Raw genomic sequence first — 57,671 nt, 5'->3', positions numbered from 1 at the left:
ATACGAAAAAAGCCCTGATACACGGTCTGCACATCCGTCAGATCAATCTTCATCCAAACTCTCCAACTGGCGTGTTTCTGAGCGAAGCGCTGTCTTACTAATTGTAAAATAAATCAATCGAATCAGAGCACTTAACTTACGTGCGTGCGCAGAGCAAAAACTAACGAGGGTCCAGGGAAATCATTTCCCTGGCGGGTCACGGGCAGAGCCCGTGCGGGTCGAGGGCGGCGCCCTCGTGGGTCCAGGGCAACGCCCTGGTCAGGGTCTGGGGCGAAGCCCCAGTCTCTTAAAGCATCTCCAGCCAAGGTCCTCAGTGTGAGAATTCGATTTCGGCGCCCTATAAATCGGTTGCAACCACCCCGGCGGCGCCCCAAAATGTCGCCACTATGAAGATCATACAAGAAAACACGTTGTTGACCCCGGACGATACCCATCGTCTGATTGGCCAGATCGCCGACCGTCTGGTCGCCGACATCACACGCCCGGATCTGCGCGCGGTGGTGGGCATCCGCCGCGGCGGCGCGCTGGTGGCCGAGGCGCTGCATGCGCGTCTGCAGGAGCGCCTGGGGGTGGAGCTGCCGCTGGGCCATCTGGACATCAGCTTCTACCGCGACGATCTGGAGACCATCGGTCCCAATCCGGTGGTGGGCGGCACCGACCTGCAATTCGACATCGACGGCAAACGCATCATCCTGGTGGATGACGTGCTGCAGAGCGGTCGCACCATACGCGCCGCGCTCAATGCGCTGTTCGAGTTCGGGCGCCCGGAGATCGTCGATCTGGCGGTGCTGGTGGATCGCAAACAGCGGCAACTGCCGATTCAGCCCACCTATCGCGGGTTGGAGTTGGAGACCGGCGAGCGCGAAGTGATCAAACTGATCAAAACCGGCGAGGCGGCCATGAGCGTGGCGCACCGCTTTATGGGCGACGAATAGAGCGCGGGCGACGAGGGAATGATGAACGCCGACAACAACGCCTGGAGCCGCAAGCACCTGCTGGGCATGGATGGGTTGAACCGCGAAGAGATCGGGGCGATTCTCGACACCGCCTCGGCGATTCGCGAGGTCAACCACCGTCCGATCAAGAAAGTGCCCATTCTCAAGGGCAAGACCGTCATCAATCTGTTCTACGAGAACTCCACCCGCACCCGCACCTCGTTTGAGCTGGCGGGCAAGCGCATGTCGGCGGACGTGGTCAATATCAGCGCCTCGTCCAGCAGCGTCTCCAAAGGGGAAACCCTGCTCGACACCATGGCCAACCTGCAGGCCATGAACCCCGATGTGGTGGTGCTGCGCCACCCCAACTCCGGCGCGCCGCACTTTCTGGCGCGGCATCTGGATGCGGGCATCATCAACGCCGGCGACGGCCAGCATGAACACCCCACCCAGTGCCTGCTGGACCTGCTCACCATGCAGGACCACCTGGGCAAAATGGGTCGCGACAATTTCGAAGGCATGACCGTGGCCATCTGCGGCGACGTGCTGCACTCGCGGGTGGCGCGCTCCAACGCCTTCGCTCTGCGCACCCTGGGCGCCAAAGTGCGCTTCTCCGGTCCGCCCACGCTGATGCCGTCGCGCGCCGAAGAGGTGTTTGACGTCACCGTGCACCACCGCATGGAGGAGGCCGTTGAGGGCGCCGATGTGGTGATGATGCTGCGTCTGCAGCAGGAGCGCATGGCCGCCGCCTATCTGCCCAGCGTGCGCGAGTACTTCCGCTACTGGGGCCTGACCCGTCAACGTCTTGAGCTGACCCGACCCCATGCGGTGGTGATGCACCCGGGCCCCATCAACCGGGGCGTGGAGATCGCCACCGACGTGGCCGACAACCCCAACCGTTCGGTGATCCTGGAGCAGGTGACCAACGGTTTGGCGGTGCGCATGGCGGTGCTCTACCACCTGTGCACGGGCGCCGCGCGCAGCGCCAGCAACATCGCCGGAGAGTGAATTCCATGGATAAGGCGCAAACCCGTTTAATCCGCGCCGCGCGCGTGGTGGACCCGGCCAATCAACGCGACGAAACCGCCGACATCCTCATCGTCGACGGGGTGATTCGCGACATCGGCCAGAATCTGGACGCCCCCGCCGACTGCGCCATCCTCGACGCCGACGGCCTCATCGCCGCGCCGGGTCTGGTGGATATGCACGTGCACCTGCGCGAGCCGGGCTATGAGTACAAAGAGACCATCGCCGGGGGCTGCCGCGCGGCGGCGGCGGGGGGGGTGACGGCGGTGGCCGCCATGCCCAACACCAAACCGGTCAACGACGATCCGTCGGTCACCGGCTACATCCTCGACAAAGCCGACCAAGCGGGCTTGGCGGCGGTGTTCCCCATCGGCGCCATCACCAAGGGGTTGGGCGGCAAAGAGATCACCGAAATGGGCCTGCTCAGTGAAGCGGGCTGCGTGGCCTTCTCCGACGACGGCCTGCCGGTGATGGACAGCGGCGTGATGCGTCGTGCGCTGGACTACTCGCGCACCTTCGGCAGTCTGGTGATTCAACACGCCGAGGATAACGGCCTGGTGGGCTGCGGCTGCATGAATGAAGGGCCGGTGGCCACCCGTCTGGGTCTGCCCGGCATCCCCAACGCCTCCGAAGACATTCTGGTGGAGCGGGATATCCGTCTGGTGGAGCTCACCGGCGGTCGCTACCACGTGGCGCATATCTCCAGCGCCCAGGCGGTGGCGGCGGTGGCCGACGCCCAGCAGCGCGGGTTGCCGGTCACCTGTGAAGCGGCGCCGCACCACTTTTCCCTGACCGACGAAGCGGTGGCTGACTACCAGTCTGATGCCAAAATGGCCCCGCCGCTGCGCTGTTTGGCCGATCGCGACGCCCTGCGCGAAGGGTTGGCGCGGGGCGTGATCAGCGTCATCGCCACCGACCATGCGCCCCACGATGACGACAGCAAACGGGTACCCTTCAGCCAGGCCGCCAATGGCGTGGTGGGGCTGGAGACGCTGCTGCCGGTCTCCCTGGAGCTGGTGCGCGACGGCGTGATGAGTCTCTCCGCCATGCTGGCGGCGGTGACGGTGAATCCGGCGCGGCTGCTGCGCATCAATCGGGGCACGCTGAATATCGGCGCGCCGGGGGATGTGGCGCTGTTCGATCTGAATGAGAAATGGACCGTGGATCGGGCCACTCTGCGCGGCGCCGGACGCAACACCTGCTTCCATGGCCGCGACGTGCAGGGGCGGGTGAAATACACCGTGTTTGGCGGCCGCGTGGTCTATGTGGACCAAAACGAAGATTGACGCCGCGTCGGTAGAGTGCCAGTGTAAATGCTTGTGAGATAGAAGGTTCGCGACGCCCAGCGCGCGGACAGTGGCGAAATCGAACGCATTCTCATTCATCAGAGTGAAGGAGCCGCCATGCCAGCGCATTTTCGTTTCGGCGACTTTCAGCGGGAAAAGAGTCTGGTGCGTCATGAGATCAGCTACAACGATCTGACGCCCAAATTGGAGTTCGACGGTCAGGGCGGGCACAAACCCTACTCACCGCCACAACTGCAGTTGCGTCCGGTGGACGTGCTCAAACTGCTGCGCCCCTATATCTCCACCCGCTTCATGGAGCAGCTCAAGGCGGTGGTTCCGTTGGCGATCTATCTGGCGCTGTTCCAGGTGTTCGTGCTGCGGCAACTGGTGGAGGGCTCGGCCAGCATCACGGCGGGTCTGTTCGCCGTGATCCTTGGCCTGATGTTCTTCATGGAGGGGCTGCAGGTGGGTCTGATGCCGTTTGGCGAGACCATCGGCAACACCCTGCCGCGCAAATCGCCGCTGCCTGCGGTGCTGCTCATCGCCTTCCTGCTGGGCATCGGCGTCACCTTCGCCGAACCGGCCATCGGCGCTCTCAAGCAGGCGGGCTCCATCGTCTCGGTGGAGCGCGCGCCCTATCTGTATACCCTGCTCAACGACTGGTCCGGACCGCTGGTGCTCATCGTCGGCGTGGGGGTGGGTCTGGCTGCGGTGCTGGGGGCGTTGCGCTTCCTGTATGGCTGGAGCCTCAAGCCCATGGTCTACATGGCCCTGGTCCCGGCTATTCTGCTCACCCTGTATGCGTCGTTGGATCCCGAACTGACCAAAATCCTTGGTCTGGCGTGGGATTGCGGCGCGGTGACCACCGGCCCGGTGACGGTGCCGCTGGTGCTGTCGCTGGGCATCGGCATCGCCTCCTCGGCGGGTAAGGGCGACAGCCAGTTGTCGGGCTTCGGCATTGTGACGCTGGCCTCCATCTTCCCCATCATCGGCGTGCTGTGCCTGGCCATCTTCGTCTCCACCCAGGTGACGCCGGAACAGATCATCGCCGGGGCGCAGGAGTCCGCCGCCGCCGCCGCCGCCGCCGCCATCGCCGGTCCGCAGTGGTATGAAAAGACCCCCTGGAACGAGATCATCCTTGGCGTGCGCGCCATTGCGCCGCTGATTCTGTTCCTGTTCCTGGTGTTGCGCTTCATGCTCAAGGAGAAGGTGCGCAAGCCCGGCGAGATCGCCTACGGCATCGCCCTGACCATCATCGGCATGTGCATCTTCAACATCGGCCTGACCTACGGTCTGGCGGCGCTGGGCGAGCAGACCGGCGGCATGGTGCCTTCGGCCTTCATGAAGGCGCAGGTGGACGGCATGTGGATGCACCCCATCTACAGCTACTTCGTCGGCCTGCTGCTGGCGCTGGCGTTCGCCTGGTTCCTCGGTTTCGGCGCCACCCTGGCCGAACCGGCCTTGAACGCCCTGGGCGCCACGGTGGAGAACCTCACCAACGGCGTGTTCAAAAAACGCACCCTGATGATCGCCGTCTCCCTGGGGGTGGCGTTTGGCATCTCCATCGGTCTGGCCAAATTGATCTTCGGCCTGCCGCTGCATATGCTGCTGATCCCGCTCTATCTGCTCGGCGCGTTTTTGACCTTCCTCTCCACCGAGGAGTTCGTCAACGTGGCCTGGGACAGCGCCGGGGTGACCACCGGACCCATCACCGTGCCGCTGGTGCTGGCCATGGGTCTGGGGTTTGGCAACGCCACCAACGCCGTGGAGGGTTTCGGCATCCTCTCCATGGCCTCCATCTGTCCCATTCTGTCGGTGCTGTTGACCGGCCTGTGGGTGGGGCATAAAGCCAAGAAACAGGCCCAACAGGCGCACGCCGTGGCGACGGAACATGAGGTGTTGAGCTGATGAGCAACGAACGCAGCATTACCTATTTGACCGATGTGGCTCTGATCACGGTGATCGTGCAGCGCGGCATGGGCGACAATATCGTCAAAGCGGCGCGCGAAGCGGGCGCCCAGGGCGCCACCGTCAACTATGCGCGCGGCAGCGGCGTGCGCGAGCGCCTGGGTCTGCTGGGCGTGGCGGTGGAGGTGGAGAAGGAGATCGTCAACATCGTGGTCTCCTCCGAGCAGAAGGACGCGGTGTTCAGCAGCGTCTACACTGCGGGCGATCTGGACACCCCGGGCATGGGCTTCATGTATGTGCAGCCGCTGGAGAAGGCCGCCACCTACATCCCGCCCGATCTGGTGGCGCGTTTGAAGAGCAACAGTTAACCGTGCGGAAAAGGAGCCGATTATGAGCAATCCAGCCGCAGCCAACGTGCTCACGGGCAAACTGATCACGGCGATCCTGCCCGATGACGGCCACGACAAGAAGCTGCTCAAGGCGCTGAAGAAGGAGAAGGGGATCATCACCGCCAACTCCCAGGCGGCGCGCGGCATCAGCATTCTGCATGAGGCCCCGCACAAGCGCGACGCCCTGCCCGAGGCCGAAGCGGTGCGCATTGTGAGCATCGTCGCCGAAGTTGAGCAGGCCGACGCGCTGTTCGACTTCATTTTCGACTTTGCCCAGATCGACCGGCCCGGCGGCGGCGTGCTGCTGCTCAAGCCGCTGTCCGGCTTTACGCCATTCCTGCTGCCCGAAGGGGTGGCCGACGAGAGCGCCGATGCCTAAAGCGTTGCAACGCGCCACCACCCGCGTGATCTCCAATCAGGCGGGCGCGGGCGGGCAGTATGTGATTCGCTTCCACGCGCCGGATCTGGCCGTAGCGGTGGCGCCGGGTCATTTTGTGCATATCGTGGTCAGCGATCGACTGACCCTGCCGCGCCCCTTCTCGGTGCTCGATTGCGATGTGGACGCCGGCACCATCGACGTGTTTTACAAGGTGGTGGGCCAGGGCACCCGCCTGATGACCACCTGGAAGGGCGGCGAATTGGTGGCCATGCTGGGCCCCATCGGCAAGCCGTTCACGCCGGTGGACGCTTCGCGCCGGGCGCTGCTCATCGGCGGCGGCGTGGGGGTGGCGCCGGTGGAGTTTCTGGCGCGGCGTTTGGGCTTGTCCGGGGTCGAGACCACCCTGCTCATCGGCATGGAGAGCGATAGTCCATTGCCGCTCAAACCGGCGGAGAAGCCGTTGGCGGGGCTGGAGGATGGCCCGGTCAATCTGGCGCTGACCAGCGCCGAGAAGGCGGGGGTGACCAGTCGCTTGGCGTGTTTGACCGAACGGCGCGGCTGGTATCAGGGCTATGTGACCGATCTGGCGGCGGCGCATCTGAGCGCGCTCACCGCCGAGGATTTGGCGCGCACCACCCTGTATGTGTGTGGTCCGACGGTGATGATGCAGGCCGCCGCACGCTTGGCGCAGCGGTTTGATCTCACCGGCGAGGCGTCGCTGGAGGAGCATATGGCGTGCGGCTTCGGCGGTTGCGCTGGCTGCGTGGCGCCCATTCGCGCCGGGGAGGATTGGCTCTACCGTCGCGTATGTGTGGATGGCCCGGTGTTTGCGATAGAGCAGATCGCCTGGGAGCAGATGCCCGGCTACGTGAATGCGCCCGGTCGCCCACAAGCGCCCACCACTTGCGCGCCCGGCCACAGCTGCGCCTGAACTCTCTTTCTCTTTTTTGATTTCGCGTCTTTGACGCCCGCCCTTATGGCTGTTTTTCCACGTAAAACCCGCTATTGGCTGGATGGCCTGATGGTGATCGCTCTGATTGCCGTCGGCTATGCCGTGGGTCTGCGCCATCTCAATCAGGTTGCTCCCGATCACAACGTCTTTTCCGACTCCCATCGGCAGTTCGCCCCAGCGGTGATGCTGGCGTGCGGACGCGGCTTCGTCGATGTGGCGAGCGTCCGCCCGCCTGCGCTGACGCGCTTTTTGGCCGAAAGTCAGGCCCAGCGCGCGCAACGCTTTGACTGCGCCGAGCTGCCGCCGGATCTGCGCACGCGGCCCATCAGCCAGTGGCAAGGCGCCAATCCCTATCTGCCGTATGTGACCGGATGGATGTGGCGCTGGCGCGGCATCGATTGGGACGTCATGCTTCCGCTGTTGGCGCTGCTGCATGGCGTCGTGGGGGGGCTGGCCTATCTGCTCTTCCGCTACGGCATGGGGCGTCCGCCGGCGTTGTTGATGGCCGCTTACGTGCTGGCCTCGGACCACTTCCTGGCGGCGTTGGAGTCGTTTCCCCACTACGTCAAAACCCCCTTTGTGATGGCGGTGTTCGTGCTGCTGCTGATGCTGGCGCTGCGTCGACGGCCATGGTGGCTGCTGCTGCTGTTGGCCACTGTGCTGGGTCTGGTGGTGGGCGTGGGCGATGGTTTCAGTCTGGATCTGGATCTGGCCATTCCCCCCGCTGTGGTCACGCTGTTGGCGTTTGCCCGCACCCGCATTGGCGATGCGACGCTGTGGGGCGCGCGGGTGGTGGCGGTGATGCTGTTCTTCGTCGGCGTGCTGTCGGGCACCTGGCCCATGGCGCAGTGGGCCAATCCGAGCAGCAATCCGGCGCCAATGCTCATCAGCGGCGCCGACAACGCTTTCATCCAGCAGCTGCGGTTGAAAAACTCCCTGTATGAAGTCAGCTACATGCAGGGAGACGCCGCGCGCAATGTGCGGATAAGGGACTACGCCGCGCGGGTGATGGGGCTTCCATTGGATGCGCCGAGCGCCGCCCCGGACGATCATCCACAGCCAGCGGAGATCCACGCGAGCGACGCCCTGTTCCTGGAGATGCTCAACCGCACCCCCGCCGACTTCATCGCCCGTGGCCTGGCCTCGGCGCAGCGCATCGCCGATGAGGGGGCGATCAAACGCAACGGCTGGCTGGCGATTACGCTGGCGTGGCTGCTGCTGGCGCTCTATTCCAGCCGACTGGCGCTGTTTGCCGGGCTCTTCTACCTCTATTTCGCCGCCGTGCCGGGTCTACTGTTTCGCAGTGACCACAGCTTCCATCTGAAAGTGCTGCCGCTGTTCGCCCTGGGCTTTCTGCTGTGGCTGGCGGTGCGCCCGTTGGCGGCGGGATTGCTGCGCACCGGCTGGTTTGATTGGCGCGCCCGTCAGCGCCGTTTTCTGGTGGCGGTGAGCAACAACTTCTTCGATGTGTTGGAGAGGCTCTCCTGGCGGCCGCTGGCGGTGGCCGGGTTGACCTTGACCCTGCTGGTCTCGGCGCCGCTGTGGCTGGCGCGCGGGGTGCAGGATGCGCGTATGCGCGCCTATATCGAGGAGATCGTCGCCCTGCCGGTGCAGACTCTCTCCATGCGCGTCAAGCAGCAGAACGACGTGAGCGTGCTGCTGGAGCTGAAGAACTTTCCGCCGCGCGCCCGCGCCGACACGCCCCAGGTGGGCTATCTGACGCTCACCTTCTCGCGCGCCCGTTGCGGTCTGGATCGCACGCCCATCGGCTTGCGCTATGAGGGGTTGGACGAGCCGCTGGCGACGCCGTCGCGGCGCATGCGCGTGATGTTGCCCGAAAGCGGTAACCTGACCCTCTATCTGCCCGTCTATGCCCAGGAGCAACTGCCGCGGTTTCAGGGGTTGGAGATCGACCGGGGCGGCCACGCCTGCCTGATCTACGTGGGGCAGACGGCGCCGCAGGCGCTGCGGGAGCAGGCGCCGCTGCTGCTGAGTCTGGCGCTGCCGTGGAACTGGCGCGAAACGCCGCTCTATCTCACCTTTCCCAAGTGGGGGGAGCGCTACCGCTTATCGGACTGGTTTACCCATCAGCAGACCCACGTTGATGCGGGGCTGGGCGCGGCGGGGTTGTAGAAAATCTCGAACGGGCGCTGTTATTGTCAGTTGAAATCAGAATCGGACAGTTTGGGTATTGGTCATGAAAGATATCGAGGGCTACGCCTTCGAGCTCCCCAGAGCGATGGTGCGACGACACAAGAATCGAACAGTCTGGTTTTGGATATGAAAGATATCGAGGGCTTTGCCCTCGAGCTCCCCAGATCAAAAGCCAAACCGTGGGCGCGGCCCAATCTGTTATTGTCAGTTGAAATCAGAATCGGACAGTTTGGGTATTGGTCATGAAAGATATCGAGGGCTACGCCCTCGAGCTCCCAAAAACAACACCGTGGGGCGCCGCCCCACACCCCGCTTAAGGGTCACAGACCCTTAAGAATCCCGCCTCCGGCCAGCCGGAGGCCAATAGTCAGCGCAAGCTCGCGCTGCGTCACGCAAACATTGGCTGTTCTGTGCAGTCTTGGTTTTATTATGCCAGCGCGCCCCACAGCAGCAGCGCCAGGTAAGCGCCATACACGCCCACGGCCAGCGGGAACAGCCGTTTCGCCAGCAGCCAGTAGAGCAGGGGAAACAGACACAGAATCCCATAAGCCACGCCATGGCCGATGAGGATCTCATCCAGCGGCAATGGACTGACGTGGGGCATGCTGATGGGATCGTGGGTCAGGGCGGCGTGCAGTTTGCGCCCCAGATTGACGCCGAATCCCAGCGTCACTGCGCCATGGGTGAGCCACAGGGCGCGGGAGATTGCATGCAGACGAAAAAACCAACCGCGTAGGCCCATGGGTCTGTTACTCCGGGATTAAGGGTCTGATCCCACAGGGGAAATCGCAGCAGGCAAAAAAAACCCAATCAGCTTGCGGCTGATCGGGTCAACAAGAGTTTGCACACAAATTGATCATAACGCAGTTATTGTGACCAATGCACCCCCTTTTGTGCGGCGTGTGACAAAAAATATCCGGGAAAAACAATCCGCCACGGGTTTTCCCGGTGCGGGCGCGCAGTCATAATGGAGCCACGTTCCTCATCAGGAGAGAGCATGCTCAGGCTTCCCATCATATCCGCTCCGATGCGCCATATTTTCCCGCCGCTGCTGTTGACGCTGCTGTGGGCGCTCTGCCCTGCGCTGGCGCCGGATGCGCGGGCGGCGGACGCGCCGCAATCCTCCGCCTCTCAACCTGCCGCCACGCAACCGGCGGATGCGCCGCCTACGGTCTCCCAGCGCGCCGCCTATAGCGTGGCGTTCGACGGTCTGGACAAACACGGCGATCTGGAGAAGCTAATCGGGCAGGTGGCGCAGACCGTCCTCAAGCAGGAGAAACCGCCGCTGAGTCGCTTTCTGCTGGCGCGCATGGCCGATGGCGACGCCGAATTGGCGGTGCAGGCGATGCGTTCGCGCGGCTACCTGGACGCCCGCGCCGAGGCGGCGGTGAGCGGTGAGGCGCCGCCGTTTGTGGTCACCCTCAAGGCCGCTCCCGGACCCCTCTATCACATCGCCCAATGGCGCGTGCAGACCACTCCCCCCGGCGATGAGTTTACCCCGCCAGACGCCTTCTCCCTGGGCTTGGATCAAGCCCCGGCAGGGGAGAGCGCGCGTATTCTCGAGGCTCATGACAAACTGGTGGACGCCGCCAAGGAGCAGGGCTACGCCTACGCCAAAGCGGGCAAGATGCGCGTTGTGGCCGACCCCAAGAGCCACGCGTTGGAGGTGATCTACGCCATTGATCTGGGGCCGCTCACCACTCTGGGCGAACCGCAGTTGCAGGGCTTTGGCTCGGTCAAGGAGAGCTATCTGCTGCACCGCATTCCGTGGAAGGCGGGGGTGCGCTACGCCCCGGCGCGGCTGCGCGAGGCGCGCAAAGCCATGGTGGGCACCGGCCTGTTCAGCGCCGCGCGGGTGAAGTTGAGCGAAACCCCCGACGCCGAGGGGCGCACGCCGGTGGTGATCAAACTCATCGAGCGCAAACATCGCACCTGGCGCGCTGGCGCCGGTTTCTCCACCGACCAGGGGGTGACGCTGTCGGGTTCGTGGGAGCATCGCAACTTTCGCGGCGGCGGCGAACGGCTGCTGACCGAAGCGGAGCTGGCCCAACAGACCATGCGCCTGGCCGCCTCCTATGACCAGCCGGACTTCCGCCACATCGGCGAGACCCTGCGTCTGAGCACGGAAATCGCGCAGGAGGAGGAGGAGGGTTACGACCGCACCGGTCTGGACATCAATGCGGCGGTGATCAAGAAATTGCCCAAGATCGGCGAATTGACCCTGGGCGCCGAGTACTCGGTGGCGCGGGTGACCGAGATCACCACCGCCAAGGAGGAGACCTACGGCACCATGAGCTTCCCGGTGGGTTTGGCGGCGGATTTGACCGATGACCGTCTGGACGCCACCCGGGGCTGGAAGATGACCTTGATCAGCAAACCGGTGCTGGCGACCCTGGGCAATGGCTCCAACTACTGGCGTTTCGACCTGGGCGGCAGCGCCTATCACCGGGTGGGCTTCAGCGACAAACGGTTGGTGCTGGCCGGACGCTTCGCCCTGGGGACCACCATCGGCGCCGAGCTGGCCGATATCCCGGCGGACAACCGCCTGTATGCGGGCGGCGGCGGCTCGGTGCGCGGCTACGGCTATCAACTGGCCGGACCGGTGGACGCCGCCAACAACCCCACCGGCGGACGCTCGCTGCTCACCTTCGGTTTTGAGTCGCGCTATCGGGTGCGGCCCAACATCGGCGTGGTGGCGTTTGTGGATGGCGGGCGCGCCTACGCCGCCGCCTTCCCCGACGGCTCCGCCGACCCCCTCATCGGCGCCGGACTGGGTCTGCGCTACGCCTCGCCGCTGGGACCGCTGCGGCTGGATGTGGGCGTCCCGCTGCGCCAGCGCGACGGCGTGGATGACGTGTTTCAACTCTACATGAGCATCGGACAGGCATTTTGAGCATGGACGCAGCCGACGCCACCTCCCCGGACTCTCCCAATCCGCCGCCGCGCGCGCCCCGTCGCTGGCTCAAACGCACCCTGTGGAGCCTGCTGCTGGCGCCGTTTGTTATCCTGGCGCTGGTGATCACGGCGCTGCAGACCCCATGGGCGCGCACTCTGATCGTCGAGCAGGTCAACGCCGCCCAGCCGGTGGCGCGCCTGCAGGGGTTGGGCGGCGGTCTGCCGTGGGCGTTGAGCCTGCAGAGCGTCACCTTGAGCGACGCCAAAGGGGTGTGGCTGAGTCTGGAAGATATACGCTTTGCCTGGAAGCCGTGGGCGTTGCTGGGCGGCGCTGCGCAGATTGACGAACTGAGCGCCGCCAAACTCGCCATCACCCGTGCGCCCGAGGCTGACGCCAATGCCGCGCCGCCGCCGCCCGCCGCCGACAAGATGACCGCCAGCGATCCCTTCGCCCTGCCCGAGGCGCTGCCCATCCGCGTGGCGCTGGAGCGGCTGGCGGTGGAAGAGATCGTCATCGGCGCGCCGCTGGTGGGTCAGGAGGCGCGCTTCCGCCTCACCGGCTCCGTGGGCGCAGAAGGGGCGCAGGATCTGCTGGCCAAGTTGGCGCTGGAGCGCACCGACGCCGCCACCGCACAGATCACCCTGGAGGCGGGGGCGGCGCTGGCGACCCAGCAGATTCATCTGGCGCTGCAGGCCAACGAGAGCGGCGGTCTGTTGGCCCACTTTGTCGGCGGGCCCGACGATGGCGTGTTGCAGGCGCATCTCTCCGCCGACGGCCCCCTGGCCGACTGGGCGGGCAAGCTGGCGGTGAGTTGGCCGCAGTGGGGCGCGACCCAGAGCGACTTCCGCTTCAATCTCACCGCGCAATCCCTGGGCGCGGCGCTGGATGGTCAGTGGCGGCCCAGCGACGGCATGTTGCCCCCTGAAGCGGCGTCGGTGCTGGCGGGCAAGCCGGTCGTCTTTGGCCTCACCGGGGCGTTCGATCCCCAGACGCAACAGGCCACCCTGGCGCGTTTGCAGGTGCAGGCGGCGCCGATGAGCCTCAATGGCGCGGGCGGGGCCGATCTGCAGCAGCAGACCCTCCATGCCGACGTGACCGTGGAAGCGCCGGATCTGGCGCGCTTCTCCCAACTGGCGCAGCAGAAGTTGGCGGGCTCCGGTCGTCTGATCCTCAACGCCAAAGGCGCCTTGAACGCGCCCACCATCACCGCGCAACTCACCACGCCCAAGCTCCACGCCACCGGCGTGCGGGCGCAGGGGGCGCGGGTGGATCTGGCGGTGACGCCGACGGCGGGGCGCGTCCTGCCCGATGGGCTGCAACTGGCGCTGGATGCCGCCATCAAGGGGGTGACCCTGCCCGAGGCCGGGGAGGGGCTGCCGCCGCTGCGTCCCAAACTGCGTCTGCGCGCCAACTTCACCGACGCCAATACATTGCGCTTGCAACAACTGCGACTGGACAATGGCGAGCTGGCCGCCCTCACCGCGACCGGCGGCTACCGCATCGACCAGCAGTCGGGCCAGTTCCAGGCCGATCTGGATGCGCCGCAACTCAATCCGCTGCTGGCTCCGCTGGGGCTCACCGCTGCGGGGGGCGCGGCGTCGCTGCATGTGGATGCGCGCATGGCCCCGCAACTGGCCAAAATTGACGGCGCGCTGAATCTGGCCGGACGCGGCTTGAAAGGGCTGCCAGAGCCGGGGCTGTTGGGGCCTGATCCCAGCTTGCAGGCGCGCTTCTCCCTGGCCCCCAAGAGCGGCGCAGTGACCCTGAAGGGTCTGCAATTGCAGGCCAAACACGCCCAGGCGGCAGGGGAGGTGAACTTTGACCCGGCCAAGAAACGCCTGGCCGCCGACGTCACCGTGGATATCGACGATCTCTCGCCCCTCACCGTCATGGCGAAAACCCCCCTGGGCGGCGCCGTGAGCGCCCGCATCATCACCCGGGGCGCGGCGGAGAAGCCCCACGTCTCCGCCAATGTGGTGGCCCGCGCGCTGCGGGTCGACGCGCAGCGTTTTGAGCGCATCCAGGCGGATTTGGAGACCGATGACCCGTTTGGCGCGCCCCATGGGCAACTGCGTCTGATCGCCACCCAGCCCCAGGGTTCGCTGGATCTGGCCAGCGGCTTCGCCGCCAACGCCGATAAGAGCCGCATCGTGTTGAGCGGATTGCAGCTGACGGCGCCGCAAACCCGCGCGGCGGGGGATCTGGAGATCGATCTGACAAACAAACTGGTCACCGGCGCGCTGCAAGCCAATGCTGAAGAGCTGGCGGCGCTGACCCCCTGGCATGGCCAGAAACTTAGCGGCGTGGTGCGTCTGGACGCCAAATTGGGCCGCGACAAGCTGGATCAAACCGCCGATGTCACCGCCCATGTGAGCAAACTGGCGGGCGACTTCGGCGCTCTGGAGGCGCTGGATCTCACCGCCCTGGCGCAGAAGCGCGGCGAGGCGATCCATCTGCAAGGCAATGTCGATCTCAAAGCGCTGGAGGCCGACGGCGCGTCTATCGAAACCCTCACCGCCGCCGTCACCGGGCGCCTGCGCGATCTGGATATCCGCTTGCACACCAAAGGCGCCGCCACCGTGCCGTTTGAACTGGAGGCCGCCGCCCACGTAGCGCAGAGCAAGGCGGGCATGCAGGCCAGCGTGAGCAAACTCAGTGGTCTGCTGGATGGCGAGCCGGTGACCCTGGCCGCCCCCTTCGCCGTGGCTTCAGTCAAAGATGAGGTGGTGCTGTCGGATCTGGATCTGACCGTGGCCGGGGCGCGTCTGCAGGCCCGGGGCAGCCATCGTGCCGGACATATCAACGCCCAGGCCCGCGCCGAGTTGCCGCTCAAGCTCCTCGACCGCTTGCAGATCTACCCCATCGAGGGGCGCGCGGTGGTGGATGCGCGCATCACCGGTCCGGCGCGACAGCCGTTGACCACGGCGGATATCTCCCTGGCCGACGTCAAACCGCGCAGCGCCGAATTCGCCAATCTGCCGCCGCTGCAGATGAAAGCCCGCGCCGAGATCAAACCCGGGCGCGGACTGGAGGCCAATCTCACCGCCACCGGTCTGACCGAAGGGCCGCTCACCACCCATGTGACCGCGCCGCTCAATTTCGGTCTACAACCGTTCGTCGCCGAGCTGCCCAGCGACCGCCCCCTGACCGCCGAGATCAAGGGCAAAGTCAGTCTGGCCCGCGCCGCCGCCTGGGCCGCGCTGGATGAGACCACCCGTCTGGCGGGGATTCTCGACGCCGACCTGCAGATTCTCGGCACGGTGAACAAACCGGCGGTGACCGGGCAGTTGAACCTCAGCGGCGGCGCGGTGGAGCAGAGCGAGGCGGGGCTGCTGCTGCGCAATATCGTCATGCACGCCCGCGCCGAGGGCGATGTGATCCGCTTGCAGGAGCTGACCGCCAGCGACGGCGAGTCGGGCCGCATCGCCCTCAACGGGCAGGTCTCCCTGGATGCGGCCAAACAGTTCCCGCTGGATCTGACGGTGAAGATCGACCAGGCCACCCTGGTGCGGCGCGATGATCTGCTGCTCAACGCCAGCAGCGACATTCATCTACAGGGCAACGCCCGGCGTCAGTCGGTGCGCGGAACCACCACCGTCAACCATGCGGAGATCTATATCCCCAGCGGCCGCGGTCCCGACATCAATGTGGTGGAGATCGAGCGCAAAGGCGCGCCGCGCAAACCCAAACAGGCCGCCAAGGCGGAGCCGCCCACGCGCACCGATCTGGATCTGACCATCGCCATTCCGGGCCGCATGTTCGTCAAGGGTAGCGGACTGGACTCCGAATGGCTGGGCGATCTGCACATCGGCGGGCAGGCCAGCGAACCGATCATCACCGGCGATCTACAGATCAAAAAGGGCATTCTCGCGCTGCTGGACCATCAGTTCAATCTGCGTAAGGGCGAAATTCGCTTCACCGGCGCCACCCCGCCGCTGCCGCAGCTGGATATCGAAGCCACCGCCCAGGGCGGCGATCTGCTGGCCATCATCGGCGTCTCCGGCTCCGCCGCCAAACCGGAGCTGGCCCTCTCCAGCGAACCGGCCAAGCCCGAGGATGAGGTGATGGCGCAGCTGCTGTTCAAACGCGACGCCGCCAGCATCACCCCGGCCCAGGCGCTGAAACTGGCCGCAGCGCTGGACTCCCTGCAGGGCGGCGGCGGCGGTCCCGGTTTTGTGGACAAGCTGCAGCGCGGCCTGGGGGTGGATCGGCTGGACTTCGGCGGCGACTCGGTGGAGACCGGCGCGGTGAGTGTGGGCAAGTACATCAACGACAAGGTCTATCTGGAAGTGGAGAAGGGCATGGCCGCCGGCAGCGGCAAGGTCAACGTGGAGGTGACGGTGTTCCCCGAAGTGGTGGTGGAGACCGGCGTTAACGAAGACTCCGCCGCCAACCTGGGCCTGAACTGGAAACGGGATTATTAACAAACCAGGGTTGCTTACCCCATTTATCGATACACGATATTATCGTCATGCGATATAATCTGCCATGATCAAGTCATTCCGCTGCAAAGAGACGCAAAAGCTGTTTCACATGCAGCGTACGGGCAAAGCGCCCGCCACGATCAAGCAAACCGCTCTGCGCAAACTGAAAATGCTGGATAGCGCAGGGGATTTGAATGATTTGCGTATTCCGCCCGCCAATCGATTGGAAGCGTTGAGCGGTGACCGTCAAGGGCAACACAGCATTCGAATCAATCAGCAGTGGCGGATCTGTTTTTGTTGGCGCAATGGCGATGCTTATGATGTCGAGATCGTGGACTACCATTGAGGAGAGATGATGGATCGCGACCCCGATTTGAAGCCAGTCCATCCCGGCGAAGTGCTTAAAGAGGATTTTTTGCAGCCCATGGGCATCAGTCAGAATCGTTTGGCGCTGGCGATTCATGTGCAACCCATACGCATTAGTGAGATTGTGCGCGGCAAACGCGCCATCACAGCGGATACCGCTTTGCGATTTGGGCGATTCTTTGGCACGACGGCGGATTTTTGGATGCGTTTGCAAGCGGCGTATGATGTGGATGTGGCGCGGTTTGAGATGGATGAAACGCTGCAAAACATCGAGCCACACGCTGCATAGACGGATGAAAAATCAGAGGGTGAAACAGAGATGAGCGGCACAGGCAAAGCGGGATTCATCGGGCTGGGCATCATGGGCGCGCCCATGGCGCGCAATGCGCACAAGGCGGGATTCGAGATCCAGGTGTGGAACCGTTCGGCCCAGCGCAGCGCACCTTTTCAGCGTGATGGCATAACGGTATCCGAGTCGCCCATGGCGCTGGCGCAGTGGGCCGATCAGGTGGTGATCATGGTCACCGATCCGGCGGCGCTGCTGGCGGTAATCGACGCCCCGAACGGCGTGGCGGCGGGCGACCTCAATGGCAAGACCATCCTCAACGCCTCCACCGTCTCGGTGGAGGCGACGCAGGAGGCGGCCAAACGGGTGCAAGCGGCTGGCGGACGGTTTCTGGACGTACCGGTGTCGGGGAGTAAAGTCCCGGCGGAGACGGCGCAGTTGGTGTTTCTGGCGGGGGGCGAGGCGGCGGATATCGATGCGGCGCGCCCGCTGCTGGATGCGTTGGGCAAGACCACGGTGCATTGCGGCGCCATTGGCGACGGCACGCGCATGAAGTTGGCCATCAATCTGATGTTGGCCAACCTCATCAACGGGCTGTGCGAGTCGCTGGCGCTGACGCGCAAGATGGGATTGCCTGCGCAGATGTTCATTGATGCGCTCAATAGCGGGGTGATGGCGTCGCCGCTACTGAGCATGAAGGGGAGTGCGTTGATGGCGCGGGATTTTGCGCCGCACTTTCCGTTGTCGCTAGTGGCCAAGGATATGGACTTGATCGTGGAGGAGGCGCGCAAGCAGGGCGCGGAGCTGCCAGGCGCGCAGGCGGTGCGGGACGCCTACGCCAAAGCGATGGAGAGGGGCTTGGGTGACTTGGACTTGGCGGCGTTGATGCGGAGCATCGAGCAGGACGCTGGGTTAGAGTCTGGCGCGGAGTAAAAGTGTTTGTGGGAAAGAGGTCGGGCCCAAGGTGACTATGGGCCTCCGGCTGGCCGGAGGCGGGGTCTGGGGTCCGCGACCCCAGCGGGTCCAGGGCGGCGCCCTGGCGGGTGTCGGGCAGAGCCCGACCGGGGTTTGGGGCAGCGCCCCAATATCTTTGATCTTCAAGCCGTTTCCCCTTGAGCAGAGGCGAGCCATTCCGGAGTGGATTGAGAGCCTGGGCGTGTGAAGCGGGTACGCAGGCAAACGAGGAAACGGCGGTGAGCAGGCCCCGCAGGGGCCGTCGTCCGCAGGGCGGCGAATGCCGTAAGCCACAATCTGGCGCAGAGTGAAAATGTGTGTGTGACAAGGCGTGTTTTCCCCTAATATAACCGTCACACAGTAACGATATTTCAAGAGTCATCCGATCTGCTGGAAATCCATTATGATGCAGTGGGAAACCCTTCTGAGCCTGAAACGCAGCGGTCGCACGGCAAGCAGCTCCAGCGATCCGCGCCACCCGTTCGAAGTGGACCTGGATCGCATCACCTTCGCCGCCGCCTTCCGCCGTCTAAAAGACAAAACCCAGGTCCATGCGCTGCCGGACAACGACCATGTGCGCAATCGCCTGACCCACAGCATTGAAACCGCCTCGGTGGGACGTTCGTTGGGCGTGCAGGTGGGGCAGGAGATCGGCAAGCGCCACCCGCACTTGCGCGCAGAGTACGCTGCGCCCTACTTCGGCCATGTGGTGCAAGCCGCCTGCCTGGCCCACGATATCGGCAATCCGCCGTTCGGCCATGCGGGGGAGTCGGCGATTCAAACCTGGTTCGCGCAGCGGCGGCAAGAGGCGTGGTTTGCCGCTCTGAACCCCCCGCAACAGGCCGATCTGCTCCAATTCGAAGGCAATGCGCAGGGGTTTCGCCTGTTGACCCAACTGGAGATGGGTCGCCGTAAAGGGGGCTTGCGCCTGACTCACGGGGTGCTGGGGGCGTTTACCAAATATCCGCGTCCGGCGTTGGCGCAAGTTAACGCCGCGGAGCGCTGGGACGCCGGGGCCAAACGCAAGAACGGCTTTTTTCAGAGCGAACAAACGCAGATGGCGGAGGTCGCCGAAAGCTGCGGCATGATCACAGCCGACGCCGATGCGCCGCGCTGGCGACGTCATCCGCTGGCTTATCTGATGGAGGCCGCCGACGACATCACCTATGGGGTGATCGACCTGGAGGATGGGGTGGAGTTGGGGCTGATCCCGCCCTGGGAGGCCATCACCGTACTGACAGAGATCGCCCAACCGAAATTCGACATGAAGGGTGGGCCTTTGGAGAGAGTGCGCACGCTGCGCGCTATGGCCATGGGTCAACTCAACGAGGCCGCCGCGCAAACCTTTGTGGATCATGAGTCCGAACTGTTGGCCGGTCAATTTCACGGCGGATTAATGGACGCCTCGCCACTGGCCGAACCCCTGCGCGCCGCTGGCCAGTTGGCCCGGGATCGCCTCTACATGGCCGAGCCGGTGGCGCTGAAGGTGGCCGCCGGACAGCGGGTGATTCAAGGCTTGCTGGAGATCTTCCAACCGGTGGTGATCGCGCTGCATGCCGCCCAATGGGAAACGGCGGCGTTGGATTCGCAACATCGCTATCTGGCCGCGCTGCTGGACGCCGAAACTCTGACGACGCTCCGGGGTGCGCCCACTGTCAACTCCTATGAGGCGCTGCTGTTCCTCACCGATTTTCTCTCCGGCATGAGCGATAAACAGGCGCTGCGTCTGTACCGCAGACTCAACGGCATCGATGTCTAACCCGTGTGAGCCAGATGATGACCGCTCCTGACACAACACCCGCCAAAGCGCCGCGCATCGCGTTCTTTCTGCCCTCTCTGAGTTGGGGCGGCGCGGAACATGTGTTCGCCATGTTGGCCAATGACCACGTCGCTCAAGGCGCGCAGGTCACTATGGTCGCCTGCACAGTGGATGGTCCGTGGTTGGAGTTGCTGGATCCGCGCATTGCGGTGGTCAATCTCAATGTGCCGCAGATCCGTCACGCGCCGCGTCCGCTGCGGCGTTGGTTGAAGGAGAACCCGCAGGATAGCGTGATCTCGTGTATGACCCACGCCAATATCATGCTGCTGCTGGCAGTGCTCTATCCCACTCGTTTGCCGGTGCGCTGCTATGTGCAGGAGGTGGCGCTGCTCACCGTGGGGCGCGCCCATCGCGCGCGTTCGGAACAGGTGATGCGCTGGATCATCCGCTGGCTCTACCCCAAAGCCGACGGCGTGCTGGTGGTCTCCGACGCCATCGCCGATGAACTGGCCGCCGACCGCGGCAAGCCGCTGCACAACGTAATCTCTCTACCCAATCCACTGGACTTTGCAGCCATCGAAAACAAAGCCGCCGCACCTGTGGATCACCCATGGCTCGGGGGGGATGACGGACCAATCCTGCTGGCGGTGGGGCGATTGGCGCCGGAAAAGGATTTCTCCACTCTGCTGCACGCCTTTGCGCAACTGCGCGCAACGCAACACAGAGCGCGTCTGATCATTCTGGGTGAGGGGCCATTGCGTGAGGAGCTGACGGGATTATGTCATGAGCTTGGCATCGCAGAAGCAGTGGATCTGCACGGTTTCTGCGACAATCCCTATGCCTATATGAGCCGCTGCGACCTGTTTGTGGTCTCCTCGATAGCCGAGGGCTTCTCACTGGTTCTTGTCGAGGCGATGCGCTGCGGCTGTCGTATCGTTACCACCGATTGTGGTCCGCGCCCGCGGGAGTTTCTGGATAATGGGCGCTTGGGACAGATCACCCCGCCAGGCGACATAGCGGCAATGGCCAGCGCCATGCAAATGGCGCTAGATGCGTCACATGATGCGAAAATTCTGCGCGATGCAGTGGCGGATTTTGACATCGCGCAGGTGGCGCAAAGGTATCTGGCGGTGTATGGAGGCAATTGAGAGGGAATAAGAACCTCTAACGAAAAATGCACCTGTTCGCTCCAGCAGCGCTTCGTCGGTTCTTCACTCCCCACCGACAGAAAGGATGCTGTGCTACGCGGGTCGGCAAGGCGCCTCTGGGCCGTACAGATGGACTCTTTTATGAGTGTTTCTATGAAATAGGTTCACTTCGGTGTGACTGGATTAACACAATAAATTTGTTTACATGTGGGAATAGAAACAGATAATATGCACTGAATGATAACAGAAAGCTTAGCAATGCGAAAACGAATCGCAAATGGTTGTCCGGTTGTCAATTGACACGCTATATGCACAACCATACAATAAATCCCACACTATGTGATAACTGAGAATTATCCGCAAACGAGCAGTTTGCCTTCTCAGCGGATAATTCGAATGTCAAACGAGCACAAAGGATATGAGATGCATCATAATCCATATTTGAAGAAAAATGTTTGTGTTGTCTACCAATATGTTCCAGGAAACCGAGCTTCTCAAGTTTGGTATCATCAATGGGGAATTAATGTCATGGCCTTTCTTGGAGAAGGCTTTGAATCCCTTGGTATGAATGTAAAATATATTGATATTGAGACATTTATTGGGAGCCCTTCAGTCGCTCTCAAAAATATTGATTATTCAGTAAATCTGATTTGCGGAAATAAAAACATTTCATTGTGGGCGCTCGTTCCTTCCATATCCTATTGGTATAACGTTATTCCAATGCCCAACAGAACAGAAGCAATGATTGCTGGCGAGAGAAAAGATACAGCAAATTTAATAGCGACAAAAGTGGGGTTTTCATGCCCTGAATGGGCAACAGATATTGGTGATCTAGATCAATCAATCCGTACAATTGTCAAAAAGCCTAGAGATTATGGCAGCAGCTCAGGATTGGAAATCGGCGAGATTAGAGACTTTAAAGACCATAAGAAGAATGATATTGAATATATATACCAAGAATTTGTAGAGGGAATAGATGTTACTATTCCAATTCTCTATAGCGATATACACAAAACGTATCTTTGCGGGCACGGTGTCGCATTCATTCCCGATGCTGATGCGGCGTGGGTATTAGATAGTGGTGCAAAATCAATAAATAGAGTCGGTATTGTACCAGAATCCATCACTAAAGTTTATTATACAGTTCCAAAGGAAATCGTTAATAAGATAAACAAATTAATGATATTCCTAGGTAATTCGTCTGTTGGCCGCATAGATTTCAGAGTCAGGCTGAAACCATCCAGTACAATCTATGATGCAACGCTAGACGAATATAATTTCATAGAAATCAATCCGACTCCTACAATGAATGCAAAGAGCGATTTTGTTGGCGGGATCGAGAGTGCTCTTGCCGATAGTGAAAGTGAGATTTACTCATATGCAGTAGAGACAACAGCTGAAACTGGAGTGGATATGAGCAGACCTTGTTCAATAGTAGCCTATACTATGCTAAAGTATGCGGAGATCACATCCAATGGAAATGAATAATTGGAAATAGTAATGTTTTGTGGATAAAGTCGCCTCTTGGCCCTGTAAATCTTCCTCTTCTTTTATTATATATCTCAGAATTAGCCAAAAAATCCACCATTGTCTGCTCGCCTTGTACAACAGATAGGTATTCCATAAAATTCGCTGATTCTAGATATCTAATGGGTAGTGGCTCCGTTTAGCTGATCACTATATTTCCAGACCAAACTCGTAGCGGTTGATAAACAGGCCAATGACCGTGTCGTGCATCACCTCGCATTTGGAGAAGCAGATGGTCTTTCTGGCCAGTCGCTTGATGCGAGTGCGCCAAGTCAGATGCTTGCGCTCAATACGCTGAGTGTTGCGCTTGCCCACGAAATGATTTGGGGCCAATGGGACGCGATGGTAAGCGCCCCAATCATCGGTAAACAGGTTGGCGATGCCAAAAGGCTCCAGCAGTTTACGCAGCTCTTTGAGCACAGCATCTTTCCGAGTTCCGAAGACATATGCCAGGACGCGGCCTGACTGGCGTTCGATGGCATGCCAAATCCATCGAGGGTTGGCCTTGCTGCCGACATAGGACCACATTTCATCAGCTTCTGCTTGATCAACCCGAACCACGTCGACCGGCGTATCGGAAGCCAGTTCAGCCAGAAGTGGAAGATTCACCTGTGAGATTCCGGTGTTTTTTTATCTCTCGGGTGATGGTGTTGCGCCCGACACCCAGGACGCGAGAGGTGTCACGAATCCCAGCGCCGTTAAGAGTCATCTCAAGGATTTGACGTTTTACCTCTGGTTGACGCCCTTTGTGGGTGTAGGTCGTTTGGAAATAGCGGCGTTTACAGTCTGGATTGTCGCAGCGGAAGCGCGGCTTCCCATTGGACTGTTTTCCATTCTTTACAACGTTTTGGCTTCCACATTCTGGGCAATGCACGGTAATCATGGCCATCTGTTTTCTCCACTATCCATGTGAGAACGATGGCCAAATCCATGCAAGTTTTATACAAAATCAGCTAAACGGAGCCACTACCCTTTATATTTACCATTAACTAAGTATGCGGTTCCTGCGTTATTCGCTACAGTTGATAAACGATCAAGATAGGGAACCTGCGATGTGGAGAAATCCACCAATTCTGAAAAGGCGTCTAAGTCAACGTGCTTCGTCCCAAGCTGATTGAGCAATTTATTATTCTGGCAATAGATATAAGATTCACTCTCATCACGCTCTCTGAAATATTGCGCTGCTTTTGAAACCAAGTCCCCTGTTTGTGAACTGTATCCAGAAATAAGATGAGATAATCGGAAACAGTGTGATTTAAGATTCTCATTTTCGAGAAACTCTGCGATCGCCAGGCTATTGTCAATACCTTCTGTGAAGCTTTCATCTATATATGAAATCCAAAGATTAATTACGGCTTTAAGAGAGAGAAGGTATCGAATCTGATAATCCGCTTTCATGTATTCCTTGGCGATATCAAGCTTCTTTAGAAGCCCTATCGCGACAGGCAGCGCACCAAATTTGTTTCCATTATTATCGTACGATTTAATGCTCAGACTTTCTGCGGCGAGGCGCTGTATGATAACCTCTGAGGTGTGATGTATAAACTCAGTTGTATCTAGTGAAATACTATCGAAGTCACACGCCGTGTAAGAATGTGACATAAAATTTTTTGTAAAACTTGTTATGTCGCCAGCTTTTGAAATTATCTTGGTCGCTTCATGTCGCCAGCTTTTAGTCTGCCCGAGAGGATGAACAATAATATTATTATTCAGCTTATGCATATCCTCTTTCAAAGACAGGCTCTCACTTTTCGGCTCAAATATCATAATTGGCCTGGAATCATACGGCATCTCAGTATAAAGAGATGCAAGTTTTGCAATTTGTGTTGGGTGAATTTTATCTTCTTTAATATAGAGAATGCTACTGCCTTGCTCTTGGTTATCGCTTGGTTTTCTATTCGAAGATACTTTGCTGACCGACACAGAAAAATCTTTGTAAGAAAATTTAAGAGGCTGGAGAATTATTGAAATTCCTTCTGCCAATGTACTAAATGCTTTTTCATAACGGATTCTTCTGTATGCTTGATTAGTATGTTGTTCGAGACTATCAGAATCTTGAATTATTGTAAGGTAAGATCGATTTCTCTTAAAGAAATCATTGAGAGTCCCTCGGGACATCTCTTTAGAACAGACATAAATTGGGAAATCTGTATCTAATGGATCTGGAGTAAATATCGACGACTCTTTATCTGTTAGTTTGACATTCATGATAATTCTCAGTTATCACATAGCGGCTTCCAGTCGTAGGCGGGCTCCGGCTCGGGTCAGGACATCACGCAAACTGTTATCCGTCACTTGTGTATAGATCTGCGTTGTCGCAATGCTCTGATGGCCTAAGAGTTTCTGTACAAAGCGGATGTCAACGCCCGCTTCGATCAAATGGGTTGCGGCTGAATGTCGCAGCATGTGCGGGGTGATGTGACGGGTGAGACCAGCGGCTTTGGCCTGTTGAGCAAGCTTGGAGCGGATATGCGCGGGACCAGCGCCATGCCCTTGTGAGGTCACCAGCAATGCTGATGAGTCGGTGCGGCGAAACTGCTTCGAGAGTGTGATATAGGCAGTGAGCAGGCGCCAAGTGGTGTCACTGGTCATGAATACCTTACGCTCCCGGCTCCCCTTGCCAAAAATTGTGATTATCCCTTGTGCGATATCCACATCCTCCAACGTTATTGAACACAATTCCCCCACACGTACACCGGTCTCAAAGAGAAGCTCAATGGCTGTATAAATAGTCAATGCTGAGAAGCGAGTTGATGAAATACACTCACTTATCGGTGTGTTAATTGAGTCCGGCGATCCAGCGCATTGGCTGCGACTGTAATCAAGCAGACGCTTCATCTCTGCGCGACTCAAGTGTTTCGGTTCAGTTGGAAAATGACAAACAAGCCGTTTATAATGTGTAGATAATAAGCGGAGGTTTGTATGGAACGGAAGAAGCGGAGATTTACGGCTGAGCAGAAGGTAGGCTATGTGCGCCGTCACCTGGTCGAGAAGGTGGTTCTCTCGGATCTGTGTGACGAGGCGGGCATTCAGCCCAGCCAGTACTATCGCTGGCAAAAGGCTTTGTTTGAGAATGGCGAAGCGGCTTTGGCTGACAAACGCGGCCAAAAGGCTCGTGATCGACAGATTGCCGAACTAGAAGCGAAGTTGGCAACCAAAAATGAGGTTATGTCCGAGCTTCTTGAGGCGCATGTTGCGCTAAAAAAAAGTCTTGGGGTGAGCTGAACGGCTGCTGGGTGGAGCCGGACATACGGGATTCGGTGGTGGATTTCGTGGCGTCTTGGTCAGACAAGAGCGAAATCGACACGAGCCGGATTATCAACTGGATAGGCGTGCAAAGGGGCAAGTTCTATTCATGGCGCAAGCGCTATGGAATGGTTAACGACCACAATGGCCGTATTCCCCGAGATTTTTGGCTGGACGATTGGGAGAGGGAAGCGATTGTCGCCTTTTTCCATGAACATCCGTCAGAGGGCTATCGGCGTCTGACCTACATGATGCTGGATGCAGGCGTGGTGGCGGTCAGCCCCTCTTCAGTGCTGCGTGTGCTCAGAACTGCCGGGCTGATGCGTCGTTGGAGCCCACCGCCCTCGCAGAAGGGCACAGGGTTCAAACAGCCTTCGGAGCCGCATAAACACTGGCATGTGGACATCTCCTATCTGAATATCCAGGGGACGTTCTACTATCTGTGCAGTGTCCTGGATGGATGTAGCAGGTTTATCCTCCACTGGGAGATTCGTGAGTCGATGAAGGAAGATGAGGTTGAAGTGGTCCTGCTCCGAGCTCAGGAGGCCTATCCGGAAGCTAAGCCGCGGCTGATCTCAGACAATGGGCCGCAGTTCGTTGCCAACGATTTTAAGGCGTTCATCCGGGAATCCGGCATGACGCATGTGAGGACTTCGCCTTACTATCCGCAGAGCAACGGAAAGCTGGAGCGTTTTCACGGTAGTTTGAAGCGTGAGTGCATTCGGCCTCAGACGCCATTATCGCTGGAAGATGCCCAGCGGGTTGTGGGAAAGTACGTCGAGCATTACAACACCCGGCGGCTCCATAGCGCCATCGACTACGTCACCCCACAGGATCGCCTGGAAGGGCGGCATGTGCAGATCCTGGCCGAACGAGATCAAAAGCTTGAGGCGGCCAGAGAACGGCGTCGGACGACGTACCAAAAGCAGTCTTTTCAGCCATCCCAAAAAATGGCTGAAAAGGCGAACGGCTAACTGATATTTTGGCTTAGGCGGTTGTCATGTTTCCGCTGAACCAGCACACAAGCTCTTAGGGAGAAGATGAGGCGTTTTAATGGCAATAGACATTTTGTGGAATGGATTATCAGCTAACTCTTCAACCTCTAACCAACGGAACATCGCTTTAACACAGGCAACACGACGTTTAATACTGCTGGCTTTTAACTGTTTCACATCTTGGAGATAAGTCAGGAATTGTCGGATAGCGTCGCGATCACACGTGATGAGCGCACGCTCTGATCCAAGGCAGGCGAGAAAATCATTTAAGTCAATTGTGTAAGCAGCGAGAGTCTTTTCAGAAAGTTTTTTGCCGTAGCGGCAATGTTGAAGAAACATCTGTGTAATGTGTTGCAAGGTCATATCGGATCTCCTGCGCTTCGCCGTAAGGGCGCAGAGTCATCCGCATCGACAATATCGTGTGGATGAGCGCCGCGACGACGGATTGGACGTCAAGGCGGCGCTTTGCAAGAGACGTACACAAGTTAATTGGAGTTGCCGCAGCGGGAAGATAGTAAGCCGTGCGACAGTGGATGAGCGGCGGTCTTAGATGTCAAAGCGCGGGCGAAAACGCGGCGTGGTCTCGGCGACGGGTTTGGGCACGACTTCGGCAATTTGAGCAAGGATCTCCTCTTTGCGCGTCGCCTCCAAACCCAGCTCATCCAGCTTCTGCTGGATATCCGGCCAAAACGCCAGATCGGTGCCGAACAGGAACTTCATCTCTTGGCCCGGGCTCTCCTCCACAATCACCCGCCCCAATGGCAACACCTGCTCCACCACGCGTTCGCCTTCACTCTCCTCCCACGCCAGACTCACGGTCAGTTGATGACTGCGATTGGGGTAGGTGGCTTGATGAAAGCCTTGGGATTGACGACTCCAACGAATTTCCATCTTCACCATTTCCGATTGGCGGCGCGACGCGCGTGACGCGTCTCACAGTTACAGACAGCGCGGCAGCAACTTGGCGTTGCGTTTGCGCATTTGCGGCAGAACATCGGCGATATTTTCAGATTGGACAGGCCACTGATCATAAAATTCACGCAAAATGGTGGCCGCGGAAACCTTGCCGCGCTGGTGGAAGTAGTGCAGGCGTGAGCCATGTAATGTTGCGATCCAATCGCCATACTCATCACGGTGAACAGTGGCGCGAATTTCGATAAAGGGTCGATTGAGCACCGGAGTCTTGGGCGAAACGCGTTGGGGAGAGTATGGCGGCAACGGCGGACGAAAATGCGGCGGCCAGGAGATGAAGCGCCAGCGTGCGCCCGCCTGACGCGCGAGCACCTGGCCAATGGGTGCGTCCAATTGTGCGCAGAAATGTTGCTCCAGAGCCTGCGTATCGGCTGCGTTGGGCGTAAAAACCTGACAAATGTAATAGAACGGCGGACGGCGCCACACATCCCAGACGATGCATCCGCCCAGCCATGCCGTCACGCCCAGACCCACAATGGTCCAGGGGCTGGATCGGGCGCGTTTCATCGGATCCAACGCTGCACCAAGGCGTCGAACGCGCCTTGCGCGAGCAGTCGATTGAGAGTGGCGTCGAACTGTTGCGTCAGGGCGGCGTCGGTGCGTTGGCGCGAAAAGGCCAGATAGACAGGCGCTTTGGCCAGCAGGGGATCCAATTGGCGCAAACGCCCATACACGCCTTGATGCTTGGCGCTATATCGCACCATGACGTTCTCAAAGGCGATGAGATCCAGCTTGCCATCGGCCAGTGCGGTGACCATGTCGTCGGGCTCATCCCACTCGCTCACCGTAAACAAATCGGACTCCGCCGCACGGTCGAACAGCGGCGCCACCCGGGCCAAGCGGATGCGGCCGATGGTCAACCCGCTCAGACTCTCCATATTGCCGTTCCAGGGCGGCGCCTTTTGGTAGCGTTGGGCAAACAGCGCCATGCGAAAACGGGTTAACGGCGTGCTGGGGAAACGCAGCCATTTGCGGCGGTCGGGCGACTCCATGCAGGGGAACACGGCGTCGGCTTGACCCGCCTGGATGGCCTGCAACGCCTCGGGCCAACTGCTGACGATCACCCGGCTGCGAATTCCCATGAACGAAAGCGTGCGCTGGACCAGCGTGACAAGAATGCCATCGGGCCCTTCATCACCCTGCGGCGCCTGACTGAAAGGGGGCACGTGCAGCGTGCGCAGGGTCAACACATCCGCCACTGAAGCGGGCGCAGCGGACGCTTCGGCCCAGGCGTCGTGGCGGGCCATAGAGAGGAACAGGCCGCATCCCAGCGCGATGGCGATCAGGAGACGCATGATCAGACTTTCAAAATGAATGCGGCTGAGCGCTCATATGAAAATGGCGCATCGCCCTGCAATACTCCTTTGACCCTAACGGATATTGAAATACCCGGCAAATCATTTTGCAGGCGGCAATGGACGCGGTTGCAGATCTTTGCGCTGATAGAGCGGGTGCACCGGTTCGCCGGAGCGATTGAGATTGAGGCAATACAGGGGGATGCGCGCCCGTTCCAGCAGAGCCCGCACCTCATCGGAGCGTTGCAGGTGCTGGGCGTGATTGCCCCACGCCGCCACCACCCGTTGCGCCATGCGCGCAGCGGTGAGGATCGCCTGGTTGTTACCCGGGCCCACTGGGTTGGCGAACGCCTTCATGCGCGCCGGATCGGTGGCGCGGTAGGCGAACACATTGGTCACCAGCATGGTTCCATAGCCCCAGGCGCGGGCGTAGCGTTCGCAGCGCTCCACGGTGGGGTCGTTTTTGGCTTCGTCGGCGGTGCTGGGGTTGAGCAGCAGAAAATTGATCACTGGGGCCTGCTCGTCCCACACGCGCCAGAGCAGCGTGCGCCAGGTGCGGCAAGCGGAGAAGTGGGCGCCGGTGCGCAGCCAACCAGAGGACATGAGAGTGCGCTCCCCAATGCGGAGGGTGTGAAGCGAAGGATAAATGGATGACCTCCCCATGCGGCGGAGGCGGCGAGCAGAATATAGCACGCTTCTTGCAGTATGCCCACCGGCGTCCCCATCCACTCAGGTGGTTGCAACGAACACCGATGGGCGCGCTGGGCGAACTCTGTTTTCGCCGAGTGTCATTGTCGCAACGAAGGAGCGCTGCGCATCATGGTCATGGAACTGGGCGCAAAGGTCGTCGAAGACCGCTATATCATTGAGAAACTTCTGGGAGAAGGCCCCCTGGGCGCGACCTATCTGGCGCGCGATTCGGTGGCCGACGCCCTGGCGGTGATCAAAACCATTCCTGAAGATCTCACCGCCGACACCGATATCTTCACCGAATTCAAACGCCACTATCATCTCACTCGCGCGTTGGAACATCCGGTGTTGCATGTGGGCGCCAGCCATCTGTTTGACGGCGCCGCCAATCTGCATCTGCTGGTGATCCCCTATGCCCCCGGGATCAATCTGCGCCAAAGCCTCAAGCAGGAGCCCGGCGGCGTGCTGCCCCTGGCCGAAACCCTGCGCATCGCCCGCCATCTGGCCGAGGGTCTGGATCACGCCCACGCCCAAGGGGTGGTTCATCGCAGCATCAAGCCGGAGAACGTGATTCTGGGTGAAGATGGCGAGGCGCGGCTGCTCGATACGCTGCTGGCCTACGCCATGCGCTATCAGATGCGTCTGCATGGCGAATGCCTCTCCGACGCCTGCCTGGCCGGGGCCACCCCCTATACCCCGCCTGAAGAGCTGCTGCTGCGTTCGGAGAACGATCAGCAGGGGTGGGAGCGGGAGCTGGACGTCTTCTTCAATCAGTTCGGCATGCGCGCCCTGGGCGCCCCGCCGGAGGCGGCGGGGGACATCTACGCCCTGGCGGTGCTGCTGCATGAGATGCTCACCGGCGAGCCGCCCATGAGCGTGGCCGATCTGTTCTATCAATGGCCCAACCCCCCTGCGGAACTCACCCCCGAAGGCGGACCGCTGAGCGCCGCGCAACGGGCGGTGTTCAATCGCGCCCTGGCGTGGGATCCGGCGGCGCGCTTCGCCACCGCCGGAGAGTTTGTGCAAGCGCTGGCCAAAGCCCCCGCCTATGCCGATACCGCGCCCGCCGAACCCGCTACGGAACCGCTGCGGACGGCCCCGGTGGAGACCGCTGCCGAGCGCGTGGAGCCCGCGTTGGGGATGAGCCCTGACGCCGAAGCGTCCGCCAGCGACGACGCCACGCCAAGCGCAGAAGCGGATAGCGCAGAGGAGAGCGCCGCCAGCGCGCCGGAGTCGGCTGAGAAGTCTGCGCCGGAAGAGAAGAGGAGCGCCCCGGCGGCGTTCGCCACCGACTCCTTCCCGGTCAGCCGCGATGCGCCGCTGCTTACTCCCAATGAGGCCGATCCCGGTCGCAAGCGCATGCGCACCTGGGCCATCGCTGCGGGCGCGGTGTTGGGACTGGGGGTGCTGTGGCTGCTGTTTGGCGGCGAAACGCGTCCACCGCGCCAGATTGCCGAAACCTTGACGCCCGCCAGCGCGCCGTCGTCCGCTCCGGCGGCCCACAGCGGCGGCACGTTTGACCAGATGGAGAACGAAGCGGCGCTGGAGCATCTGCGCGAACAGCTGCGCGCCACCGAAGAGCGTGAGTTCCAGGCCCAGCAGGCGTTGAGCGCCGCCGAGCGCAAAAGCGAGCAGTTGCAGGAGGCGTTGAACGACGTGCGCGCCGCGCAGCCCAAACGTGAACCCTCCACCGAAGAGATCATCGCCAACGTCGAGGCGCAGGCGCGCATCGAGGAGTTGGAGGCGGAGTTGGCGCAGATGCGCCGGGGACAGACGCGGGTGGAGACGCTACAGACGCAGTTGCGGCAGGCGCAACAACAGGTGGCCGATCTGACAGTGCGTCTGCATGATGGGAAAGGCGCCCCGGCGGCGACGCCGAAACCCCTGGTCCCCGACGAGGAGCCGATTGCCGCCGCGCCCGTGGTCGCCGACATCGAACCGGCGCAGCCGCCGATTCCGCCGAAGACTACGGCTCCGCGGGCGGCGGGCGAGCGCGCCTTGGCCCCGGCGGCTCGCGCCACCGCGCCCAGCCCCAACCGTTACGTGATTCAGGTGGCCGCACATCCCGATGTGGAGGGCGCGCGACGGGAGCTGGCGCGTTTGAGCGCCCAGCGCTTCGACGGCTATCGTCTGCCGCTCTATATCGGCGTGGGTCAGGTCAATGGCGCCGAGGTCTACCGCGTGCGCTTTGGTCCCTTCGCCAATCGTCCCACCGCCGACCGCTTCTCCGCCATTATCCGCGCGGCGGGACTGGCCAACTGGGTGATGAACTTCCAACCCGATGAGCCCACCCCCAGCGGCGCTTCGGCGCTGCAGGCGGCGCGCCGCTCTCTACCCGCCGCGGTGCAAACCGTGGCCGCGCCTCAACCTGTTGCAGCGCCTGCGACGCCGACCGCTCAGGCGCAAGCGGCGCCGACAGCGGGTCAAGAGCGCGGCTGGGCGGTGCAGGTGGGCGCATTCACCAACCCCGCCAGCGCCCGCGAGGCGTTGCAGGGGGTGCGGCAACTGCGATGGAAGGCTGCGCCCATGCCGGGATTCCATCAGCAGGCCACCGTCAATGGGGTGCTGTTCCATCGCGTGCGCATCGGCCCCTTCGCCAGTCGTGAAGAGGCCGATGAGTTGGCCAGCTATCTGCTCACACAGAGCGACTACGATGCCCTGGTGACCACTCAGCGCGGCGCGCCGGAACCGCTGCCCGCCACGGCGGGCGCTGGTTACGCGGTGCAGTTGGGCGCCTTCACCTCTCCCGGCAACGCCGAGTTGGTGCAAGCGCGATTGGCCCAGCGCGCCGAGGCCGCCGGATTGGCGTTCTTCCAACGCATCGAAGGAGCGGGTGATCAGCGTCTGACGCGGCTGCTGATTGGCCCCTTCGCCGCCCGCGCCGCCGCAGAGCGGGCGCGCCAGGATTTGGCGGATCTGCCCGATGCGGCCAACAGCGTGGTGGTGGCGGTGGCGCCCTGATCCGGCAAAACCTGCTGCTGCGCTTGCGTTGCCGCGCAACATCGGTCATGGTCATCGCCAGATGGGGCGCTGCGTTCCTTCCCGCTTGATTCCGTTATTCCGCTCACTGCCCGCGCTCTGATGAAAGGCGCCCGCACGCTATGTCCCGCTCCTGGCTCAATCCCCTGGTGTTGACGCTGCTGCTGCTGCTGGCGGCGCGCGCAGTGCTGGGCGACGGCGCCCAGGCGGTGGTGCGTCTGAGCGCCCATGATCCAGGATTCGCCGCGCCGTTGTGGGGCTTGGTGTTCGCCATTGCGCTGTGCGGTTTTTTGCTGGGCGCGGCGGTCACCTGGGCCGCCGGTCGACGCCAACGCCAACGCTACGCCGAGGCGTGTCGTCGTTGCGAACTGCTGGAGCGGGAGCTGACCTCCCTGCGCAACCTGCCGCTGGACGCCCCAGCGGAGAGACCTTAGGGGGCGCGCCGTGGATCCATTGACGCTGCTGGTGCAGTGGGCGCCGTGGCTGGCGCTGGCGCTGGTGATCTTCGGCGTGGGCTATCGCTTTGGCCGCGATGAGCGCGCGCAATCCCGCGACTACGCCAATCTCTCGCCCAGCGAACGCGGCGCAGATTACGCCTATCGCGGCTTGAACTTCCTCCTCAGCGATGAACCCGACAAAGCCATCGAAGCGTTCACCCAGGCGGTGCGCATCGACTCGGAGACGGTGGAGATCTACCTCTCCCTGGGCAGTCTGTTCCGCGCCCGCGGCGAAGTGGGCCGCGCCATTCGCATCCATCAGAGCATCATTGCGCGGCAGAATCTTTCGCGTCCCACCCGCATCGCCGCGCAGTTCGGTTTGGCGGAGGATTTCCGTCTGGGCGGTTTTGTGGACCGCGCGGTGGAGGCGTATCACGCGGTGCTGGAGCAGGATCCCGGGCATGAGAAGGCGTTGGCCGCCTTGCAGGGGCTGCACGAGAGCGAGAGCCGCTGGGAGAGCGCGCTGGAGAGCCTCAAACGGCTGCATAAAACCACCGGCAAAGCGGATATCAAACGCGAAGCGCACCTGCGTTGGAAACTCGCGCGCCAAGCTCTGCGTCAAAACAGCCAGGAGGCGCGCAATCTGGCCCGCGAGCAGTTGCGTGAGGCGATCCGCATCCACCCCGGCTGCGTGGAGGCGACCCGCGCGTTGGCGCAGATGGCCATGCAGCAGGGGCAACCCAAGCAGGCGGTGGAGCTGTTGGGGGCGTTGCAGCAGAACCGTCCCACGCTGTTCCATCTGGCGCTGGAGGATCTGCAACAGGCCTATGCGGCGCTGGGGGAGAGCGCGGCGTTTGCGCAACGCATGACCGAGGCCGCCCGCGCGGCCCATGCGCCGCTGTCGCTGATGCGCGCTTGGAGCCGATTGCTGGAGCAGCAGGGCCGCAACGACGAGGCCATGGCGTTGCTGGAGGAGGCGTTACAGCGCTACCCGGCTTCGGCTGCGGCGGCCAAGCGCTATGTGCAATTCTGCTTGGAGCAGGCCGATTGGCGCCGCGCCGCTGAGGCGGGCGCCGCCTGCGTGGAGGCGGTGGCGGCGGCGGGTCGACAGTATCAGTGTGGACAGTGTGGGTTCGAATCCCGCGAGATCTATTGGAAGTGCCCGCAGTGCCACCATTGGGACGCCATGGAGCCATTGGCGTAGGCAGCGGGCGCGGGATCTGCTAGAATCCTCTCCCCGTCGCCGGTCTGTACATGGCGGGCTGACGACGGTACGCGCGACTTGCGGCAAGCGGGGGTGACTGGAGTGGCGGCGGACGACGACAATAAAAAACGTAACTGGAAGCACTACTTACGCTATCAGTTTATCCGCCTGTTACGGCTGGCGGAGCATCCGCATCAGATCGCTCTGGGGGTGGCCTGGGGCGTGTTCATCTCGTTTACCCCGTACATCGGTTTTCACCTCATCGGCGCTGCGCTGCTGTGCGTCTTCTTCGGCGGCTCCAAAATCGCCGCCTGGATCGGCACTCTGGTCGGCAATCCCGCTACCTTCCCGTTCTTCTTCTGGGCCGACTTCAAACTGGGCGTGATCATGCTGGGACGCGGCTCCGAGCACGTCAGCGGTTTGGAGGCGATCACCGAGTTTGTCAACACCCTCATCGACCTGGCCGGTAAATTAATGAGTTGGGATGGCATGGTCGCCGTCTGGCATGGCGACTGGGCCTTTATTCTGCCGCTCACCGGCCGCGACGTGCTGCTGGATACGGTGTTGACCATCACCGCCGGCGGCATGGTGTTCGGCCCTCTCTCCGGCGCCCTGTTCTACTGGCTCACCTATCGCTCCATCACCCTGACCCGGCATCAGCGCACCCAGCGCATGGAGAAGGCCCGCGCCCGCCACCGCTCCTGGAAGCTGGAGCGCCAGGAGGGGTGAGGGGGAGACATTGGCGCCCAACGGTGACCGTTAGGAAGCTGTAGAGATATCGAGGGCTGCGCCCTCGAGCTCCCAACAGCGAGAGTACGACGAAGCCAGAATCGAACAGTCTGGTTTTGGATAATGAAAGATATCGAGGGCTTTGCCCTCGAGCTCCCAACAACCAAACCGTGGGGCGCCGCCCCACACCCCGCTGGGGGCGCGGCCCCCAGACCCCGCCTCCGGCCAGCCGGAGGCCAATAGTCAGCGCCAGATCAACCAGCGTCACGCAAACACTTTGCTGTTGGGGAATGTGTTGATGTTGAAAGATATCGAGGGCTTTGCCCTCGAGCTCCCAAAGACCACACCGTGGGCGCTGCCCACACCCGCTGGGGGCGCGGCCCCCAGACCCCGCCTCCGGCCAGCCGGAGGCCAATAGTCAGCGCAAGACCAACCAGCGTCACGCAAACATTGAACGCTGATTCCCGAAACAACAAAAAAAACGCCGCGCAGCTCCAGCCTGCGCGGCGTTTTTTTCATCTCCCAGGGGGCATTTCGAATCAGGCGAGGCTTTTTTCGGTAATCAGCATTTTGCCGCGACCAATATTAGAGTCCATCTTCAGAATCACGCGCCCATGGTGGGGGTGGTCGGCAATGCGCACAATCATCCCTTCGTCGTTGGAGGCCGGGCCCAGACGGCCCTGTTCGCGCAGCGCATCCACCAACGTCTCAAAATCACCATGGTCCAGATCAATGGATTTCATCTCGCTCTCTCCCGTGTCAAGCAAATGAATGACTGCCATAACCATAATGCCCCCTATACAGAAAATAAATCAGAAAATGAGAATACGGTGATTTTTACATGTCAAAGATGGGATTCAAACAACCGGAATAGGTCGCATTTGCAATCATTGCGTTGCAAATCCTGCAGATAGCTGTGCGAAACCAAAACGGCCAATGTGTGCGTGACACTGGTTGGTCTTGCGCTGACTATTGGCCGCCGACTGGTCGGCGGCGGGGTCTGGGGGCCGCGCCCCCAGCGGGGTTTGGGGCGGCGCCCCACGATTTGGCAGGATTGCCAAATCGGACTCGCGTAGCGAGCCCGAAGGGTGAGGGCCAAGGATGGCCCGAATCACGGTTTGGTTGTTGGGAGCTCGAGGGCGTAGCCCTCGATATCTTCCATTTACCCGTAGATGAAATGTCTGACTTTAGCTTCACGTAACTATAATATACTGATTTTGCAATGATTATTGTTGTGTTGTTGCGCCAAGAAAATCAAGACAGTGGAGGGACTCGCAGCGGGGTCAGGGTGCGGCGGGGGGCAAGACGCGCCCGATGGCGACGCCGCCGATGCGCAGCGCTGCTTGCGCCTGCTCGGCTTGATCGCGGGTGGCGAAGGGGCCCGCCAGCAGATGGATCATGGCGGTGTTGTGAATGTCGGCGGTATGGCTCTGCACCGGCAGATCGAGACTCTCCACTTGGTGACGCACCTCATTGGCGGACTCGGTCTGTTCATAAAACCCCACTTCGACGAAGAATTCGATCACCGGCGACATGGGCTCGGCGTGGGGCGTGGCGACATCGCCGGATTCTTCCTGTGGCGCTGTGGCCGCAACGGTGGTGGGGGTGACGGCAGGCTCAGGCGCGCGCTCTGTGGCTGGGGTCTGGGGGGCGGCGTCGGCTTCAGGAGTCGCGGCGGCGTTGGATTCGGATTGGACCGCCAACGCGCGCAATTGCGCTTGAATCATCAAGCCTTCGTCGATCTGCGCGTCACAGTGGTCCGCCGCCAGCCGCAGGGCGTCGGCGCGTTGATCCCCCTTCGCATGCTGCGCCATGTGAAAATAGACTTCGCAGCGGCGCATGGCCACATCGCCGCCCGCCAGCGCGCGGGTGAGCAGCGGCTCGCCATGCTGCAGATCCAGGCGCAACTGCATCAAGGCCTGTTGCCAAGGGTAGCGGGTCAAGCTGTCGAGCCGCTCCCGCAACCAGATCCGCGCCTGTTCCGGGTCCAGTTTATCCGTTACCTCATAACGCCACATCAGGGGGTAGGGGGAGCCCAGATTGGGGTGCTTCTGCAGCAGCGCATCCAGCGCGTTGCGCGCCTGTTCATACTGCTGCAGGTGGACCAACAGCAGCGCCCGGTTGTAGAGATAACGCGGGTGCGCCGGAGCCAGCGCCACGGCGTGGGTGATGGCGCCAAGGGCGGCGTCAAACCGCCCCAACTTCTTGAGCGCCATGGCCTGGTTGTTATAAATGGCGGCGCGCTGCGCCTGCGGCAAGTCGGCGCCGAGTTTCAGCGCGCGGGCAAACATCTTAATGGCGCGCGCCAACTCCCCTCGCGCCGCCCACTCCTGCGCCCCAATAGCCATGCGCAGAGCCTGCGGCGGTTGCGTCGGCAGGCTCTGCGCCAGGGCGGCGTGTGCGCCAAACCAACAGATTACGCTGCAGATCAGCGCCGCCAGGATCCCCCGCTTATGGCGCGCGTCTCTCAACGCTCGTCGCCCTCGGCGGGAATGCGGCGGCCATTGGCGTCGCGTTTGGCGCGGCGTTGATGCTGATTCTTCTCGGGATTGCTGAAGGTGAAGCGGCCAAACAGCACGCACCCCTTCATGCCCGGATCACATGGGCGCCCGGCCACTTTGGCGCAGCCGCCCGCCACTTCATGGGGACAGCCCCATCCGCTGCTCATGGCGTTCTCCTTGTTCGTCCCTCTCTCTCGCGCCATCCCATCGGCGCGACAGACCAACCTCATGCGCTGCGATGAGAAAAACCGAAAAAAAATGGGGTTAAGGGATTCCCTTACGCTGAATCGTGCTAAACTGCAAGATTCTATTGACCATTTGGTCATTGCACGGGGCCTGCGCCCCCTCTCTTTTTCAGATGCAACGCCATGGCAATGATTCCCCGCTTGCTTCGAATCGTCCTGCTCCTCGCAACGCTGTGGCCCACGGCTAGCGCCGCTGTTGAGGGCGTCGACGATGTGGTCATTCAACTCAAATGGCGACATCAGTTCCAATTCGCCGGTTACTATGCCGCTGAAGCGCGCGGCTACTTCGCCGATGAGGGGCTCAATGTCACTCTGCGCGAACTGCAGCCCGGGGAAGATCCCGTCGCCGTGGTTCTCAGCGGCAAAGCCAGCTATGGCGTGGCCGACGCCGGGCTCGCGCTGGACAGCCTCGAAGGCAAGCCGGTGCGACTGTTGGCGCAGATTTTCCAGTACACCCCCTCGGCGCTGCTGGCGCTGAAATCCTCTGGCATTCAGTTCCCGCGCGATCTGCGCGGCAAGCGGGTGATGCTCTCGTCCAATAGCCACAGCAGCCCGTCAGTGCGCGCCATGTTGCGCAAAACCCTGGGCGCATCGCCGGACCTGACAATCGTGCCCCACGCCTTGAGCCTGCAACCCCTGGTGAAAGGGGAGGTGGACGCCGTCAACGCCTATCTGGGCAATGAGCCCTTCGCCCTCAAACAGGCGGGAATCGGTTTTGTCATTCTCGATCCGCGCGACTACGGCATCGATCTGTATGGCGACAACCTGTTCACCACCGCCGCCGAGTGGCGCGACCACGCGGAGCGCGCCGTGCGCGTGACGCGGGCGGTGCGACAGGGGTGGGAGTACGCCCTGGAGCATCCTAATGAGATCGTGCGGCTCATTACCGCCAAATATAATCCGCAAAATCGCAGCATCAAGCAGTTGAAGTTTGAAGCGGCGCAGATCAAACGGGCGGTGCTGGCGGAGTTCAACCCCATCGGCGCCTATGAGCGCAGCCGCTATCAGAAGATGGTGCAAACCTTTGCGTTTTCCGGCATGGCCGCCAAGGCGCGGCTGAACGACGACTTCTTTACCGATCTGGAGAGCGTGACGCCGGGGGGCAAACTGCCGCTCACAGAGGAGGAGCGCGCTTGGCTGGCCGAACATCCGGTGTGGCGCGTGCACAATGAGAGAGATTGGGCGCCGTTCAATTTCTTCCGCAATGGCAAACCGCAAGGCTTCTCCATCGATTACATGGATCTGTTGGCGGAAAAACTCGGCGTGCGCATCGAGTATGTCTCCGGACCAACCTGGGGAGAGTTTATCCAGCGGATCCGCGAGAAAAAATTGGACGTGATGCTGAATATCGTGCGCACGCCCGAGCGGTTGAAGTACATCCGCTACACCCACCCTTACGCCAAAAACCCCAACGTTATCGTCTCGCGTCAGGCGCAACCATACGACAACATCGCCGCCCTGGAAGGCAAACGGGTGGCCTATCCCAGCGGCTTCTTCTATGACGAAGTGCTGCAACGGGATTACCCGAAAATTATTCGCGCGCTCATGGCCGACACCACCGAGAGTTTGATGCAGCTCTCCCTGGGCAATGTGGATGCGGTGTTGGGCGAACAGGCGGTTCTCAGCTATCTCATCGGTGAGAACATGCTCACCGGTTTGACCCTCTCCGGCGAGGCCGACCTGGGCAGACCCGATCTGGCCAATCTACGCATCGGCGTGCGTTTTGACTGGCCGGAGGCGCCGCCGATTCTGGAAAAGGCGATGCGCGCGGTCTCCATTCAGGAGCTGCGGGAGCTGCGTCAGCAGTGGCTCGATACCAAGCGCGCATCGATTGAGTCAAACCCTGCGCCCACTTTGAACGTGACCCCCCAAGAGCGCGCCTGGCTGGATGAACATCCGGTCATCCCCATCGGCGTGGATGGCCATTGGGCGCCCATCGACTTCATCGATGAGGATGGCGAGTTCAAAGGCGTCTCCGCGGATTATGTGCGCGAAGTGGGCAAGCTGCTGGGAGTAACCTTTGAACCCCGCACTGGGCCGAAGTTTGCGCAGATGCTGGAGAAGACCGTCAGCGGCAAGTTTCCCGTGGCGGTCTCCGTGGCGCGGCGTCCAGAGCGCGCCGACAAACTGCTGTTTGGCCCCGCCTTCTTCAATGTGCGCCGCGCCATCATTGCGCGCAGCGGGGTCAATATCCACAGCATCGCCGACCTCACCGGCAAAACCGTCGCCCTGGAGCGCGGTTACGTCACCAACGCCTTGACCCGCGAACGCAATCCGCAGATTCAGATCATCAATGTCGATGACACTTTGGCGGCGCTCAAACTGGTCTCTTACGGCCAGGCCGACGCCTATATCGGTAATCTGGCGGTGGCGCTGTGGCATATGGGACGCCAGCAGCTGGTCAATCTGGAGCCGGTGGGGGACGCCTGGAACGACGCTTCGCCACAGCACTTCGTGGTCACCCGCGCCGATCCCCAGTGGCAGCCGCTGGTGGGTCTGCTGGATAAAGCCATGGCGGCGATTCCCGAGAGCGTGCGGCGGGAGATTGACCAGCGTTGGATCGGCGCCAACACCCAGATTCAGATCAAACCCCGCATTCAACTCACCAATGACGAGCGCGACTGGCTCAAACAGCACCCGGTGCTCACCGCCCACAATGAGCTCAACTGGCCGCCGTTCAATTTCAACAAGGGCGATCAACCGCTGGGCTACTCCATCGATATGATGGATATGGTGGCGCGCAATCTGGGGGTCAAGGTCAAGTATCTACACGGCCCCAGTTGGGCGGAGTTTCTGCAGATGACCCGCCGCGGCGAGTTGGATGTGCTGCTCAATGTGGTCAAAACCCCCGAGCGAGAGGATTCTCTGGCCTTCACCACGCCCTATTTGAACGCCAAGTCGGCCATCTACGTGCGCAGCGCCCGCGACGACATCCGTTCCCTGGCCGATTTGAATGGCAAAAAGGTGGCGATCCCCAAAGGCTTCTTCTTTGAAGAGATAGTGCGCGCGCACTATCCCCTGATTCAAATTGCGCCGGTGGAGAACGCCCTCGATGGTTTGCGCGCGGTGTCGCAAAAGCAGGCCGACGCCACCATTGGCGAAGAGGCGGTGATTCTCTACCTGATCGGCGAGCATCTGTTTAGCGACATCAAGCGCGCAGCAGGCATCTCCGATGCGCGTTTTCACAGCGATCTGAGTATGGCGGTGACCAAAGATCAGGCCCTTTTGCAACGTCTGCTGCAGAAGGGGCTCAATGCCGTCACCTTGGCCGAGAAGCGCAAACTGGCGGAGCGCTGGATGGGCTTGGATCCCGTCGCCGAGTCCCAGCGCGTGCCCATGACCGCCGATGAACGCGCCTGGGTGGAGTCGCATCCGGTGGTCAAACTGGGGGTGGATCCCGCTTGGCCGCCATTTGATTACGTGGATGGCCGCGGCATTCACGTGGGCTACGCCGCCGACCTGCTGCAGGTGCTCAAGAGCAAACTGGGGATCGATTTTCAACGCGTGCCCAATTTGACTTGGAAACAGGTGGTCGATGGGGCCAAAGCGCGTGAAATCGACGTGATCTCATTGATTTCAGTGGATGATGATCGGCGCGCCTTCCTCAACTTCTCCGATCCGGTGCTGACCATGCCGTTGGTGGCCGCCGCCCGCGATGACGCCCCGGTCATTCGCTCCGTGACCGACCTCAAGGAGATGAGCATCGTTGTCCCCAAGGGCTATACCGTGGCCAATCTGTTGCGCGTGCAACACCCGGACCAGCCCTTCCGCGAGGTGGAGAATCCGCTGTCGGGACTCAAACAGGTGTCGTTGGGCCAGGCCGATGTCTACTTGGGCTATCTGGGCGTCATCGGCCACCTGATTCGCGAAAACGGGCTGTTTAACCTCAAAGTGGTGGGACCCACCGGCTTCCCGCCCAAACAGCTCTCCATTGGCGTGCGCTCGGATCAGCCGCAATTGATCGCGCTGATCAACAAAGCCCTGAAAACCATTCCCCTTACCGAGCGCCGCGCCATTGAGCGCAAATGGGCGCCGTTGATGAAAACCGCCGCCCCCGCCGCTGAGGAAGCTACGGTGGGCGGCATCAAAACCCAGTGGGTGGCGCTGGCGCTGGCGACGCTGTTCCTACTGCTGCTGCTGGGGGTGATGGTGGCCCCGCGCCTATTCTCCGACGAGATGCTGGCGCGGCAGTTCGGCGCGCGCGGCTTCCGCAGCTTCATCCTCGGCGGCCTGAGCGTCATCCTGGTGATTGTGGGCTCGCTCATCTGGTTCACCCTGCAGAAAAACCGCGCATTGGCGCTGGAGTCGACCCGACAGGATCTGAAGGTGGTGCTGGAGAGCTCGGTGGAGCGCCTGCACTTCTGGGTGCAGAGTCAACAGAACCTCCTGGCGCAATTGGGGCGCGATCCCGAGCTGGTGGCGATTACCGAAGAGTTGCTCAAGCTGGAGTCGAAAACGCCGCAAACGCTCAGTCAGGCGCCGGCGCAGGCGTTGGTGCGCGCCTTCTTTGCCGCACGGGAAAGTCGCTTTGGCCGCATCGGTTTCCATATCATCAGCCCCGATGGCGCCAATCTGGCCTCGCAGCACAACGCCGATTTGGGTGAGCGCAATATCATCGGCGCGGTCAAACCGCGCCTGTTGCGCAAGGCGTTCTCCGGGCAACCGGTGTTCGTGCCGCCGATCCAGATCAGTGATATGCCAAACCCGGACGCAGCAGCGGCGGAGGAACAGAAGATCAACATGTTCTTCGCTGCGCCCATTCGCAACGCTCAGGGCGATGTCATCGCCGTGCTCACCCAGCAACTGCTGCCCTCCGGGCAGCTCTCGCGCATCATGCAATATGGCCGCATCGGCCACACCGGCGAGACCTATCTGCTGGACGTCAATGGACGCATCATCACGGAAAGTCGCTTTAAACAGGATCTGGCGCGCATCGGCGTGCTGTTGGTGGGCGAACAATCCGACAGCACGGATTTGATTGCGCGCGACCCGGGCGGCGACATGACGCGCGGCTACCACCCCAGAACGCCATTGGCGGAGCGACCGTTTACCAAAATGGCGGCGGACCTGGTCCAACAGGGCCGTATGGCGCTCAACCGCAGCGATCCCCATGTGGCCATGGAGACGCCGCTGCGCATGAACGTGGAGGGGTATCGCGACTATCGTGGCGTGCCGGTGATGGGGGCCTGGCGCTGGTTGCCGGATATTGAGTTGGGTCTGGCCTCGGAGATCGATCGCGACGAAGCGCTCTCAGGCTTCTACGCCATGCGCCGCAACCTCTTGATGGTGGCGGGTTTGACGCTGTTGCTCACCATTGTCGCCACCCTGGTGCTGGTGGTGTTGGGCGAGCGCGCCGCCCGCGCCATGCGTCGCTCGCAGGAGGAGCTGGAGAGCCGCGTGGTGGCGCGCACCGCCGAACTGACGCGTCTGTCCAACCGCCACAATCTGGCCTTGACCAGCATGAGCGATGGGCTGTTTCTGCTCGATGGCAATCAGCAGTTCGTGTTTTTCAACAGCCGCTATCTGGAGCTGTTCAATCTGCCCGATGAGCTGGTCAGCGAAGGCGGCTCCTATGAGCCGGTGGTGCGTTTCCTGGTGGAGCGCGGCGATTATGGCCGCGTGAGCGACAAAGAGTCCTTTGTGCGCATGCAGTTGAACCATCTGCACATTCGTACTTCGGTGCGGCGCGAAATCCACACCCATGAGGGTTTGGTGCTGGATATGCGCCAGGCGCCGGTGGCCGATGGCGGGGTGGTGATGACCATCAGCGACGTCACCCAGCGCAAGCGCGCCGAGTTGGAGGTCTCCAAAAAGCAGGCGTTGATGCAGTCGGTGTTCGACTCCATCCCCGACCTGATCTTCGCCAAGGATCTGTATGGCGTTTACTCCAACACCAACGTCTCGTTCGAGCGCTTTATCCGTCATGAACGCGACGAGGTGATCGGCCACTCCGACTTCGACCTCTACCCCCACGATATCGCTGAACGCTTCCGCGAGAAGGATCTGGAGATTCTGCACGGCGGCAAGCCAGTGCGCTTAGAGGAGTGGGCGCTGCGCCAACCGGGCAAGGTGTTGCTGGATATCCTCAAAACGCCCTTCTACGGTCCCGATGGCGAGGTGTTGGGCATTCTGGGCGTGTGTCGCGACATCACCGAGCGCAAACGTATGGAAGAGGATATGCGGCGCATCAACTTCCTCTCCGACCAGGCGTTGGATCTGACCAAGGCGGGCTATTGGCATGTGCCGCTGGATGGCGCCGGCTGGTATATCTCTTCACCGCGCGCCGCAGCGATATTCGGCGATGCGCCGCGGGAGGATTTCCGCTATCGCATTCGCGAAGAGTGGTATGAGAACGTCAAGGCCGCTGATCCGGAAGTCGCCAAAGAGGTCTATACGCGGTTCCAGGCGGTGGTCAAAGGCAAAGCTTCGGCATTCAACGCCACTTTCCCCTACAAGCGGCCCATCGATGGCGAAACCGTCTGGATTCACGCCTTGGGGCAGGTCACTCAAGGTGAGGAGAACGAGCCGGACGTGCTCTATGGCGTGACCCAGGACATCACCGAATACAAACTGCTGGAGTTCGACCTGACCGAAGCGATGCACGCCGCCGACGCCGCCAACCGCGCCAAATCGGACTTCCTGGCCAACATGAGCCATGAGATCCGCACCCCCATGAACGCCATTATCGGCATGAGCCATCTGGCGCTACAGACCCAGCTCAGCGCCAAGCAGCGCGACTATGTGACCAAAACCCACAACGCCGCCAACTCACTGCTGGGCATCATCAATGACATTCTGGACTTCTCCAAAATCGAAGCGGGCAAGCTGGACATGGAGTCGGCGCCGTTCCAACTGGATGAGACGCTGGAGAATCTGGCCAATCTGATCACCGTCAAAACCGCCGAGAAGGGGCTGGAGTTCCTCATCTCCATGGAGCCGGACACCCCCATCGGCTTGGTGGGCGATTCGCTGCGGTTGGGACAGGTGCTGATCAACCTCTCCAACAATGCGGTCAAGTTCACCCAACAGGGTGAAATCGTGGTGCGTGTGGCGCTGCAGGAGAAGGATGAGAATGCTGCGCTGTTGCGCTTTGAGGTGCGCGACACCGGCATCGGCATGAGCGACGAGCAGATGGCGCGGCTGTTCCAGGCTTTCTCCCAGGCCGACGCCTCCACCACGCGCAAATATGGCGGCACCGGCTTGGGACTGACCATCAGCAAACGGTTGGTGGAGATGATGGGCGGCGAGATCGGCGTGGAGAGCGCGCCAGGCCAAGGCAGCACGTTCTGGTTCACCGCCCGCTTTACCTTGCATGACCAGGTGAAACGACGCTTTGAGATCGTGCCCGAGGAGCTGGAGGGCAAGCGGGTGCTGGTGGTGGATGACTCCGACGACTCGCGCCAGATTCTCAACGCGCTGGTGCGCGCCATGCATCTGGAGACGCGCACCGCCGTCGATGGCGAGCAGGCCATTGAGGCGATTCTCCAAGCCCAGAAGGGGGGCGAACCGTTCGACCTGGTGTTGATGGATTGGCAGATGCCCGGCATGGATGGCATTGAGGCCACGCGGGCGATTCAGCAGCGCGCGCAGATCAATCCCAAGCCGTCGGTGATTCTGATCACCGCCCATGGCCGCGAAGAGGTGCGCAGTCAGTCCCAGAGCGTGGATCTGGCGGCGTTCCTGCTCAAACCGGTGACCGCCTCCACTCTGTTTGACGCAGTGGTGCGCGAAGCCTTTGGCATGGAGACGCGCATCCATGCAACGACGACCGAGACGCCAATGCCAAGCCAGGATTTGGCGCGCCCCATCCGCGGCGCGCGCCTGCTGCTGGTGGAGGACAATGAGATCAACCAGCAGGTGGCCACCGAGCTGTTACAACAGGCGGGCTTGCGCGTGGCGGTGGCCAATAATGGTCAAAAGGGGGTGGAGGCGGCGCTGGCGGGGGACTACGCCGCCGTGTTGATGGATGTGCAGATGCCGGTGATGGATGGCTACGCCGCCGCCCGCGCCATTCGCCAGGAGGCGCGTTTGGCGGAGCTGCCCATCATCGCCATGACCGCCAACGCCATGGCCGGGGATCGCGAACGCTGCCTGGAAGCGGGCATGAACGACCATGTTGCCAAGCCCATCAATCCCCAGGATCTGTTTGAGGCGCTGGCGCGCTGGGTGGCGCCCACCGGCGCGGCGGATGAGGAGACGGAGCCTGCTGGCGCACAGATCGGCAACGGCGATGACGCGTTGCCCGAATTGCCCGGTTTTGATGTGCAGAACGCTGTATTACGGGTGGGCGGCAACCCGGCCACCTATCGCAAACTGCTGCTCAAGAGCCGCGCCTCACAAGAGCAGGCCATCGCCCGCGTGCAGGAGGCGTTGGCGGCGGATGATCGCGAAACGGCGGTGCGCGAGGCGCATACCCTCAAAGGGGTGGCGGGCGCCTTGGGCGCGCTGGATTGCCAGCAGGCGGCAGGCGAATTGGAGGCGCTGTTGATGCGGGAGGGGGCGCTGGATCCGACGGCGCTGGCGCAAGCGCAAGAAGCGGCGCAAGCGGCGTTGACGGCGATGCTGCAAACCATCGACGCCGCCGATCTGGAGTCCGCGCAGGCTGCGCCGACGGCGCCGGCTTGGGATCCCGAGCGCATGCAGGCGCTCATGGCGCAACTGGCCGAACAGGTGGCCGATGACGATGTGGACGCCGCTGAAACCGCCACCGACATCGCGCAACTGGCAGGGGATACGCCATTGGCCAACACCGCTCGTGCTCTGCGCCGCGCCGCCGAAGGGTATGATTTTAACGCCGCACTGCAGCATCTGGAGCGTTTGCGCACGCAGTTGGCGCAGATGTCGACTCCCGGTGCGGAGGCGTCTGATGCATCGACCTTGAGCCGCGATGAGGTGGATGCGTTATTGGCTAAAGTGCGTGACGATGACGCCGAAGCGGAGGATCTGGCCGGAACCCTGCTGCAGCGGCAATTGACGGCGGCGCAAGGAGATCTGCTCAAACGGGCCCGCGCCAAACTGGCGCAATACGATTTCGACGAGGCGTTGCCGCTGGTCGAGCAGTTGGCGCAGACGTTTGTGGAGTAATATAGTCACTAGCATTCAAAAGTGCACATATGGGCGCTGAAAGATATCGAGGGCTATGCCCTCGAGCTCCCAAGATCAACAGCCACACCGTGGGCGCCGCCCACACCCGCTGGGGCCGCGGGCCCCAGACCCCGCCGTCGGCCAGCCGACGGCCAATAGTTAGCGCAAGCTGGACCTACGTCACGCAAACATTGGCCGTTCTGTGCAATTTTGTTTGGTATGGCTATAAAAGCGCAATACTGGCGTAGAAACGCCAAGCAACACTCTTAAGATTCCGGCGCTTCATAGATCAAATCGCCGCTGACATACAGATCGCCGCCATCCAACGATTGCAGCGCCATGCGCTCAATGCGCGGCGCCTGCGCCAACTCCGACACCCCCAAGCCGCCCAATATCCCCCGCGCTTCGCCGCCGCCGATGAGCATCGGCGCCAAAAACAGCGCCACCCGATCCGCCAGCCGCGCCTCCAACAGCGCGCTGGTGAGAATCCCCCCCGCTTCGCTGAGCACGCTGGTGATGTCGCGACTGGCCAGTTGACCCATGAGGTCGTGCAGATCCACCCGGCCGTCGGGTAGGGCGCCACAGGTGATCACCTCCACGTTATTGCGTGCAGATAACTCGGCGCGACGAATGGGGTCCGCCTGCTCGGTGGCGATGATCCAGGTCGGCGCCTGGGAGGGGAGATTCAACACCGCCGCCTCATCGGCGATGCGCAGATTGGCGTCCACCACCACCCGCACCGGGTCACGCCCGCCGCGCAGGCGGCAGGTGAGTTGCGGATCGTCCGCCAGCAGGGTGCCGGAGCCGATCAGAATGGCGTCGTGACTATTGCGCAGTTGATGGCCGCGTTTGCGCGCCGCCGGGCCGGTGATCCACTGCGACTGGCCGCTGCGGGTGGCGGTCTTGCCATCCAGCGAGGCCGCCGCTTTGAGGGTCACCATGGGGCGTTTGTGCAGCATCCAGGTGGTGAAGGGGCGGATCAGCGCCTGGGCCTCGGCTTCGCGCACCCCCACGGTGACGGCGATGCCCGCCGCGCGCAGCCGCTCTAGGCCGCGTCCGGCCACTTGTGGATTGGGGTCGCTCATGGCCGCCACCACCTGCGCCACGCCGGCTTCGATCAAACCATCGCAACAGGGCGGCGTGCGCCCATGGTGGCTGCACGGCTCCAGGGTCACATAGGCGGTGGCGCCGCGCGCCGCTGCGCCCGCTTCGGCCAGGGCTTCGCGTTCGGCGTGGGGCAGTCCGGCGCGGTGGTGGTAGCCCTTGCCGACGATGCGCCCCTGTTTGACCAGCACGCAGCCCACGGTGGGGTTGGGGCGGGTGCGCCCTTGGGCGCGCGCGGCCAGGCGCAGGGCCATATCCATATAGCGATTGTGTTCTGACATAAACGGGGCGTCCCAACAGGGCGGCATGAGAAGCAAAAAGCGACATGCATGCTCGAAACGAAAACGAACCGAGGTCCAGGAGGGCGTCCCTCCTGGCGGGTCCAGGGCGGCGCCCTGGTCGGGGTCTGGGGCGAAGCCCCAGTCTCTTTACGCTTCAATCATTAGCGCTAATAAAAAGTTTCGGGAGAGGGAAGATATCGAGGGCTTTGCCCTTGAGCTCCCCGGAAAGTCGTGGGGCGCCGCCCCACACCCCGCTGGGGGCGCGGCCCCCAGGCCCCGCCGCCGACCAGTCGGCGGCCAACTCAATAGCGCATGCTCGCACGCTTTCCCGCACACACTATTTCATTCGTGCGATTCTTACGCCTTGGCTCCCGTCAGCATAGCCTTGAGCGGCTTGTACCAGATGCCGCTGAGGAACCATGCATAGAAGTAGGTGCCCAAAGCGATCAACACAAACGCCACCACGATATCCTGTGAGCTTCCATCCAGCGAGAAGGCGGGCACGTAGCCAAACAGGAACGGCGCCAGATAGAGGAATTTGGCGAACTTGAACGCCGCAAACGCGGTGCGCCACATGTTGGATTGCGCGATGGTGGCCCCGGCAAAGGCGGCGATGCACACCGGCGGCGTGATGTTGGAGTCCTGCGACAGCCAATAGACGATCATATGCGCGGCGATGGGATTGACCCCCAGCTCGGTGAGCGCAGGCACCGCCACCACGGCGGTGATCAGATAGGCCGCCGTCACCGGCACCCCCATGCCCAGCACCAACGACGCCAGGGCGATAAGCGCAATGGTCAGGAACAGGCTGCCATCAGCCAGTTCAATCACGATGTCGGCGAAGGTGAGCACCAGACCGCTGTAGGTGAGCACGCCGATGATGATGCCGATCACCCCCACCGTGGCGCCGATCTTCAGACTGCTCTCGGCCCCGGCGCGTGCGCCTTCAAGGAATGCGCGGGGGCCGATGCGCGTTTCCGGGTTGATCCAACTAATGGCGATGGCGGTGATAATGCCGAGAATCGCCGAGAAGCCCGGCGAGTAGCCGTACAACATGAACACCGTGATGGCCACCAGCGGCAGGATGTAGTACCACTCGTTTTTCAGGATCTCCATGGCGCTGAATTCCGAGCGCTCGCCGACGATATTGTGCTTTTTGGCCTCGTAATGGACCATCACGAAGACGCTGAAGAAGTACATCAGCGCCGGGAACACCGCCACCAGCATGATCTCCGAATAGGGCACCCCGGTCAGTTCCGCCATGATGAAGCCGCCCGCGCCCATGATGGGGGGCATGAACATGCCGCCCAGGGACGCCGCCGGTTCGATGCCGCCGGCGATGTGGGGTTTGAAGCCCGCCTTTTTCATCATCGGGATGGTGAAGGCGCCGGTGGAGACGGTGTTGGCGATGGCGGAGCCGGAGATGGAGCCGAACAGGCCGCTGGCGATCACCGACACCTTGGCCGGGCCGCCCACCTTGTGCCCCACTGCGGCGAGGGGAAAGTCGATAAAGAATCGTTGCGCGCCGCTCTTCTCCAGGAACGCGCCAAAGATGACGAACAGCACGATGTAGGTGGCCAGCACGTTGGCCATGATGCCGAAGACGCCGTCGCTTTTGTAAAAAATGGAGACGCACAGATAGGGGAAGGTGTCCCCGGCGTGGGAGATCAGATCCGGCATGTAGGCGCCGTAGACGCCGTAGAGCAGCATAATGGCGCCGATGATGACAAAAATGAGTCCCACCACCCGGCGCGCCACTTCAATGCCCAGCAGCACGCCCACCATGGCGATCCAGGTATCCAGCTCGGTTTCCGCGCCGGAGCGGTAGTTGATGGCCTCGAAATTGAGGATCCAGTAGCCCAGCGAGCCCACCGACAGCCCCATGAGCAGGTAGTCCACCACGCGCATGAATGGGTTGCGCGAGCGGTAGAGCAGAAACACCAGCAGATAGGTGAGAATGACGTAGACGCCCCGGTGGTACTGGGTCGAGGCGGGCTCCCATACTGCCGCATAGGAGTAGAACAGGACCAGGCTGAGCGCCAATGTATCGAACAGGATTTTTTCAAACCGGTGAAGATCTTGGAATGCAGCCATGGTCCGCCTCTTTAAACAGGGGCAGGGCGCACGGCCAGAGCGGGCGCGTTGCGCGCGCCGCTCTGGCTGTCGCCTCAGTGGTCAGGTGCGAAGTGTGTGCGGATTATTTGAGCATGCCCTTTTCACGCCAGAACTTCTCGGCGCCGGGGTGCATCGGGGTGACGATGCCGTTGACGCCGGTCTGGATGCTCATCTCTTTGAAGGTCTTCTTCTGGCTGCGCATGTGCGCCAAGCCCTTATCGGTGTAGATCACCGACAGCATTTTGTAGACCAGATCCGCCGGGGTGTTGGCGTTGGCCACCCACAGCGCGGAGTCTTGGAACGACGGCGTAGTTTTATCGACGCCGCGATAGGTCCCGGCCGGCACCGCGAGTTTGCTGAAGTAGGGGTACTCTTTGAAGAAGCCGCTCTTTTCGGCGTCGGCGCCGAGGTCCACCAGGTCGATGTCATTGGTCTGCGCGGCCATGATCACCGCGCCGCTGGGGAAGGCGGTGAACAGCCAGAAGGCGTCCAATTGATTGTTGCCGAAGGCCTGGGCGGCGTCATTGTAGCCCATGGCGTTGCGCTCCATCTTGTCCCACACGCCCATGTGGCTGAAGAACAGCTCGGCGTTGGCGAAGGCGCCGGAGCCAGCGTTGCCCACGCCCACTTTTTTGCCCACCAGATCGGAGGCGCTGGAGATGCCAGAGCCTTTACGCACCACCAACTGCGCGGGGGCGCCATACAGATAGGCCACCGCCATCACGTTTTCATACTTCTTGGCATCGTTCTTGAGCTTGCCGTTGCGGCCCAGATAGACGTGGCCGGAGTAGACCACGCCGAAGTCGGCGCGTCCGGCGTCCACTTTGCGCAGGTTCTCCACCGAACCGGCGGAGGATTGCGCTTTGACCTTATAGCCATCCAACTCTTTGATGGGTTTGTAGACTTGCACCGCGTTGGCCACCACCTGGAAGGTGCCGCCCGCTGGGCCGCCGCTGAAGGTGATGCGCTTGGCCAGCGCCTCTTGAGGTTGTGCGGTCATGCCCACCGCCAGGGCCGCGCCGCCGACAAACAGGGCTAACAGACGTCTGTTCATAAAGCTTCTCCTTGTCAATCGCCGACCTGCAAGCAGAGCGGCGCAGGGGTTTCGGATCGCCTCAAAGCGACCGACGAGATAGGGTTCGCCTCCCGCCGAGCAGAGGATTGCGCGTCGTTTGGCTGCTCCCGTTAACCAGGATAGCGTTCACTGATGACTTATATAAGCAACAGTTTAATTTATTCGGCGTGATTTCCAAAGCGCGAATTTGTCAGGAAAGCTAACAAGGTAGGCGCCTTAGCAACGATAGGAGGGATTTTGCGCGCGCGCGCCGAAGCGCGCATGGCGTGAAAAGCAGGCGACAAAGTCGTGACGGAGGGGGCTTTGGCGGGTTGTGGCAGGGGTCTGGATTAGCTGATGGGCTCTTGGCAGTCGCGTACGATGACGCTTTTGCTGGCCAGATTTTTGGTGTTGAAGGCCAGGCGTTGGGCCAACACCGAGGCGAGGCGGAAGTAGATCTGCTGGCCCACCTGGGGGTGGGCTTCGCACAGGGCGAACAGCTTCTGCCCATCGACCACCAGAAAGTTGCTGGCGCCGTGGCTGATGACGTCGGCGGAGGGCGCCACGCCCAGGAACCAGCCCACTTCGCCATACACCTCGTTATCGATGGCCTGGATGTCCACGTCCTTGAGGGTCTGTCCCACCACGGCGCGTTTGCTCACGCCGATGGAGCCCTCCAGGTGCAGATAGATATCCCGGGTCGGCGGTGGATTGCTTTCGCTGAGAATGGCGTCGCCGTGGGCGTAGCTGCGGATTTCACTGAATGTGGCGATCTCATCGAGAATCGCGTTATCCAGATCACGAAACAGGCGCACGCAGCGCAATACATCTAGGCTGGTCATGGTGTTTTTTCCATCCGCTTCTACGGTCGAGTGACGCAACTGGCGCCTCCCTGACTAATGCAGGGCATCATATCCGGGCGCAGTGCGTCAAGCGCTTTGTTGCGCAGCCTGTTGGGTGGCGTTGACCAGGCGCATGGAGAGCATGGAGGCCAGACGAAACATGATCAGAAAGCCCACGCTGGGATCCTCTTCGCACAGCGCAAACAGCTCTTCGCCATCCACCACCAACAAGCGTGAATCGCCGATGCTGGTCAGCTCCGCCGAGGGTCTGCGGCCCAACAGCCAGCTCACCTCGCCATACACCTCTTCATCGATGGTGGCCAGATTGACCGGCGAGTCGAACTGCTCTGCCGAGGGCGCTTTGGCCAGGTTCAAGCGGCCTTCGCGTAGCAGATAGAGGGTGCGATAGCCGTCGTCGGCGTGCTCCGAGAGCACCTTTTGGCCATCAGTAAAGCGGCGCACGGCGCTAAAGGAGGCGACGCGCTCAAGGGTGACGTCTTCCAGGCCTTCGAACAGGGATGTCGCGGCCAGCTCATCATAGAGTTCTGTATTCATTGGGATATCCAAAGCGCATAATTGATTGAATCGCAGTCATAATAAGCCTGCGGACGCCACATTATATAACACTTTGTCACGTTCGGTAGTGCGTAAATGCAACAATTTCGCAACACGTGTGGCGCGTGTTTACCACACGGTCTACAATTCGTGGGCCGGATTCATTGTTTTCAGCAGGAAAAACATCGGAAAGAGAAGCCAATGCGGCGAGTTTCGGGTCTTGCGGGGATTGTGTTGATCAGCGTTCTGCTGTCGGGCTGTTTTTTCACCAAGGTGGTGAGCGCGCCCATGCGGGTGGTGGGCGGGGTGGCCTCCATTGTGCCGGTGGTGGGGGAGAAGATGCATGACTCCATCGACTCCGCCGCCGATGCGGTGGACAAGGCGCCGCTGTAATTCCCCGCGTCTGGCGTGCGGGTTCGCCAGCACGCGCCCGTCAGATTGGCGCCAACGGCAGACGAATGGTCACCAGCACGCCGCTGGGAGCGTCGAGGCTCTGCGCGATAATTTCGCCATGATGTCGCGATGCGATGCGCCGCGCCAGAGAGAGGCCCAGACCAGGGCGCCATAGGCCATCGGCGGGTGGCTGGGTTCCCTCGGGCGGCACGCTGACCATGGCGTCGAACAGTCTATCGCCCATCTGCGTGGGCAGAGCGGGGCCGAGATTGCGCGTCGTCATCACCGCCATGCCGCCCTGGCGCGCCAGCTCCACGCGGATGGTGCTGCCCGGTTCGGCGTACTGGGCGGCGTTCTCCAGCACCTTTTCACACATCAGCGCCACCGCGCTCTGCACCCCCATCACCATCACCGGATCGGTCGGCCGCTCGAGGGAGAAGTCGGCCTCGGGATAGCGCTGCTTGAGGGAGTTGACGCCGCCGCTCAAGGCAAAGGTGAGATCGAATGGCGCGTCATCGTTTTCGGCCAGGGCGCGGTCCAACTCCCGCGACTGATGTAGCGCGGTATACAACGTCTCCAGCGGCCCCAACGCCTGCAGCGCTTGCGCGGCGGCTTGCGCGGCGTTTTGGTCGGCGGCGGCCTGTTCGTCCTGGAGCGGTTGCAGCGCCGCGCGGGCGCTGGCCAGGGGCGCGTACATGTGGTTGAGCAGTCGATCCGCCAATCCCGCCAGATAACGATTGTGCTCATCCAGGCGCACCAGAATCAGGGTGAATGCGCGCGACAGATCCCCCAGTTCATCCGGCGCCCGCGCCGGAGTCGGCGCCGCCAGCACGCGGGCGTCGGGGTCCAGCGCCTCATGCAGTTGATCGCGCAGCAGAATCACGCGTCGGGCGAAGGCGAGCCCCAACCACCCCATCCATATGGCCAACGCCGCCATCAGGCTCAATAGAGCGCCCAGCAGCCCTGCTGCGCTGCGCTCCAGCGCGCGTTGCAGCCCATCCAGGGGCGTCTCCACCCACACCGCCCCCAGCGTCGAATCCCCATGGCGCACCGGCGCCGCCGCCCGCGCCACCGGCGCGCGCAGAGGATCGTCTCTGCTCCAGACCGCTTGCGGCTGGGTCAATTGCGCCGCCATCACCGGACGCGCCAACGCCTGTGCATTGGCGTCCTGCGGCGCTGTTGGCAGCAGACGATGCGCCCAGGGGGTCCAGAAGCGCGTTTGCTGCATGCCATCATCCTTGCCAGGAGCGCCCAGGCGCGCCAACTCCCGTCCGGTCTTATCCACGATCACCATCTGCCCGGCAAACGATCGAAAGCCGCCCAGCAGCGCGCTGAGCGCTTTGCCGCGGGAGTCATCGAGAGGCTTCTCCTTGGCAGAGGGGGGCGATGCGGGTTTGCCCGGTTGCGCGCTGTGGCGCGCGTTGAGCAGGGTCACGCGCGGGTTCTCCGCATCCGCCTCATCCACATCGCCCAGGGAGAGGGTCGCCTCCAGTTTGGGGCCGAGCATGTCGCGGGGGATGCGCAGCTCCACCAAAAAGCCGTCGCCCTGCTCCTTCCACATCCCTTTGATGCGAATCTCTGGGCGATCCGGCAAGCCATCCAGGGGGTCGCCCTTGAGCAGGTGGGCGTTGATCCAGCCCGCTTTGGTGGGGGAGATGGCGTAGTGATGCGCACTGCCTTCGGCGTCGATCAGTTCAATGCGCAGATGGTCGGAGCGGTATAGGCGCAGACCGTTGCGGTCGCGGTAGACGATGTGCTTGTCGCGGGCGATGAGCAGGGCGTAGAGGAACTCCTCATTGGCGGCAAACAGCGATTGAAAGTCCGGCGGATCTTTCAGGGCGGGGTCGATTTTGCTCAGTTGATGGCGGTCGGCGAAGCCCATGAGGTCGGCCCACTCCTGGGATTTGCCATCCAGGCGCACGGCGTGTTCGATCAGGCGCGCGCGGCTCACCACGATCTCTTCGAGGGCCTGCAACGCCGGATCCAGGGAGGGATCCAGCAGCTCCGGGCGACCGGTCAGGAACTGGGCCACCCCATTGGCCACGCTCAGGGCGTTGTGGGTCTGCGCCTGCGCCGCTTCGCCCAGCAGCGCGCGGCCCAGCGATGCGCCCAGCCAGGGCAGGGCGATGAGGGCCAACAGGCCCAGCGCCAGCATCTGCGCGCGCAGTCCGGTAAACAGGCGCACGCCGCGCCGTATGCGAAGAGAGGGTTGCATCACCAAATTCAATCAACCAAACGTCAGGTCGCGCCAACCGGCCAATTGCAATAGGCTGGTCGAGGGCGACAATCCAATGGGTCCCTTGATGGGTTCTTATCGAACCCAGCGGGCCGACCCATGACCGCTATTTTGTCGCACAATAGCTGGCTGGCGCGGCGCGATGCGGCGTTTGGCGTTATGGGGTGATGGTTGCAAATGCACAGACCGCAACGCCATTGGGCGTCGCGGTCTGGCAAAAGATGCATACTGTTCTAGTAGGTTACGCCTCGTGGCCGCGGTAGAGGGCGTCGATCTGCCGCCCATAGCGTTCCACAATGGCGTGGCGTTTGATCTTCAACGTGGGGGTGATCAGTCCATTCTCCACGCTCCACGGCTCGAAGGTTAGATGGGCGCGGCGGATGGTCACATAAGCGGGGAAGGCGGCCAGTTGCGCGTTCATGCGCTTGATGCACAGCCCCTCGATGCGGCCATCGGCCAGCGCCGCCGGTTGATTGGGATCCAACCCCTGCTCCTGCGCCAGTTTGCGCCAGGCGCTCTCATCCAGCGTCGCCAGCAGCGCCAGATAGGGGCGACCCTCGCCGATGAGAAGGGTCTGGGCAAACAGCGGGTCGCGCTCAATGGCGCTCTCCACGTCGCCGGGGGCCACTTTGCGCCCATTGGCCATCACCAGAATCTCTTTCAGGCGCCCCACCAGACGGATGTGGCCGTGTGCGTCCAACTCCGCCAGATCGCCGGTGTGGTACCACCCTTCGGCGTCGATGGCCTGTTTGGTGGCCAGGGGATTGCGCCAGTAGCCGCGCATCACGTTGGGGCCGCGCACGCACAGTTCGCCTTTTTCGTCGGTGCGGGCGTCGATGCCCGGCAGCGGCGCGCCCACGGTCTCCGGCGCGTTATCCTCCAGGGTGTTGACGCTCACCACCGGCGCGGTTTCGGTGAGACCATAGCCCTGCACCAGCGGCAGCCCCAGCCCCAGGAAGAAGTGGGAGATCTCTGGAGAGAGCGGGGCGCCGCCGGAGACCGCCACCCGCAGCCGTCCGCCCAACCGCGCCAGCAGCGGCCGCGCCGCCAGGGCGCGCAGCAGCGGCCACAGGGTTTCGCGCCAGCTCCAGCGGGCGCGATGTTGTTGGTGTTGAAAGTGGTCCCAGCCGCTCGCCACCGCCAGATTCAGCAGTTTGGCGCGCCACGGGGCGGCGTGGGACAGCTTCTCCATCACACGCCGGTGAATGCGCTCGAAGATGCGCGGCGCCGAGATCAGCACCGTGGGGCGCACCGTGCGCAGATCCTCGGGCAGGTCGGCGATGCTGCGCGCATACGCCACTTCGCTGCCCGCCAGCATCGGCAGGTAGTAACCAGCGGTGCGCTCCAGCGCATGGGAGAGCGGCAGGAACGACAGGAAGCAGTCCTCCGGGTAGGCCTCGATGCGCGAAACCGCCGCGTAGACGTCGGCCAGAATGTTGCCATGGGTCAACATCACCCCTTTGGCCGGACCGGTGGAGCCGGAGGTGTAGGTGATGGTGGCCAGGGAGTCGGCGTGCATGTCCGGTTCATCGAACGGCCACGGGTCGCCCTGCTCCGGCAGCCACGTTTCCACCGCCTGCACGCGGGCGTCTTTGCGGGCCTCCCCCATGCCGCCTTGCAGAATCAGCACATGCTGCAGCGCGCGCGGCAGGTCGCCGCTTTGTTTGATCTCGCGCCACAGCAGCACGTTCTCAGTGAGTAGGGCGCGGGCGCCGGAGTCGCTGAGCACATGGCGCGCCGACTCCGGGCGATCCTGCGCATACAGCGGCACGGTGATCAATCCCAGACTCAACGCCGCCTGGTCGAACAGCGCCCACTCGCGGCGATTGTGCAGTTGAATCGCCACCCGTTGGCCCTGTTTGAGCCCCAGTTTGCGCAGTCCGGCGCGCCAGCGCGCCACGTCATCGGCGGTTTGCCGCCAGGTGAAGCGCAGCCACTCGCCCCGCTCGGCGTCATACTGACGATAGGCGGGGGCGTCGGGGCTGTGTTCAACACGCGCGCGGAACAGCGCCGACAGGGTGGTCGCCTCCCCCTTGGGGAGAATGTCGTTGTGATGTCGCCACAGCATGAGTCGTCTCCTGCTGTTGTAGCCAATCGATGAGAGTCGCATCGCTCCAGCCGCCGTGCATGGCCAGACGCGGACCGTGGGCGCGCTCCAATGCGTCGAAGCGCGCCGCCAACTCCGACTCGCCCAACTGCGCCGCATAGCGCATGGGGCCGCCCAGGTGCGGCGCGAAACCGGTTCCGAACACCATACCGGCGTCGGCCATGTCGGGGTCTTCCACCACCCCTTCAGCCAGACACGCGGCCACTTCATTGAGCAGC

At 61.8% G+C, this 57,671-nt stretch carries 45 protein-coding genes (2 of these 45 cut by a window edge); 24 read left to right on the top strand and 21 right to left on the bottom strand.

The features are described 5' to 3' along the window. A protein-coding gene (locus MAIT1_RS20405) for an NUDIX domain-containing protein (RefSeq protein ID WP_085446888.1) crosses the window boundary here: on the bottom strand, positions 1-53 show its start. It extends 568 nt beyond the left edge of the window; only the first 53 of its 621 coding nucleotides appear in the window; its start codon is at positions 51-53; the stop codon falls past the left edge of the window. Between the two features lie 333 nt (positions 54-386). On the opposite strand from MAIT1_RS20405, the gene pyrR reads away from it, so the two are divergent. From pyrR to MAIT1_RS20365, 8 genes are all read left to right on the top strand, one after another. Then, positions 387-935 carry a bifunctional pyr operon transcriptional regulator/uracil phosphoribosyltransferase PyrR gene (gene pyrR / locus MAIT1_RS20400; RefSeq protein ID WP_085446886.1) on the top strand — a complete coding sequence of 183 codons (549 nt, stop codon included), beginning with the start codon at positions 387-389 and terminating at the stop codon, positions 933-935. A gap of 21 nt (positions 936-956) precedes the next feature. Beyond that, entirely contained in the window at positions 957-1,943 is a 987-nt protein-coding gene (locus MAIT1_RS20395; RefSeq protein ID WP_085447212.1) for an aspartate carbamoyltransferase catalytic subunit, read from the top strand. Positions 1,944-1,948: 5 nt separating this feature from the next. Further along, the gene (locus MAIT1_RS20390) at positions 1,949-3,247 is read left to right on the top strand and encodes a dihydroorotase (RefSeq protein ID WP_085446884.1); all 1,299 of its coding nucleotides are present in this window, start codon (positions 1,949-1,951) and stop codon (positions 3,245-3,247) included. A 117-nt stretch (positions 3,248-3,364) separates the two neighbouring features. Beyond that, entirely contained in the window at positions 3,365-5,155 is a 1,791-nt protein-coding gene (locus tag MAIT1_RS20385; RefSeq protein ID WP_085446882.1) for a DUF1538 domain-containing protein, read from the top strand. Then, positions 5,155-5,523, top strand: a complete 369-nt coding sequence (locus MAIT1_RS20380; protein WP_085446880.1) for a P-II family nitrogen regulator — start codon at positions 5,155-5,157, stop codon at positions 5,521-5,523. The genes MAIT1_RS20385 and MAIT1_RS20380 overlap by 1 nt, the downstream gene beginning before the upstream one ends. Positions 5,524-5,545: 22 nt before the next feature. After that, positions 5,546-5,923, top strand: coding sequence for a hypothetical protein (locus tag MAIT1_RS20375; protein ID WP_085446878.1), 378 nt, complete (start codon positions 5,546-5,548; stop codon positions 5,921-5,923). Next, positions 5,916-6,854 (top strand): dihydroorotate dehydrogenase electron transfer subunit, encoded by a 939-nt coding sequence (locus tag MAIT1_RS20370; protein WP_085446876.1) that lies wholly within the window; start codon positions 5,916-5,918, stop codon positions 6,852-6,854. Before MAIT1_RS20375 ends, MAIT1_RS20370 begins: the two co-directional genes overlap by 8 nt. A gap of 45 nt (positions 6,855-6,899) precedes the next feature. After that, positions 6,900-9,008, top strand: a complete 2,109-nt coding sequence (locus MAIT1_RS20365; protein ID WP_085446874.1) for a hypothetical protein — start codon at positions 6,900-6,902, stop codon at positions 9,006-9,008. 448 nt (positions 9,009-9,456) lie between these two features. Here the strand turns inward: MAIT1_RS20365 and MAIT1_RS20360 are convergent, their stop codons facing one another. Then, positions 9,457-9,771, bottom strand: coding sequence for a hypothetical protein (locus tag MAIT1_RS20360; RefSeq protein WP_085446872.1), 315 nt, complete (start codon positions 9,769-9,771; stop codon positions 9,457-9,459). Positions 9,772-10,026: 255 nt separating this feature from the next. Between MAIT1_RS20360 and MAIT1_RS20355 the strand changes: the two genes are divergently transcribed. From MAIT1_RS20355 to MAIT1_RS21695, 8 genes are all read left to right on the top strand, one after another. Next, the gene (locus tag MAIT1_RS20355; RefSeq protein ID WP_158089656.1) at positions 10,027-11,922 is read left to right on the top strand and encodes an autotransporter assembly complex protein TamA; all 1,896 of its coding nucleotides are present in this window, start codon (positions 10,027-10,029) and stop codon (positions 11,920-11,922) included. A 2-nt stretch (positions 11,923-11,924) separates the two neighbouring features. Further along, complete coding sequence (locus MAIT1_RS20350) at positions 11,925-16,349, top strand: translocation/assembly module TamB domain-containing protein (RefSeq protein ID WP_085446870.1); 4,425 nt, start codon at positions 11,925-11,927, stop codon at positions 16,347-16,349. Between the two features lie 64 nt (positions 16,350-16,413). Next, the gene (locus tag MAIT1_RS20345) at positions 16,414-16,695 is read left to right on the top strand and encodes a type II toxin-antitoxin system RelE/ParE family toxin (protein WP_085446869.1); all 282 of its coding nucleotides are present in this window, start codon (positions 16,414-16,416) and stop codon (positions 16,693-16,695) included. A 6-nt stretch (positions 16,696-16,701) separates the two neighbouring features. Next, positions 16,702-17,004: a HigA family addiction module antitoxin gene (locus MAIT1_RS20340; protein WP_085446868.1), complete on the top strand. Its 303-nt coding sequence runs from the start codon at positions 16,702-16,704 to the stop codon at positions 17,002-17,004. A 30-nt stretch (positions 17,005-17,034) separates the two neighbouring features. After that, positions 17,035-17,934, top strand: a complete 900-nt coding sequence (locus MAIT1_RS20335; RefSeq protein WP_085446867.1) for an NAD(P)-dependent oxidoreductase — start codon at positions 17,035-17,037, stop codon at positions 17,932-17,934. 424 nt (positions 17,935-18,358) lie between these two features. Then, the gene (dgt, locus tag MAIT1_RS20325; protein ID WP_085446865.1) at positions 18,359-19,714 is read left to right on the top strand and encodes a dGTP triphosphohydrolase; all 1,356 of its coding nucleotides are present in this window, start codon (positions 18,359-18,361) and stop codon (positions 19,712-19,714) included. Between the two features lie 17 nt (positions 19,715-19,731). After that, positions 19,732-20,862, top strand: a complete 1,131-nt coding sequence (locus tag MAIT1_RS20320; protein ID WP_158089655.1) for a glycosyltransferase — start codon at positions 19,732-19,734, stop codon at positions 20,860-20,862. A 396-nt stretch (positions 20,863-21,258) separates the two neighbouring features. Continuing rightward, positions 21,259-22,350, top strand: a complete 1,092-nt coding sequence (locus tag MAIT1_RS21695) for a hypothetical protein (RefSeq protein ID WP_143814985.1) — start codon at positions 21,259-21,261, stop codon at positions 22,348-22,350. A 189-nt stretch (positions 22,351-22,539) separates the two neighbouring features. Here MAIT1_RS21695 and MAIT1_RS20315 read toward each other — a convergent pair. The 3 genes from MAIT1_RS20315 to MAIT1_RS20305 all read right to left on the bottom strand — a co-directional run bounded on the left by MAIT1_RS20315 (position 22,540) and on the right by MAIT1_RS20305 (position 25,227). Continuing rightward, positions 22,540-23,278 (bottom strand): IS1 family transposase gene (locus MAIT1_RS20315; RefSeq protein ID WP_414673634.1). Its coding sequence is split into 2 segments (ribosomal slippage): positions 22,540-22,980 and positions 22,982-23,278, totalling 738 coding nucleotides; the frame shifts between segments, so codons are not numbered across the junction. Between the two features lie 77 nt (positions 23,279-23,355). Next, the gene (locus MAIT1_RS21690; RefSeq protein WP_143814984.1) at positions 23,356-24,597 is read right to left on the bottom strand and encodes a hypothetical protein; all 1,242 of its coding nucleotides are present in this window, start codon (positions 24,595-24,597) and stop codon (positions 23,356-23,358) included. 15 nt (positions 24,598-24,612) lie between these two features. Then, positions 24,613-25,227: a tyrosine-type recombinase/integrase gene (locus MAIT1_RS20305; RefSeq protein ID WP_085446862.1), complete on the bottom strand. Its 615-nt coding sequence runs from the start codon at positions 25,225-25,227 to the stop codon at positions 24,613-24,615. A gap of 84 nt (positions 25,228-25,311) precedes the next feature. On the opposite strand from MAIT1_RS20305, the gene MAIT1_RS20300 reads away from it, so the two are divergent. After that, positions 25,312-25,614 (top strand): transposase, encoded by a 303-nt coding sequence (locus tag MAIT1_RS20300; RefSeq protein WP_085440272.1) that lies wholly within the window; start codon positions 25,312-25,314, stop codon positions 25,612-25,614. Between the two features lie 11 nt (positions 25,615-25,625). Next, entirely contained in the window at positions 25,626-26,609 is a 984-nt protein-coding gene (locus tag MAIT1_RS20295; protein WP_198947775.1) for an IS3 family transposase, read from the top strand. 24 nt (positions 26,610-26,633) lie between these two features. On the opposite strand, the gene MAIT1_RS20290 is transcribed toward MAIT1_RS20295, so the two are convergent. From MAIT1_RS20290 to MAIT1_RS20270, 5 genes are all read right to left on the bottom strand, one after another. Further along, a complete protein-coding gene (locus MAIT1_RS20290) occupies positions 26,634-26,993 on the bottom strand; it encodes a tyrosine-type recombinase/integrase (RefSeq protein ID WP_085446861.1) in 360 nt (119 codons plus the stop codon). Between the two features lie 183 nt (positions 26,994-27,176). Further along, entirely contained in the window at positions 27,177-27,521 is a 345-nt protein-coding gene (locus MAIT1_RS20285; protein WP_143814983.1) for a hypothetical protein, read from the bottom strand. Between the two features lie 48 nt (positions 27,522-27,569). After that, positions 27,570-28,064, bottom strand: coding sequence for a hypothetical protein (locus MAIT1_RS20280; protein WP_143814982.1), 495 nt, complete (start codon positions 28,062-28,064; stop codon positions 27,570-27,572). Positions 28,065-28,105: 41 nt separating this feature from the next. After that, on the bottom strand, positions 28,106-28,897 hold the full coding sequence (locus tag MAIT1_RS20275; protein WP_085446855.1) for a substrate-binding periplasmic protein: 792 nt from the start codon (positions 28,895-28,897) through the stop codon (positions 28,106-28,108). 102 nt (positions 28,898-28,999) lie between these two features. Then, the gene (locus MAIT1_RS20270; RefSeq protein ID WP_085446853.1) at positions 29,000-29,500 is read right to left on the bottom strand and encodes a DUF1643 domain-containing protein; all 501 of its coding nucleotides are present in this window, start codon (positions 29,498-29,500) and stop codon (positions 29,000-29,002) included. A 216-nt stretch (positions 29,501-29,716) separates the two neighbouring features. Between MAIT1_RS20270 and MAIT1_RS20265 the strand changes: the two genes are divergently transcribed. The 4 genes from MAIT1_RS20265 (at position 29,717) to MAIT1_RS20250 (ending at position 34,936) form a co-directional block, all read left to right on the top strand. After that, positions 29,717-32,548 carry an SPOR domain-containing protein gene (locus tag MAIT1_RS20265; protein ID WP_158089654.1) on the top strand — a complete coding sequence of 944 codons (2,832 nt, stop codon included), beginning with the start codon at positions 29,717-29,719 and terminating at the stop codon, positions 32,546-32,548. Positions 32,549-32,688: 140 nt separating this feature from the next. Continuing rightward, positions 32,689-33,000, top strand: coding sequence for a LapA family protein (locus MAIT1_RS20260; RefSeq protein ID WP_085446849.1), 312 nt, complete (start codon positions 32,689-32,691; stop codon positions 32,998-33,000). 10 nt (positions 33,001-33,010) lie between these two features. Then, entirely contained in the window at positions 33,011-34,207 is a 1,197-nt protein-coding gene (locus MAIT1_RS20255) for a tetratricopeptide repeat protein (RefSeq protein ID WP_085446847.1), read from the top strand. A gap of 102 nt (positions 34,208-34,309) precedes the next feature. Continuing rightward, on the top strand, positions 34,310-34,936 hold the full coding sequence (locus tag MAIT1_RS20250) for a DUF2062 domain-containing protein (protein ID WP_158089653.1): 627 nt from the start codon (positions 34,310-34,312) through the stop codon (positions 34,934-34,936). Between the two features lie 539 nt (positions 34,937-35,475). Here MAIT1_RS20250 and MAIT1_RS20245 read toward each other — a convergent pair. From MAIT1_RS20245 to MAIT1_RS20235, 3 genes are all read right to left on the bottom strand, one after another. Then, positions 35,476-35,679, bottom strand: a complete 204-nt coding sequence (locus tag MAIT1_RS20245) for a hypothetical protein (RefSeq protein ID WP_085446844.1) — start codon at positions 35,677-35,679, stop codon at positions 35,476-35,478. Positions 35,680-36,219: 540 nt separating this feature from the next. Further along, on the bottom strand, positions 36,220-37,407 hold the full coding sequence (locus MAIT1_RS20240; RefSeq protein WP_085446843.1) for an SPOR domain-containing protein: 1,188 nt from the start codon (positions 37,405-37,407) through the stop codon (positions 36,220-36,222). After that, entirely contained in the window at positions 37,404-37,604 is a 201-nt protein-coding gene (locus tag MAIT1_RS20235) for a hypothetical protein (RefSeq protein ID WP_085446842.1), read from the bottom strand. The genes MAIT1_RS20240 and MAIT1_RS20235 overlap by 4 nt, the downstream gene beginning before the upstream one ends. Before the next feature lie 219 nt (positions 37,605-37,823). Between MAIT1_RS20235 and MAIT1_RS20230 the strand changes: the two genes are divergently transcribed. After that, positions 37,824-46,766 carry a transporter substrate-binding domain-containing protein gene (locus MAIT1_RS20230; protein WP_158089652.1) on the top strand — a complete coding sequence of 2,981 codons (8,943 nt, stop codon included), beginning with the start codon at positions 37,824-37,826 and terminating at the stop codon, positions 46,764-46,766. A 266-nt stretch (positions 46,767-47,032) separates the two neighbouring features. Here MAIT1_RS20230 and ribD read toward each other — a convergent pair whose 3' ends face one another. From ribD to MAIT1_RS20205, 5 genes are all read right to left on the bottom strand, one after another. Further along, on the bottom strand, positions 47,033-48,151 hold the full coding sequence (ribD, locus tag MAIT1_RS20225; RefSeq protein ID WP_085447211.1) for a bifunctional diaminohydroxyphosphoribosylaminopyrimidine deaminase/5-amino-6-(5-phosphoribosylamino)uracil reductase RibD: 1,119 nt from the start codon (positions 48,149-48,151) through the stop codon (positions 47,033-47,035). A 357-nt stretch (positions 48,152-48,508) separates the two neighbouring features. Then, on the bottom strand, positions 48,509-50,245 hold the full coding sequence (locus tag MAIT1_RS20220) for a TRAP transporter permease (protein ID WP_085446840.1): 1,737 nt from the start codon (positions 50,243-50,245) through the stop codon (positions 48,509-48,511). 103 nt (positions 50,246-50,348) lie between these two features. After that, positions 50,349-51,320 carry a TAXI family TRAP transporter solute-binding subunit gene (locus MAIT1_RS20215; RefSeq protein WP_085446839.1) on the bottom strand — a complete coding sequence of 324 codons (972 nt, stop codon included), beginning with the start codon at positions 51,318-51,320 and terminating at the stop codon, positions 50,349-50,351. Positions 51,321-51,670: 350 nt separating this feature from the next. Next, complete coding sequence (locus MAIT1_RS20210) at positions 51,671-52,162, bottom strand: cyclic nucleotide-binding domain-containing protein (protein WP_085446838.1); 492 nt, start codon at positions 52,160-52,162, stop codon at positions 51,671-51,673. A gap of 87 nt (positions 52,163-52,249) precedes the next feature. Further along, on the bottom strand, positions 52,250-52,717 hold the full coding sequence (locus tag MAIT1_RS20205) for a cyclic nucleotide-binding domain-containing protein (RefSeq protein WP_085446836.1): 468 nt from the start codon (positions 52,715-52,717) through the stop codon (positions 52,250-52,252). 201 nt (positions 52,718-52,918) lie between these two features. On the opposite strand from MAIT1_RS20205, the gene MAIT1_RS20200 reads away from it, so the two are divergent. Continuing rightward, positions 52,919-53,110 carry a DUF6726 family protein gene (locus tag MAIT1_RS20200; RefSeq protein ID WP_085446834.1) on the top strand — a complete coding sequence of 64 codons (192 nt, stop codon included), beginning with the start codon at positions 52,919-52,921 and terminating at the stop codon, positions 53,108-53,110. A gap of 40 nt (positions 53,111-53,150) precedes the next feature. Here MAIT1_RS20200 and MAIT1_RS20195 read toward each other — a convergent pair whose 3' ends face one another. From MAIT1_RS20195 to MAIT1_RS20185, 3 genes are all read right to left on the bottom strand, one after another. Further along, a complete protein-coding gene (locus MAIT1_RS20195; RefSeq protein ID WP_085446833.1) occupies positions 53,151-55,325 on the bottom strand; it encodes an ATP-binding protein in 2,175 nt (724 codons plus the stop codon). A gap of 262 nt (positions 55,326-55,587) precedes the next feature. Next, complete coding sequence (locus MAIT1_RS20190) at positions 55,588-57,414, bottom strand: AMP-dependent synthetase/ligase (RefSeq protein WP_085446831.1); 1,827 nt, start codon at positions 57,412-57,414, stop codon at positions 55,588-55,590. Then, positions 57,335-57,671, bottom strand: the end of a protein-coding gene (locus MAIT1_RS20185) for a 3-hydroxyacyl-CoA dehydrogenase NAD-binding domain-containing protein (RefSeq protein ID WP_158089651.1). The gene runs 1,814 nt beyond the window's last position; only the last 337 of its 2,151 coding nucleotides appear in the window; the start codon falls outside the window, past its right edge — the gene reads right to left on this strand; it ends in the stop codon at positions 57,335-57,337. The genes MAIT1_RS20190 and MAIT1_RS20185 overlap by 80 nt, the downstream gene beginning before the upstream one ends.

It is taken from the genome of Magnetofaba australis IT-1 (assembly GCF_002109495.1).
GTDB classification, from domain to species: domain Bacteria; phylum Pseudomonadota; class Magnetococcia; order Magnetococcales; family Magnetococcaceae; genus Magnetofaba; species Magnetofaba australis.
The sequence above is the reverse complement of the archived record's forward strand: the minus strand, read 5'-3'. Positions and strand labels throughout refer to the sequence as shown.

Coding starts and splice junctions, on each gene's coding strand:
- pyrR (WP_085446886.1), top strand. CDS start 387: ATGAAGATCATACAAGAAAACACGTTGTTGACCCCGGACGATACCCAT.
- MAIT1_RS20395 (WP_085447212.1), top strand. CDS start 957: ATGAACGCCGACAACAACGCCTGGAGCCGCAAGCACCTGCTGGGCATG.
- MAIT1_RS20390 (WP_085446884.1), top strand. CDS start 1,949: ATGGATAAGGCGCAAACCCGTTTAATCCGCGCCGCGCGCGTGGTGGAC.
- MAIT1_RS20385 (WP_085446882.1), top strand. CDS start 3,365: ATGCCAGCGCATTTTCGTTTCGGCGACTTTCAGCGGGAAAAGAGTCTG.
- MAIT1_RS20380 (WP_085446880.1), top strand. CDS start 5,155: ATGAGCAACGAACGCAGCATTACCTATTTGACCGATGTGGCTCTGATC.
- MAIT1_RS20375 (WP_085446878.1), top strand. CDS start 5,546: ATGAGCAATCCAGCCGCAGCCAACGTGCTCACGGGCAAACTGATCACG.
- MAIT1_RS20370 (WP_085446876.1), top strand. CDS start 5,916: ATGCCTAAAGCGTTGCAACGCGCCACCACCCGCGTGATCTCCAATCAG.
- MAIT1_RS20365 (WP_085446874.1), top strand. CDS start 6,900: ATGGCTGTTTTTCCACGTAAAACCCGCTATTGGCTGGATGGCCTGATG.
- MAIT1_RS20360 (WP_085446872.1), bottom strand. CDS start 9,771: ATGGGCCTACGCGGTTGGTTTTTTCGTCTGCATGCAATCTCCCGCGCC.
- MAIT1_RS20355 (WP_158089656.1), top strand. CDS start 10,027: ATGCTCAGGCTTCCCATCATATCCGCTCCGATGCGCCATATTTTCCCG.
- MAIT1_RS20350 (WP_085446870.1), top strand. CDS start 11,925: ATGGACGCAGCCGACGCCACCTCCCCGGACTCTCCCAATCCGCCGCCG.
- MAIT1_RS20345 (WP_085446869.1), top strand. CDS start 16,414: ATGATCAAGTCATTCCGCTGCAAAGAGACGCAAAAGCTGTTTCACATG.
- MAIT1_RS20340 (WP_085446868.1), top strand. CDS start 16,702: ATGATGGATCGCGACCCCGATTTGAAGCCAGTCCATCCCGGCGAAGTG.
- MAIT1_RS20335 (WP_085446867.1), top strand. CDS start 17,035: ATGAGCGGCACAGGCAAAGCGGGATTCATCGGGCTGGGCATCATGGGC.
- dgt (WP_085446865.1), top strand. CDS start 18,359: ATGATGCAGTGGGAAACCCTTCTGAGCCTGAAACGCAGCGGTCGCACG.
- MAIT1_RS20320 (WP_158089655.1), top strand. CDS start 19,732: ATGACCGCTCCTGACACAACACCCGCCAAAGCGCCGCGCATCGCGTTC.
- MAIT1_RS21695 (WP_143814985.1), top strand. CDS start 21,259: ATGTCAAACGAGCACAAAGGATATGAGATGCATCATAATCCATATTTG.
- MAIT1_RS21690 (WP_143814984.1), bottom strand. CDS start 24,597: ATGAATGTCAAACTAACAGATAAAGAGTCGTCGATATTTACTCCAGAT.
- MAIT1_RS20305 (WP_085446862.1), bottom strand. CDS start 25,227: ATGAAGCGTCTGCTTGATTACAGTCGCAGCCAATGCGCTGGATCGCCG.
- MAIT1_RS20300 (WP_085440272.1), top strand. CDS start 25,312: ATGGAACGGAAGAAGCGGAGATTTACGGCTGAGCAGAAGGTAGGCTAT.
- MAIT1_RS20290 (WP_085446861.1), bottom strand. CDS start 26,993: ATGACCTTGCAACACATTACACAGATGTTTCTTCAACATTGCCGCTAC.
- MAIT1_RS20285 (WP_143814983.1), bottom strand. CDS start 27,521: ATGGAAATTCGTTGGAGTCGTCAATCCCAAGGCTTTCATCAAGCCACC.
- MAIT1_RS20275 (WP_085446855.1), bottom strand. CDS start 28,897: ATGCGTCTCCTGATCGCCATCGCGCTGGGATGCGGCCTGTTCCTCTCT.
- MAIT1_RS20270 (WP_085446853.1), bottom strand. CDS start 29,500: ATGTCCTCTGGTTGGCTGCGCACCGGCGCCCACTTCTCCGCTTGCCGC.
- MAIT1_RS20265 (WP_158089654.1), top strand. CDS start 29,717: ATGGTCATGGAACTGGGCGCAAAGGTCGTCGAAGACCGCTATATCATT.
- MAIT1_RS20260 (WP_085446849.1), top strand. CDS start 32,689: ATGTCCCGCTCCTGGCTCAATCCCCTGGTGTTGACGCTGCTGCTGCTG.
- MAIT1_RS20245 (WP_085446844.1), bottom strand. CDS start 35,679: ATGAAATCCATTGATCTGGACCATGGTGATTTTGAGACGTTGGTGGAT.
- MAIT1_RS20235 (WP_085446842.1), bottom strand. CDS start 37,604: ATGAGCAGCGGATGGGGCTGTCCCCATGAAGTGGCGGGCGGCTGCGCC.
- ribD (WP_085447211.1), bottom strand. CDS start 48,151: ATGTCAGAACACAATCGCTATATGGATATGGCCCTGCGCCTGGCCGCG.
- MAIT1_RS20220 (WP_085446840.1), bottom strand. CDS start 50,245: ATGGCTGCATTCCAAGATCTTCACCGGTTTGAAAAAATCCTGTTCGAT.
- MAIT1_RS20215 (WP_085446839.1), bottom strand. CDS start 51,320: ATGAACAGACGTCTGTTAGCCCTGTTTGTCGGCGGCGCGGCCCTGGCG.
- MAIT1_RS20210 (WP_085446838.1), bottom strand. CDS start 52,162: ATGACCAGCCTAGATGTATTGCGCTGCGTGCGCCTGTTTCGTGATCTG.
- MAIT1_RS20205 (WP_085446836.1), bottom strand. CDS start 52,717: ATGAATACAGAACTCTATGATGAGCTGGCCGCGACATCCCTGTTCGAA.
- MAIT1_RS20200 (WP_085446834.1), top strand. CDS start 52,919: ATGCGGCGAGTTTCGGGTCTTGCGGGGATTGTGTTGATCAGCGTTCTG.
- MAIT1_RS20195 (WP_085446833.1), bottom strand. CDS start 55,325: ATGCAACCCTCTCTTCGCATACGGCGCGGCGTGCGCCTGTTTACCGGA.
- MAIT1_RS20190 (WP_085446831.1), bottom strand. CDS start 57,414: ATGCTGTGGCGACATCACAACGACATTCTCCCCAAGGGGGAGGCGACC.